Here is a 51903-nt window from a genome sequence, read left to right on the forward strand (position 1 = left end):
CGAGGGCGCCGGGCGCCGCGCCGTGACCGGACCCGCCCCGTCCCGCGGCCCCGGTCCCCTTCAGGGGCGGCGCCGCACAGCCTCTTTGGGTACAGTGCGGAAATCAGCAGACCGCATGGTGAGGCCCCCTCGTGTTGACGCAGACGACCACCCGGGTCCTCGAACCCAGCGACCTCGGCGCCGCTCTCGCCGTACTGGAGAGCGACCCCGTCGCGAACGCCTTCGTGACGTCCCGGGTCCGGATAGCGGGACTCGATCCCTGGCGCCTCGGTGGCGAGATGTGGGGCTGGTACGCCGACGGACGGCTGCGCTCGCTGTGCTACTCCGGCGCCAACCTCGTACCGATCTGCGCGGGCCCCGAGGCCGTCCGGGCCTTCGCCGACCGCGCCCGCCGGGCCGGCCGCCGCTGCTCCTCGATCGTCGGCCCCGCCGAACCCACCGCACGGCTGTGGCAGCTGCTCGAACCCGGCTGGGGCCCCGCCCGCGAGGTCCGCGCCCACCAGCCGCTCATGGTCACCGAGAGCCCGTCCGCCGACATCGCCCCCGACCCCCTGGTCCGCCGCATCCGCAAGGACGAGATGGACGTCCTGATGCCGGCCTGCGTGGCGATGTTCACCGAAGAGGTCGGCGTCTCCCCGCTCGCGGGCGACGGCGGACTTCTCTACCAGGCACGCGTCGCCGAACTCATCGGCGCAGGCCGCTCGTTCGCCCGGATCGAGGACGGCAGGGTCGTCTTCAAGGCGGAGATCGGCGCGGCCACCCCGCAGGCCTGCCAGATCCAGGGCGTCTGGGTCGCCCCCGAACACCGCGGACGCGGTCTCTCGGAGACCGGGATGGCGGCGGTCCTGCGCTACGCCCTGGCCGATGTCGCCCCCGTCGTCAGCCTCTACGTGAACGACTTCAACGCCCCCGCCCGCCGGGCGTACGCAAGGGTCGGCTTCCGCGAGACCGGCGCGTTCATGAGCGTGCTGTTCTGACCGGTCGGCCGGCCGGCCGCCGACGGAGCGGGCACGCGTACGCCGGGGCCCGGCACCCGGCCGTACCGCCCGTCCCTCCGGGGCCAGTAGGGTCGGCCCATGGCAGCAGTTCCCGGGGACGGCCCCCGCACTCCCAGCGTCCGGATCGGCCCGGTCGATCTCGCCGCGCGCGTGGACGAGGCGCTCGCCGTGCAGGCCGTCGCCTTCGGCCTCGGTCCGGAGGAGGTCGAGGTACGCCGCCACATCGTCCTGCGGCACCTCGACCACCCGCACGCCCGAGCCCTCGGCGCCACCACCCCCGACGGCCGGCTCGTCGGGTTCGTCTACGGCATGCCCAACGAACGCACCCACTGGTGGTCCACCGTCGTCGAGCCCTACCTCCGCGCCACCGACTGCGCGCACTGGCTGGACGACTCCTTCGTCATCACCGAACTGCACGTCCTGCCCGGGTTCCAGAACCGCGGTATCGGCCGCTCCCTGATCACCACCCTCACGGACGCCGCCGACCAGCCCCGCTCCATCCTCTCCGCGATCGACACGGACAGTCCGGCACGCGGCCTGTACCGCAGCCTGGGCTACCGGGACCTGGCCCGGCAGGTGCACTTCCCCAGCGCCCCCAAGCCGTACGCGGTGATGGGAGCACCGCTCCCGCTGCGCCGCGAGGGGTAGTGCCGGGAGTACGCGGGGAGGAGCGGGGAGCCGCACGGCGGCGGCCGGAGCCGCGCGGGGGACGGGCCCGGGAGCCGTGCGCGGGGCGGACCGTGGCACCAATCGATTTCCGCCCGGCCGGGCCGCCCGGCTAACCTCCTGCTCATCACCCTTTCCGAGCAGGAGTTCATCATGGCCCAGGTCCAGCGCATGTCCCGATTGATGATCAAGACACTGCGCGACGACCCGGCGGACGCCGAGACGCTCAACCACAAGCTGCTCGTCCGGGCCGGATACGTTCGTCGCACCGCCGCCGGGATCTGGACCTGGCTGCCGCTCGGCAAGAAGGTCCTGGACAACATCACCCGCGTCGTGCGCGAGGAGATGGACGCCATCGGCGGCCAGGAGGTCCTGCTCCCCGCGCTGCTCCCCAAGGAGTCGTACGAGGCCAGCGGCCGCTACGACGAGTACGGCGCCCTGCTGTTCCGGCTGAAGGACCGCAAGGGCGCCGACTACCTCCTCGGCCCCACCCACGAGGAGATCTTCACCCAGGTCGTCAAGGATCAGATCACGTCCTACAAGGACCTGCCCGTGATCCTGTACCAGATCCAGACCAAGTACCGGGACGAGGCCCGCCCGCGCGCCGGCGTGCTGCGCGGCCGCGAGTTCCAGATGAAGGACTCGTACTCCTTCGACACCACGGACGAGGGCCTCGCCGAGGCGTACCAGCAGCACCGCGGCGCCTACATCCGTATCTTCGAGCGGCTCGGCCTCGACTACCGCATCGTCTCCGCAGTCTCCGGCGCCATGGGCGGCTCCGCCTCCGAGGAGTTCCTGGCCCCCGCCCCGGCCGGTGAGGACACCTTCGTCGACTGCCCCGCCTGCGACTACGCGGCCAACACCGAGGCCGTGACCTTCGAGGGCGCCCCGGCGGACGGCTCCGCGCACGGGCCGGCCGAGGAGCTGGACACCCCCGACACCCCGACCATCGAGACGCTCGCCGCGCATCTGGGCGTGCCCGCCTCCGCGACGCTGAAGAACCTGCTGGTCAAGGTCGACGGCGAGATCGTCGCGGTGGGCGTGCCCGGCGACCGCGAGGTCGACCTCGGCAAGCTCGGCGAGCACCTGGCCCCCGCCGTCGTCGAACTGGTCACCGCGGAGGACTTCGAGGGCCGCCCCGACCTGGTGCGCGGATACGTCGGCCCGCAGGGCCTCGAGAAGGTCCGCTACATCGCCGACCCGCGCGTCGCCCCCGGCACCTCCTGGATCACCGGCGCCAACAAGCCGGGCACCCACACGAAGAACGTCGTCGCCGGCCGCGACTTCGAGGTCGACGAGTACCTCGACGTGGTCGTCGTCGAGGAGGGCGACCCCTGCCCCCGGTGCGGTGCCGGCCTCAAGCTGGACCGCGCCATCGAGATCGGCCACATCTTCCAGCTGGGCCGCAAGTACGCGGACACCTTCCAGCTCGACGTGCTCGGCCAGAACGGCAAGCCGGTCCGGGTCACCATGGGCTCGTACGGCGTCGGTGTCTCCCGCGCCGTCGCCGCGCTCGCCGAGCAGACCGCCGACGAGCAGGGGCTGTGCTGGCCGCGCGAGATCGCCCCGGCCGACGTCCACGTCGTCGCGGCGGGCAAGGCCCTCCAGACGGAGCTCGCCCTCGACGTCTCGGACCGGCTCGCCGCCGCCGGCCTGCGGGTCATGGTCGACGACCGGGCCGGTGTCTCGCCCGGCGTGAAGTTCACCGACGCCGAGCTGATCGGTGTCCCGAAGATCCTGGTCGCCGGCCGCCGCTCGGCCGAAGGCGTCCTGGAGCTCAAGGACCGCCGGACCGGCGAGCGCGAGGAACTCACGGTCGACGAGGCGATCGCCCGCCTCGCCGCCCAGGACTGAGAGCCGGTCGGGCGACCTCGGACGGCTCGAAGGCCGGCCGGCCGGCTCCGAAGCCGTACGGCACGGCACACGGCAGCCCCCGCGCGATGCGCGGGGGCTGCCGTCGCGCACCCGGGGGATCCCCACGGCCGGGGCGCCGACGACGCCCTGGCCCATGGTCTACAGCCAGTCGGCGAACTCCAGCGTCAGCTCGCCCTCCTGGCGGCGGCCCGCCGCCAGCGCCCGGGTGCCCGACTCCACCGCGCGGAACAGCGTCCAGCCGCGCAGTCGCTCCCGGTCCACGTCCAGCGCGTCGGCCAGTTTCCCGATCCGGCGCCGTGCCGACGCCGGACCCGCGGGCGAGGCGATCAGATCCTCGACGCGGTCGCGCACCAGGCGCGCGAGGTCGTAGGCCCGCTCGCCGACCAGCGGCTCGGGCCCGACCGCCAGCCAGGGCGCGCGCTCGCCCGCCAGGACCTTGCTCTGCCGGAAGTTCCCGTGCAGCAGCAGGAGTTCGGGGGAGCGGTCGAGCAGCTCGTCGCGCGCCGCGAGTGCCGCGGAGACCAGCGGTTCCAGACCCGGATCGGCCGCGGCGCCGGCACGCATCGGCCCTGTCTGGCGCGCGGTCCGCTCGGCGACCGTCTCGAAGCCGTGCCCGGCCGGCGGCTCCACCCAGAGCCGCCGCACCGTGCCCGCCGCCTCCAGCAGCGACTTCGCCTCCGGCAGCGAGCGCAGCGACACCTCGGGATGCAACCGCTCCAGCAGCAGCGCGCCGGGGCCGTCGGCGAGCAGCAGCACCGCGCCCCAGCCGTTCCAGTGCGCCAGCGCCGCACGCTCCTGCTCGGGCACGGCCCCGGGCGGGGCGATCTTCAGCGCCGCCGGGGTGCCGTCGGAACACGTCACCAGCAGGACCAGACCGCTGCGGCCGCCAGGGGCGACGACCCGGTCGACGGTCAGCTCCCGTCCGGTCGAGGACAGCGCCTCCTCGGTCAGTGCCGGAAGCCGCGCCAGCCAGTCGGCGGCGTCCCCGTACGGCTCGCCGAGCGCTCGCACCAGCCGCTGCGGCGGTTCGAAATCCATACGTGCCTTGTTCCCTCTCGAAGCCTCTTCAGTGCGTGGAGCCGGAGCCGTTCCCCGGACCGGCCCCGTTCCCGGCGGCCTTCTTCGCCGCCCCGGCCGTCGCACCGGACCCGTCGGCGGCGTGCTCGACGAGACCGGGGAACGGTACGCCGCTGCCCCGCCAGCGGACCGCGCGCACGGCCGACTCGCGCAGCGCGTCCGCGGCCTGGCGCCGCAGCGGCCCCTCGGCGGCCCGCACGAGGTCGGAGTACACGTCCGCGACCCGGTCCTCCAGCACGGCGGCCAGCCGGATCGCCGCCGCCGCGTCCGGCACCGCGAAGGGCAGAGCGTACGCGGCCCGCGCCGCCACCGGCTCGGCGCCCACGTCGCGGAGCGACCGCACCAGCGCGTCCCGGCGGGCCCGGTGGGCGTGATAAGCCGCCGTGGCCTCGGCCCGGCGGTCCGACGCGACGCGCCCGCCGACCACGCCGTAGCCGTACACCGCCGCGTGCTCGGCGGCCAGCGCCGCCTGGGCGGCCTTGCGCGTCGCGTCGCTCATGACGGTCCCGTCGTTCATGACGAGGTCTCCTTGGCCAGGTCGGTCAGCAGATAGGCATGGGCCGCGCCGGCCGCCGCGATCGACGCGAGCAGCCGGGCCAGTTCCGGCGGCGCCTCCATGAGCGACGCCAGGTGCGCGTCGGCCGTGCGGCGTTCCGCGTCGGCCAGTTCCTCGACGGCGGCCCGGGCACCGGTCGCGCGCGACCTCGTGGGCTTAAGCTCCTGTTCGCCGTCGGGGGCCAGTGTCCTGGTGTGGGCCCGTACGGCGTCGCGCAACGGCGCGAGCCCGGCGGCGGTCGCCGGATAGGCGCCGACCACGTGCTCGTAGCGGGCCAGCAGTTCCAGGCTGGTCCGCGCGGCGCTCGCCCGGAGCCTGCGCTCCGTCCGCACGGCCCGGGCGATCTCGGCGGCGGTCGGCGCGCCGGCCCGGGCGGAGCCCTCCCCGCCCCCGTTCCCGCCGCAGCCGCTCAGGATCGCGCCCATGGCGATCGCCCCCGTCGCGGTCAACGCGCCTCTGCGCGTCGTCCCCGTGCGCCGCACTTGTTTCTCCTTCGGGGTTGGCCCTGTTGTGACTGGATCTGTCCTGAAGTGATCACCGCAGGCGAGCGTACCCGCGGTCGGGGGGCGGGAGGACGGCAACACCCCTCGGGACCGGATACCCTTTGACCTGTCACGCGAGATCCCACAACAGCACACGCGGCCGAGGAGTCACCCGGATGAGCACCACCCAGAGCGAAAGGCTGCGCGGGCTGCTCGAACCGCTCGTCAGCGCCGAGCGACTGGACCTCGAGGAGATCGAGGTGAGCCGGGCGGGCCGCCGCCGGGTGCTGCGGATCGTCGTGGACTCCGAAGAGGGCGTGGAGCTGGACGCCTGTGCCGAGCTGAGCCGCGCGATCTCCCAGAAGCTCGACGAGACCGACGCGATGGGCGAGGGCGAGTACGTCCTCGAAGTCAGTTCCCCCGGTGCCGACCGCCCGCTGACGGAGCACCGCCACTACGTACGCGCCACGGGCCGCCTGGCCAGGCTGCACCTGCGCGAGGGCGGCGAGCTGGTCGCCCGGATCCTTGCCGTGGACGAGGACGGGCTCGACCTGGAGGTGCCGGGCGTCAAGGGCCGCAGGCCCACGTCCCGCCGGACCGCCTTCGACGAGATCGCCAAGGCGCGCGTGGAGATCGAATTCAGCCGCAAGGACAAGAAGGAAGAGGAGGCGTAGCCGTGGACATCGATGTGAAGCTCTTGAAGGGCTTGGCGCAGGACAAGGAGATCCCCTTCGACGTGCTCGTCGAGGCGATCGAGTCGGCCCTCCTCATCGCCTACCACCGGACCGAGGGAAGCCACCGCCGCGCGCGCGTGGAGATCGACGAGCGCGGCCATGTGACGGTGTGGGCGACGGAGGACCCGGCCGACCTGGAGCCGGGCCAGGAGCCCAAGGAGTTCGACGACACCCCCTCCGGGTTCGGCCGGATCGCGGCGTCCACGGCCAAGCAGGTCATTCTGCAGCGCCTGCGCGACGCGGAGGACGACAAGACGTTCGGGGAGTACGCGGGCCACGAGGGCGACATCGTCAGCGGCGTCGTCCAGCAGGGCAAGGACCCGAAGAACGTGCTGGTCGACATCGGCAGGCTGGAGGCCATCCTGCCGGTGCAGGAACAGGTGCCGGGCGAGGAGTACCCGCACGGCCTGCGCCTGCGCACCTACGTCGTCCGGGTCGTCAAGGGTGTGCGCGGTCCGTCCGTGACGCTGTCGCGCACGCACCCCAATCTGGTGAAGAAGCTCTTCGCGCTGGAGGTCCCGGAGATCGCCGACGGCTCCGTCGAGATCTGCGCGATCGCCCGCGAGGCCGGTCACCGCACCAAGATCGCGGTTCGTTCGACCCGCTCCGGCCTCAACGCCAAGGGCGCCTGCATCGGCCCGATGGGCGGCCGGGTGCGCAACGTGATGGCCGAACTGCACGACGAGAAGATCGACATCGTCGACTGGTCGGACGACCCGGCCGAGATGGTCGCCAACGCCCTGTCGCCCGCGCGGGTGAGCAAGGTCGAGATCGTGGACCTCGGCGCCCGGTCCGCCCGGGTCACCGTCCCGGACTACCAGCTCTCGCTCGCGATCGGCAAGGAGGGGCAGAACGCCCGCCTCGCCGCCCGCCTCACCGGCTGGCGCATCGACATCCGCCCGGACACGGAGACGGACGCCGAGCGCGACGCCGCCGACCGGGAGCGGTCCGAGCGGGCCCGTCAGCGGTCGGAGCGCGGCTGATCCGCCCGCCGGGCCGGGCAGGCGTCCGGCCGGCGGCGGGACGGTGTCCGGAGGCGGTGACGGCGGGACGGGAGCACCGGCGCCGCGTGATTTCGCGCGGGCCGCGGGAATAATCCCCGGGCGGCGTACCGCTGTGACAACAACATGCGTTCGATTTTTGCCCCAAAGGGGTGAGGTCGATGTGGGGAGGTAGACTTGAACGTGTCTGGCCGGACGCATGCCCGCGCGTGCCCTGAGCGAACCTGCGTGGGATGCCGGGAGCGGGCGGCCAAGCACGAGCTGCTGCGCATCGTCGCGGACGGGGACGCCTGTGTCCCCGATCCTCGCGGTACGCTGCCCGGCCGGGGTGCGTACGTACACCCCGTCTCTGTCTGTCTGGACCTGGCGGTTCGCCGCCGGGCGTTCCCCCGGGCCTTCAAGGCCAAGGGGCCGTTCGACACCACCGCGCTGCGGGGGTTCGTCGAGCGGGCGACACCGTAAGAAGTGAACGGCACGGAAAACCCCGTGCGGTCAGGTACCTCGCGAGTTGGAAGTAGGTCGAGATTGCGATGAGCACTCGATGAGTACGCGATGAGTACGCCCATGAAGTAGCGACGGTCCGGCGGTAACCGGACCTAAAAGGAGCGAAGTGGCTAAGGTCCGGGTATACGAACTCGCCAAGGAGTTCGGTGTGGAGAGCAAGGTCGTCATGGCCAAGCTCCAGGAACTCGGTGAATTCGTCCGTTCGGCGTCCTCGACGATCGAGGCGCCGGTTGTACGCAAGTTGACTGACGCACTGCAGGGGCCCGGCGGCAGCGCCGGCAAGCCCGCTGCCAAGCCTGGCGCGCCCCGCAAGGCGTCGCCCGCCAAGCCCTCGGCGCCCTCTCCGGCCGCCGCGGCACGTCCCGCTGCCCCGAAGCCCGGCGCCCCGGCCCCCAAGCCGGCCCCCGCCGCCCCGGCGAGCAGCACTCCCTCGGCGCCCTCTCCCGGGCCGCGCCCCGGCCCGCGTCCGGCGCCGAAGCCCGCGCCGGTGACCCCGGTCCCGGCCGCCGAGTTCTCGGCCCCGGCCCAGCAGGCCGCGCCGCAGCAGCAGGCACCGCGCCCCTCCGGCGCCACCCCCGGCCCGCGCCCCGGCGCACGTCCGGGTGCCGGCGGCGGCCAGCGCGACGGCGGCCGCGGCGGCGAGCGTCCGGCCCGCCCCGGTGGCCAGGGCGGCCCGCGCCCCGGCGCGCGTCCGGCCGGTCCCCGTCCGGGCAACAATCCCTTCACGTCCGGCGGCTCGACGGGCATGGCCCGTCCGCAGGCGCCCCGTCCGGGTGGTGCTCCGCGCCCCGGCGGCCAGGACCGTCCGTCCCCGCGCCCGCAGGGCGGCCCCGGTGGCGCCCCGCGTCCGCAGGGTCAGGGCGCTCCGCGTCCCACCCCGGGCAGCATGCCGCGTCCGCAGGCGCCCCGTCCGGGCGGCGGCCCCGGTGGTAACCGTCCGAACCCGGGCATGATGCCGCAGCGTCCCGCCGCGGGCCCGCGTCCCGGCGGCGGCCCCGGTGGCCGTGGTCCCGGTGGCGGTGGCGGTCGTCCCGGTGGCGGTGGCGGTCGTCCCGGCTTCGCGGGCCGTCCGGCCGGTCCCGGTGGCGGTGGCGGCGGTTTCGCCGGCCGTCCCGGTGGCGGTGGCGGCGGTGCCGGTCGTCCCGGTGGCGGTGGCGGCGGCTTCGGCGGTCGTCCCGGCTTCGGCGGTCGTCCCGGTGGCCCCGGTGGCCGCGGTGGCACGCAGGGCGCGTTCGGTCGTCCCGGCGGTCCGGCGCGTCGTGGCCGCAAGTCGAAGCGGCAGAGGCGCCAGGAGTACGAGGCCATGCAGGCCCCGTCGGTGGGCGGCGTCATGCTGCCCCGCGGCAACGGGCAGTCCGTCCGTCTGTCGCGCGGTGCCTCCCTCACCGACTTCGCGGAGAAGATCAACGCCAACCCGGCGTCGCTCGTCGCCGTGATGATGAACCTCGGCGAGATGGTCACGGCCACGCAGTCGGTCTCCGACGACACGCTGAAGCTGCTGGCCGACGAGATGAACTACGTCCTCGAGATCGTCAGCCCGGAGGAGGAGGACCGCGAGCTGCTCGAGTCCTTCGACATCGAGTTCGGCGAGGACGAGGGCGGCGACGAGGCGCTCACCCCGCGCCCGCCGGTCGTGACCGTCATGGGTCACGTCGACCACGGAAAGACCCGACTGCTGGACGCGATCCGCAAGACGAACGTCGTCGCGGGCGAGGCCGGCGGCATCACGCAGCACATCGGTGCGTACCAGGTCTCCGCCGAGGTCAACGGCGAGGACCGTCGGATCACCTTCATCGACACCCCGGGTCACGAGGCGTTCACCGCCATGCGTGCCCGTGGTGCGAAGTCCACCGACATCGCGATCCTCGTGGTCGCGGCGAACGACGGTGTGATGCCCCAGACGATCGAGGCGCTGAACCACGCCAAGGCGGCCGACGTGCCGATCGTGGTCGCGGTCAACAAGATCGACGTCGAGGGCGCCGACCCGACCAAGGTGCGCGGCCAGCTCACCGAGTTCGGTCTGGTGGCCGAGGAGTACGGCGGCGACACGATGTTCGTCGACATCTCCGCCAAGCAGGGGCTGCACATCGACGAGCTCCTGGAGGCCGTGGTCCTGACCGCGGACGCCTCGCTCGACCTGCGGGCCAACCCGGAGCAGGACGCGCAGGGCATCGCGATCGAGGCCCACCTCGACCGCGGTCGAGGTGCCGTGGCGACCGTCCTCGTCCAGCGTGGTACCCTCCGCGTCGGCGACACGATGGTCGTCGGCGACGCCTACGGCCGCGTGCGCGCCATGCTCGACGACAAGGGCGAGAACGTCGAGGAAGCGGGTCCCTCGACCCCGGTCCTCGTGCTCGGTCTCACCAACGTCCCGGGCGCCGGCGACAACTTCCTCGTGGTCGAGGAGGACCGCACGGCCCGGCAGATCGCCGAGAAGCGTGCGGCCCGCGAGCGCAACGCCAACTTCGCCCGCAAGGGCGTCCGGTTCTCCCTGGAGAACCTCGACGAGGCGCTCAAGGCCGGTCTGGTCCAGGAACTCAACCTCATCATCAAGGGCGACGCGTCCGGTTCGGTGGAGGCCCTGGAGTCCTCGCTGCTCCAGCTCGACGTCGGCGACGAGGTCGACATCCGGGTCCTGCACCGCGGCGTGGGTGCGGTCACCGAGTCGGACATCGACCTGGCGACCGGCTCCGACGCCATCGTGATCGGCTTCAACGTGCGCGCCGCCGGGCGTGCGCAGCAGATGGCCGAGCGCGAGGGCGTGGACGTCCGCTACTACTCGGTCATCTACCAGGCGATCGAGGAGATCGAGGCGGCCCTCAAGGGCATGCTCAAGCCGGAGTACGAAGAGGTCGAGCTCGGCACGGCGGAGATCCGCGAGATCTTCCGCTCGTCCAAGCTGGGCAACATCGCCGGTGTGCTCGTCCGGTCCGGCGAGGTCAAGCGCAACACCAAGGCGCGCCTGCTGCGCGATGGCAAGGTCATCGCGGAGAACCTCACCATCTCCGGTCTGCGCCGCTTCAAGGACGACGTCACCGAGATCCGCGAAGGCTTCGAGGGTGGTATCAACCTCGGCAACTTCAACGACATCAAGGTCGACGACATCATCGCGACGTACGAGATGCGCGAGAAGCCGCGAGGCTGATCCGCAGCGGGTCTCCGGGGGACGCCTCCCGGAGTTCTCCGCAACGGTCGGGGCCGGTCGACGGGTCGTATTTCCGTCGATCGGCCCCGGCCGTTCCGTGTACGGTTCTGGTGTCCCTGCCAAGTGCTGGCAGGGCGCGAACCCGAACCGGCGGGACATCCGGACATTCATGTATGTGGGGACACTGTCCTTCGATCTGCTTCTCGGCGACGTACGGTCGTTGAAGGAGAAGCGCTCCGTCGTCCGTCCCATCGTCGCCGAGCTCCAGCGCAAATATGCGGTGAGCGCGGCGGAGGTGGGCGGTCAGGATCTCCATCGGAGGGCCGAGATCGGCCTTGCCGCGGTCTCCGGGGACACCGGACACCTCACAGATGTTCTGGACCGGTGCGAGCGGCTGGTGGCCGCCCGGCCGGAAGTGGAGCTGCTGTCCGTACGACGGCGGCTGCACAGCGACCAAGACGATTGAGCACGTAAGAAGGAAGGGACGGCGAGGGGTGGTACGTGCCACCCCTCGGTGGCCTGTCCCGAAGCTGAGAAGGAGACGGACCAGTGGCCGACAACGCGCGGGCGAAAAAGCTGGCGGACCTCATCCAGGAGGTGGTCGCCCAGAAACTGCAGCGCGGTATCAAGGACCCCCGTCTGGGTACGCACGTGACCATCACGGACACCCGGGTCACCGGTGACCTGCGGGAGGCCACGGTCTTCTACACGGTCTACGGGGACGACGAGGAGCGGGCGAGCGCGGCGGCCGGGCTGGAGAGCGCGAAGGGCGTGCTGCGCTCGGCGGTCGGAGCGGCGGCGGGGACCAAGTTCACCCCCACGCTGACGTTCGTGGCCGACGCGCTCCCCGAGAACGCCAGGACGATCGAGGACCTCCTCGACCGGGCCCGGGCCTCGGACGCGCGGGTGCGCGAGGCGTCCTCGGGCGCCACGTACGCCGGTGGCGCCGACCCGTACCGCAAGGCGGACGACGCGAACGACGAGGACACCGCCTCCGAATGACATCGCAGAACAAGACGGCCGGCCGGGGCGGGAAGGCGGCCCCGGGCCGGGGCGGCACGGGCCCCGAGGACGGCCTGGTCATCGTCGACAAGCCGGCCGGCTTCACCTCGCACGACGTCGTCGCCAAGATGCGCGGCATCGCCCGGACCCGGCGCGTCGGCCACGCCGGCACGCTGGACCCGATGGCGACGGGCGTCCTCGTACTCGGCGTGGAACGGGCCACCAAGCTCCTCGGCCACCTCGCGCTGACCGAGAAGGAGTACCTCGGCACGATCCGGCTCGGCCAGAACACCGTCACCGACGACGCGGAGGGCGAGATCACCTCGTCCACCGACGCCTCCGGGGTGAGCCGTGACGCCATCGACGCCGGGGTCGCGGCCCTGACCGGTCCGATCATGCAGGTGCCGTCCAAGGTCAGCGCCATCAAGATCGACGGCAAGCGGTCCTACGCCCGGGTGCGCGGCGGCGAGGAGTTCGAAATCCCGGCCCGGCCGGTGACGATCTCGTCCTTCCGCGTCTACGACGTGCGCGAGGAGACCGCCGAGGACGGTACGCCGGTGATCGACCTGGTCGTCTCCGTCGTCTGCTCCTCCGGCACGTACGTCCGTGCCATCGCCCGCGACCTCGGCGCCGCGCTCGGCGTCGGCGGGCACCTGACCGCGTTGCGGCGCACCCGCGTCGGCCCGTACGGACTCGACGCGGCGCGGACGCTCGACCAGCACCAGGAACGGCTGACCGTGATGCCGGTGGCCGAGGCCGCCGCCTCCGCGTTCCCCCGCTGGGACGTCGACGAGAAGCGCGCCAGGCTGCTGCTCAACGGGGTACGGCTGGACATGCCCGCCTTCCCTCCGGGGCCGGTCGGGGTCTTCGGGCCCGACGGGCGCTTCCTGGTCCTCGTCGAGGAGCAGAAGGGCAAGGCCAGGAGCCTCGCCGTCTTCGCCTGACCGACGGCAGGGGCCCGCGAGCCGTCGGGCCCCGTCCTGGAACGGGCGGGGCCGCCGCGTCCGCTCCACGCGCGCTCTGGCGGCTCCGGTCCGCCGAACGCTCCGAATTCACCCCAACGAGCAGGCGCGAGGGGTGAATCGGGGTGTCCCAGGGGCGCTTTCGACCCGAGTGGTCCGCGCGCCGATCGTGGCCGACCTAACGTCGAAACCATGGGAAGCGGGGACCGGACGACGCTGGTACGAATCTGCGATCCGGCCGGTCGGCCGCGGGGGACCGGCTTCGTCGCCGACGACCGGGGCACGGTCGTGACCAGCCACGAGACGATCACAGGCGCCGCCCGGCTGATCCTGCACGGAGCGGACGGCCGCAGCTGCTCCGCGGGGGCCGGGGACATCACGGCACTGCCCGAACGGGGCCTCGCGCTGCTGCGCACCGGAGGGCCACGCGTGCTCGGTGTCGATCCGGTCCCGATCGCTTCCCGGAGCCGGATCGAGGCGGGGACGTACGTGGCGATCGCCGCCCACGGCTGGCGCGAGGCACGGGTGCTCGGCATCTGTCCGGTGACCTGTACCGTCGACGGGCGCGATCACCGGATCGGGGACGCGCTGGAACTCGCGCTCGGCACGGACGGCGCGGACGCGCTGCGGCTGGGTGGTACGGCCCGGGGCGGGCCCGTCGTCGACCCGGACAGCGGGGCGGTCGTCGCCGTCCTGGGCACCGCCCTGCGGGCCGGGCACCCCGCCGCGGGCCTCGCGGTGCCGCTCGGCGGCCCGGGCGCCGACGGCCCGCTGGGCGAGCTGCTGCGGCGCAACACGACGGGCGTGCCCGGCTACGGGCGCGACCTGAACCTCGCGGGAGTCCTCCAGCTGACGGCGACCTCGCTCGGGGCGGCGGGCGGCCCGTCCGGCTGCCCCGATCCGGTGGAACGACCGCACGTCACCGCGGAGTTCGCCGTCTTCACGTTCCCCGCGGGGCCACCGGCACCGGCGCCCGGGCCCGCCGTGGTCCTGGGCCTCGTCGGAGCGCCGGGCTCCGGCCGTACCACCGAACTGGCCGCGCTCGCCGCCCGCCGGGCCCGCGGGGCGGTGCCCGCCCCCACGATCTGGCTGCGGGGCGCAGATCTGCTGGCCGACGACACCTCGGTGGCCGACGCGATCGGCCGCGCGCTGCGACGGGCCGGACGGATCGTGTCCGCCGCCGGTGCGCGCGGCGACATGACCACGGCCGTCCCCGAACGCGTGGCCCGGCTGGCCTCGGGGAACGGGAACCCGCTGCTGGTCCTGCTGGACGGGCCCGAGGAGATGCCCCCCGTGCTCGCCCACGACCTGGCCCGGTGGTCCGCCGGGACGGTGGACTGGCTGCGCGCCAACGACGTGCGGCTCGTGATCGCCTGCACGCCCGAACACTGGGAGACGACCGCCGCGCTCCTCCCGCCCGACGCGCTGCACCGGCCCGCGCGGCGGACCGGACGGCCCCCGTACGCCGTCCGTCTCGGCGACCTCACCGCGAGCCAGGCCGCACGGGCCGCGGAACGGTACGCCGTCCCGCCCGGGGCGCTGGCACCCGGCCACGACCGGCACCCGCTCACCCTGCGCCTGTTCGCGGAGGTGCGCGAGGCACTGCCGCCGGACGCCGGGGGGCGGCCCGACACGGACGAGGTCTTCGGGGCCCACCTGGACCTGATGTGCCTGCGCGTCGCGGTCCGTGTCGCGGCCCTGTCGGACCCGGCGCCCGGGGGCGGCGCGGTCCGCCGCCTGGCTGCCCGGGTGGCCGGACAGGTCCACGAGGCGGCACGGCGTTGTCTGGGCCCCGGACAGGGGGAGCTGGACCGGGCGGCGTTCGAGGAGGTCTTCCCCTGGCGCACGGGCTGGGCGTCGGCGGTCCTCGCCGAGGGCCTGATCGTCCCGGCGGGCGCGGGCTTCCGGTTCGCCCACGAGGAGCTGGGGGACTGGGTGCAGGGCGCCCATCTGGACCTGGACGCGGCCCTGCACGCACTGGTCCACCGCGGGCAGCCGGACCCGGGACCGGGGTCCGGGGCCGGGCCGCGTACGGGGGACGTCGTGGCGCGCGTGCCCCGTGTCCCGAGGCCGCGCCGGGCGCGGGACCGGCGCGGCACCGCCCCCGCGCCCGAGGTGGCTCCCACGGCGGCCGGCGCGTCGGCCGGCCCGCCCGCGCCGGAGACGGTGGCGGCAGCGGTGACCGGACCGGCGCACCGGCCCCGACCGTTGCCCGTGCCGCGCCACCGTACCGGCCCGGTGATCCAGGCGCTGCTGCTCCTGGGACGCCGGGAGGGCCCCGCCGCGCTGGCGCACCGTCTGACCGGTCTCGTCGAGGCCCTGGACCGGCCGGCGTGCGCGCCCTCGCCGACGGCCGGGCACCGGGCCCGCGACGACGCCCGCTGGTGGGCCGCCCATCTACTCGCGCGCACCCTGCTCCGGGTGCCGGACGCCAGGCCCCATCTGGACGTGCTGCGGCTGCTCGCCGGTCTCGTCGTCCGGCACGCCGTCACGGGCGGGCCGGGAGCCGCCGGGACGTACGCCGGGTTCGGCCCGTGGTTCTGGCGGCGGCTGAGGCTGCCCGAGCCGGACCGGATCGATCTGCTCCGGCGCCTCGTCCCCGCCGACGGGCCGCGCCGGGCCGACGGCCATGTCCCGGGCCCGGGAGGCGAGGGCGGTACCGATGGTGAGGGGTACCTCGACGCCGTCGCACGCCTCCTCACCGCCCGGCCGCGGACCGTGCAGCCGCTGCTGTGCGCCTGGTTCACCGACGAGCGCCCGCTGGCCGCCGGGGACGGCGGCGCCCCGCGCCCGACCGTGGCCGCCGCCGCCCAGGCCCTGCTCCACGCCCACCGGGACCTGGCCGTCGACGACCTGGCCGACGCCCTGGCCGCGAGCGGCCACCCCAGGGCCGGGGAACTGCTGGCCGTGCTGGCCGAGGACGAGCCGTCGGCGCTGTGCCGGGCCGTGGACCGCTGGGCCCGTGACGAGGAACACCCCGGACGCCGGGCCGCCGCCGCCTCGTACGCGCTGCTCACCGCCCCGCACGTCGTCCTCGACGACGACCGCGAGCTGCTGCGCGGGGCCGCCGACGCCCTGCTGGCCCGCCCCGGCGACGACGCCGCGCGCAGGGCCGCGCTCACCCTCCTCGTCCAGGACCCGGGAACCCGGGACCGGGTCCTCGCGCAGGCGCTGCGGGCCTTCGTCGGGGGCGCGCCGCCGCTGCCCGTCGAGGCCCTCGTCGCCGCGCTGCCCACCCACCCGGAACAGGTGCTCGCGGCGCTGCGGGAACGGCTCACCCGACCCGGCGAGGGAGCGGCGGAGACGCTGCGCGCGCTCGCCGGGACCGACGCCCCCGCGCTGGCCCTGCACGCCGCCGGACTCGTCCGGGCGTACATCGACAGCCACCCCGCCGACACCGTCCACCCCGCCGCCTATCTCGACCGGAGGCTGGAGCACGGTCCGGCCGCCCGCGCCCTGCTGCCGCCCCTGGTGACCGGACTGCTGCGGGGCCGTCCCGTGTCCCCGGCGGTGCGCGCCTCCCTCGCCGGGGTGCTCGCCGCGCCGGGAGGCCCGGACTCCGGGCGGCTCCGGGGCGAGCTGCTGGAGGTCCTGCTCGACTTCGAGGAGGGCACGCACCGCGACCCGGGCGTGCTGGAGGCCCTGCTGCGGGCGGTCGCGACGGGCTGCGGCGAGCGTGCCCCGGCCCGCACCCGCGCCCTGGTCCACCGCGCCGGGACGCTGCTGGTCCGCACCCCCGAGGGCGCCTCCCGGTTCGACCGCCTGCTGGCCGGAACGATGCGTGATGTGCCCGGATTCGCCACTCTGGTCGCCGGGTGGGCGGGCGACGCCCCACAGGAATGGCAAGCCCTCCTCGGCCCGGACGCACGGCGGGCGGTGGCGGCGTGGGGAGGCCCGAAACCGATGCCGATGCGGGCCGCGGGGCGTGAGCATGGCAGTCTTAGACCTGCGTAAAAAGCAATCTCATGTACACGGGTTCGGGCGAGGAGCGGTCACAGTGCAGCGCTGGCGTGGCTTGGAGGACATCCCCGAGGGCTGGGGACGCAGCGTCGTCACCATCGGCTCCTACGACGGAGTGCACCGCGGACACCAGCTGATCATCGGGCGTGCCGTGGAGCGGGCGCGCGAACGGGGCGTGCCGTCGGTCGTGGTGACCTTCGACCCGCACCCCAGCGAGGTCGTGCGCCCCGGCAGCCACCCCCCGCTGCTCGCCCCGCACCACCGGCGCGCCGAGCTGATGGCCGACCTCGGCGTGGACGCGGTGCTGGTCCTGCCCTTCACCACCGAGTTCTCGAAGCTGGCGCCGACCGACTTCATCGTGAAGGTGCTCGTCGACCGGCTGCACGCGTGCCTGGTCATCGAGGGCCCGAACTTCCGCTTCGGCCACAGGGCGGCCGGCAACGTCACGCTGCTCACCGAGTTCGGTGCGACGTACGACTACGACGTCGAGGTCGTCGACCTGTACGTGAGCGGCGAGGCGGGCGGCGGCGAACCGTTCTCCTCCACCCTCACCCGGCGCCTGGTCGCCGCGGGCGACGTCGAGGGCGCCGCCGAGATCCTGGGACGGCCGCACCGGGTCGAGGGGATCGTGGTCCGCGGCGCCCAGCGCGGCCGCGAGCTCGGCTTCCCCACGGCCAACCTGGAGACGCTGCCGCACACCGCGATCCCCGCCGACGGCGTCTACGCGGGCTGGCTCAACGCGAACGGCGAGTCGATGCCCGCCGCGATCTCGGTCGGCACCAACCCCCAGTTCGACGGCACGGAGCGCACGGTGGAGGCGTACGCGATCGACCGCGTCGGCCTCGATCTGTACGGGCTCCACGTCTCGGTGGACTTCCTCGCCTATGTGCGCGGGATGCGGAAGTTCGACTCGGTCGACGACCTGCTCGTGGCGATGGCCGCCGACGTGAAGCGGTGCGGCGAGCTGGTCTCCGCGTACGAGCGCCGCTGACCCGGCCTTCCGCCGGGTACGGGGCCGGTCCACCGCCGCGTCGCGGTGGACCGGCCCCGCCCGGTCAGGAATGCGCCGCCGCGGTGGCGGTCGCCCAGTGGCACGCCACCTGCGTCCGGCCGCCGCCGGCGAGCACCGGCAGCTCCTCCGTGCGGCACGCCTCCGCGACGCCCGCCCGCTCCGCCTCGCCCGACGCCAGCACCTGGCAGCGGGCGTGGAACCGGCAGCCGGACGGCACCCGGGACGGGTCCGGCGGCTCACCGGTCAGCACCACGGGCTCGGTCCCGGCCTCCGGCAGCACCGACAGCAGGGCCCGGGTGTACGGGTGCCGGGGGGCCGTGAGGATCTGTTCCACCTCGCCGGTCTCCACGATCCGCCCGAGGTACATCACCGCGACCCGGTCCGCGATGTTCCACGCAAGCCCGAGGTCGTGCGTGACCACCAGGGCCGACAGGCCCAGCTCGTCCCGCAGCCGCAGCAGCAGGGCCAGGATCTCCCCGCGCACCGAGGCGTCCAGCGAGGCCACCGGTTCGTCGGCCACGACGAGTTCCGGCTCCAGCACCAGCGCGCCCGCGATCACGACCCGCTGGCGCTGCCCGCCGGACAGCTCGTGCGGGTAGCGCAGGAAGAACCGTTCGGGTGGCCGCAGCCCGGCCCGCGACAGAGCCCCGGCGACCGCGGCCCGCTCGTCGCCCGCGTACCCGTGGATGCGCAGTCCCTCGGCGACGGCGTCGTACACCGTGTGCCGGGGGTTGAGGGAACCGCTGGGGTCCTGGAGCACCAGCTGGACCCGCTTGCGGTAGGCCTTCAGCGCCCGGCTCGTGTGGTCGAGCGGCTGTCCGTCGAAGGTCACCCGCCCGGACGTCGGCGGCACCAGGCCGAGCAGCGATCGCGCCAGCGTGGTCTTGCCGCAGCCGGACTCCCCGACCAGCGCGACGATCTCGCCGGGCCGGATGTCCAGGTCGACGCCGTCCACGGCGCGCGCCGGGGCGTCCCCGCGCCGCCCGGGGAAGGTGACCTTCAGCCCCTCGGCGCTGAGCAGGGGAGTGGTGGGGGTCATGGTGTGTTCCTCGCTTCCTCGGCGGCCGGCCGGGCCGCGGTCGCCGCCTCCGGTCCCACCAGCACACAGGCGGCCCGTCGCCCCGGTCCCGACTCCCGCGGCTCCGGGTCCCGCGTGGCGCAGGAGTCCAGTGCCACCGGGCAGCGGGGGTGGAACGCGCAGCCGTCCGGCAGCGCCGACGGGTCCGGCGGGTCGCCGGGCAGCCCGCGGGGCGCGAACCGGGAGGCCGGGTCGCCGATGCGCGGAAAGGCGCCGGACAGGGCCCTGCCGTAGGGGTGGTGCGCGTCGCGGTGGACCTCGGCGGCCGGGCCCTCCTCCACGACCCGGCCCGCGTACATCACCGCGAGCCGGTCGCAGGTGTCCGAGAGCACCGCGAGGTCGTGACTGATCATGATCAGGCCGAGGTCCTGCTCGGACACCAGCCGCTCGATCAGCCGCAGGATCTGGGCCTGGATCATCACGTCGAGCGCGGTGGTCGGCTCGTCCGCGACGACCAGGTCCGGATCGCAGGCGAGGGCCATCGCGATCATCACGCGCTGGCGCTGCCCGCCGGACAGCTCGTGCGGATACGCGCTCGCGCGGGCGGCCGGCAGCCCCACCTGTTCGAGGAGTTCACCGGCCTTCCGGGCCGCGGCGGCCGGGCTCGCCCCGCCGTGCAGCAGGATCGGCTCGGCGATCTGGTCCCCGATGCGGTGCACCGCGTTGAGGGAGTGCATGGCGCCCTGGAAGACGATCGACGCCCCCGCCCAGCGCACCGCCCGGACCCGGCCCCACTTCATGGTGAGGACGTCCTCGCCGTTCAGCAGGATCTCGCCGGTGACCTTCGTCCCGGCGGGCAGCAGACGCAGCAGTGCGAGCGCCAGCGTCGACTTGCCGCAGCCCGACTCACCGGCGATGCCGAGCTTCTGCCCGGCGTCGACGGCGAGATCCACCCCGCGGACGGCGCGCGCCCCGCCGGAGTAGGTCACGGTGAGGTCCCGGATCTCGAGGAGCGGCGCCCCGCCGCCGCCCGCGGCACTCGGCGTGCTCGCTGTGCTCGTCGTACTCGGCGTACTCGGCGTACTCAACGGGTCACCCCCAGCTTGGGATTGAGCACGGACTCGATGGCGCGCCCGCACAGGGTGAAGGCCAGGGCGACCGCGGCGACGGCGATGCCGGGCGGTGCCAGGTACCACCAGTGGCCCGCGCTCACCGCGCCCGCCTCGCGGGCGTCCTGGAGCATGCCGCCCCAGGACGTGACGGTCGGGTCGCTCAGGCCGAGGAAGGCCAGCATGGCCTCGGTGAGGATCGCGCTGGAGATCACCAGCGTGGTCTGGGCGAGCACCAGCGGCATCACGTTCGGCAGGACGTGCCGGATCATGATGTGCCCGTGGTCGCCGCCGAGGGCCCGGGCCCGTTCGATGTACGGACGTGACTCCACGGCCAGGGTCTGGGCGCGCACGAGGCGGGCCGTGGTCGGCCAGGTCGTGACGCCGATCGCGATGACGACGGTCCACATCGAGCGGTCCATCACCGTGGCGAGCGCGATGGCCAGGACCAGGGTCGGCATCACCAGGAACCAGTCGGTGATCCGCATCAGGACCGTGGTGTACCAGCCGTGGAAGTGTCCCGCGACGATGCCGACGAGGGTGCCGATGGCGACGCAGAGGAACGCCGCGAGCAGGCCGACCGTCAGTGAGACCCTGGCCCCCCACACCAGCAGCGCGAGCACGCTGCGCCCGAACTGGTCGGTGCCGAGCGGGAATTCACCGCTCGGCGACTCCAGTGCGCCGCCGGGCGCGTCGGTGACGCTCTGCGAGTCCGCGCCGACGAGCTGCGGGGCGAACACGGCGACCAGTGCGATCAGGACGAGCGCGCCCAGGCCCCACATGCCGCCCCGGTTGCGGCGGTAGTCGCGCCAGAAGCGGGCGGCGGACTGCCGTCTGCGGGCCCTGGCCAGGGCCCGCGGGTTCCCGGCGGCCCCGGTCCCGGCGGGCGTGGCCCCGGCCTCGACGGGGGCGCCCTCCCCCTCGGCGGGCGTGGGCATGGAATCGGTCGTCATCGGTCCACCCGGGGATCGAGCAGCGGATACAGCACGTCGGCCAGGGTGTTCGCCAGGATCACCGCGGTGGCGAAGACGAAGAACAGCCCTTGTACGAGAGGGAGATCGGGCACGCTGAGCGCCTGGTAGAAGAGGCCGCCGAGGCCCGGCCAGGAGAACACCGTCTCGACCAGGATCTGTCCGGCGACCACACGCCCCAGGTTCACGAACATCAGCGTGAACGTCGGCAGCATGGCGTTGGGCACGGCGTGCCTGCGGCGCACGACGTCGTCCCGCAGCCCCTTCGCGCGGGCCGTGGTCAGGTAGTCGCTGCCCATCTCGTCGAGCAGCGAGGAACGCATTACCAGGAGCGTCTGCGCGTACCCGGCCGCGACCAGTGTGATCACCGGCAGGATCAGGTGGTGCGCCACGTCGAGCACGTACCCGAACCCGCTCTCGCCGCCCGACTCCATGCCGCCGGTCGGGAACATGCCGGGGATCGGCCCGACGCCCACCGAGAAGACGATGATCAGGAGCAGGCCCAGCCAGAACGACGGGACCGAGTAGAGGGTGAGCGCGAACGCGGTGTGGAAGCGGTCGCTCGTCGAGCCGTTGCGCCAGGCGGTACGGGTGCCCAGCCAGATGCCGAGCGCGGTGTAGAGGACGTATGCCGTGCCGGTGAGCAGCAGCGTCGCCGGAAGCGCCTCGACGATCTTGTCGATGACCGGGGCGTGGAACTGGTAGGAGGTGCCGAAGTCCCCGGTCAGCGCGTCGCCCACATAGCTGGTGAACTGCTTCCAGAGCGGCAGGTCGAGCCCGAACTGGTGCCGCAGGGACTCGAGTTGTTCGGCGGAGACGCGGCGGCCGCCGGTCATCTGCTTGACCGGGTCGCTGGGCAGGAGCCGGAAGAGGAAGAAGCTGGTGACCAGGACGGCGAAGAGGGAGACGATCGCGCCGCCGATCCTGGCCGCGACGTACTGGAGATAGGCCCGGGTGTCGCGCGCCCGTGGACCGCGTGCGGCCGAGGGACCGGCCGGGGCCGGGCCTTCGGGATCCGCGTCCGCGTTCCGCACGAGCGCCGGAGTGCTGTCAGCTGTCATAAGGAACTCTCGTTACTCGTGCTGATACTCGTGCCGCACGGTGACCGGCCGGTGGTGGCGGGGGCCGCGGCCGCTCCGCCTGCCCCGGCCGGCCCTGGTGCGCTCAGAAGGGTCCGGCAGTGGGCTTCGCGGCGTCGCGGGCCCGGGGCGCGCACCTCGCGGCGTCGTCGTCGATCACCCATGCCTCCGCATCGGCTCGATCCTCCGCCGTGCGATGCACGCGCTCCAGCCCCGTTCCTGGCACCGCGCCGCCCACTGCCGGGCCCGCCTACTCGCGGTCGTCGGCCGTGGCGCGGCGGCGCTTCGTGAGGAGCAGCCCGCCGCCCGCGAGAACGACCACCACCACGACGACACCGATCACGACGCCGGTGGAACCCGAACCGGAGCCGGAACCGCCCGCCCCGTGCGCGCCCTCGCCGTCCGCCGGAACGGCCGACCACCAACTCCAGTACCCGTCCTGGCCGTAGATGTTGCCGGCCGCCTCGGGCATGGTGGTGATGGACTTGATCTGGTCGGTGCGGTACGCCTCGACCGCGTTCGGGTACGCGATGACGCTCATGTACCCGGAGTCGTACAGCCACGACTGCATCTGCTTGACGAGATCCGCGCGCTTGGCCGGGTCGTACTCGGCGAGCTGCTTGCGGTAGAGCCCGTCGTACGTCTTGTCGCAGATGAAGTTGTCGGTGGCGGCGCTCTCCTTGGCCTTGACGGGCAGTGCCGCACAGGTGTGGATGCCGAGGACGAAGTCCGGGTCCGGGTTGACGGACCAGCCGTCGAAGGCGAGGTCGTACTCACCGGCGTACCAGGGCACGGAGACGTCGTCGCGGCAGTCGACCTTGAGCCCGATGCCGAGCTTGCCCCACCACTCCTTGAGGTACTTGCCGATCGCCTTGTCGTTGGGGTCGGTGGCGTGGCACAGGATGCGCAGGTCGAGCGGCTTGCCGTCCTCGCCGACGCGCTTGCCGTCCTTGAGCGGGTAGCCCGCCTCGTCGAGCAGCTTCGCGGCCCTGGCCGGGTCGTGGGCGAGGCTCTGCCCGGCGGAGGGCTGCCAGTGGTAGTCCGAGAAGCGCGGCGGGATGTAGCCCTGGCCCTCGACGGCGTGGCCCTGGAAGACCTTGTCGACGATGGTCCTGCGGTCGATGGAGAGGAAGAGGGCCTGACGGACCTTCTGGTCGCGCAGGGCCTCGTTGCCGTCGCCGAACTCCTTGCCGTCCTTGGTCTGCGCACCGGGATTGACGGCCAGCGCGAAGAAGCGGCGGCCGGGGCCCTCGTTGACCTCGACGTTCTTCTCGCCCTTGAGGGAAGCCGCCTGAGCGGGCGTCAGGGAGGGGGATCCGGCGACGAAGGAGACCTCGCCCTTGCGCAGGGCGGCGACCGCGGCGTCCTGGTCCTTGTACGTCTTGAAGACCAGCTCGTCGAACTTCGGCTTTCCGCGCCAGTAGTCCTTGTTGGCCTTGAGCTTCACGTACTGGTCGACCTTGTAGTCGGCCAGTACGAAGGGCCCGTTGCCGACGATCGGGAACTTCGTGTCGTTGTTGAACTTGGAGAAGTCGCCGACCTTCTCCCAGACGTGCTTCGGGACGATCGGCACGTCGAGCGCGGCCATGGTGGCCTGCGGCTCCTTCAGCTCGACGACCAGCTGGGTCGGGCTGGGCGCCGTCACCTTCCTGAAGTTGGTGACGAAGCTGCCGTTGGCCTGCGCGGCGCCCTCGTCGGTCATCATCTTGTTGAACGTCCACGCCGCGTCCTCGGCGGTGACCGGTTGCCCGTCCGTCCACTTGGAGTCGGAGCGGATGGTGTACGTCCAGGTCAACTTGTCCGCGGAGGGCTCCCACTTGGTGGCGAGCGCGGGGATCGGGTGGCTGTCCTTGACGTCGTAGTTCGTCAGGAAGTCGTACATGAGCCGGGAGACGCTGGTGCTGATCAGCTTCTGCGCCAGGAACGGGCTCAGGGAGTCGACACTCTGTGCGACGGCGACGGTCAGTGTGGACGTGTCGTTGTCGGCGGCCTGCGCCTGCTGCGGTGCGGCACCGAGCGGCGCGCCCGGTACGACGGAACCGGCGGCCAGCGCCAGCGCGGCGGCACCGGAGGCCAGAAGTACACGCCGGGATCGGCGCGGCTGGACGGAGCGTGGTGGAACTCTTTCAACCATCGTCAGGGACCTCGCGTCATGACTCGCACGGAGAAGGCGGGTTGATCTGTGGTTCGCCAGCTGGTGAAGCGAAGGTTTATCAGCGGTGGTCGAGCCACGTCAACGGTCCTCGAAACGGCGTGTGGGCTGCGGTAATGCGCGCAGGGCCCGCACCGTGGAGACGGTGCGGGCCCTCATTGGTCTATTCCTCTGTCGCCCTACTGCTGAGGCGCTGACGGCGGTTGCTGCGGCCAGCCGGGAGGCGGTACCGGGGCCTGGGGGAGCGGGCCCTGCGAAGGACCGGGCTGACCAGGCTGAACGGGCTGGTCCGGCGCGCCGGGCGGCTGCTGGACCGACGCGGGCGGTCCGGCCGGACTCGCCGGGGACTGCGCCTGGGACGGCGGGGACTGCCAGCCGTGCTGCTGCACGCCGGGGCCGGGGTGCGGCGGGTACGGGCCGCCGCCGTACGGCTGTTGGGGCGGCTGAGCACCGCCGTACGGCGCCTGGGGCTGCTGCGGTTGCTGGGGTTGGGGCTGGGCGTAGGGCTGTTGCTGCTGCTGCTGCGGGTGAGGCTGCTGAGGCGCGTACTGCTGCTGGCCGGGCATCGGCGGGGCGTACTGCGGCGGGGGCGTGGAGCCGTTCGCCGTCCAGAGCCCCTGTTGCTGCTGGGCGCGCGTGAAGTCCTCGGCGACCATCGCCGAGAGCGTGAAGTACGCGTCGCGGGTCTTCGGACGCATCATGTCCAGGTCGACCTCCGCGCCGGCCGCGAGGTGCTCGTCGAACGGCACGACGACGACGCCGCGGCAGCGGGTCTCGAAGTGCTGCACGATGTCCTCGACCTTGATCATCTTGCCGGTCTCGCGAACCCCGGAGATGACGGTGATGGAGCGCTGGACGAGCTCCGCGTACCCGTGCGCCGACAGCCAGTCCAGGGTGGTGGACGCGCTGGACGCACCGTCGACCGACGGCGTCGAGATGATGATCAACTGGTCGGCGAGGTCCAGCACTCCACGCATCGCGCTGTAGAGCAGACCGGTGCCCGAGTCGGTGAGGATGATCGGGTACTGCCTGCCCAGTACGTCGATCGCGCGCCGGTAGTCCTCGTCGTTGAACGTCGTGGAGACCGCCGGGTCCACGTCGTTGGCGATGATCTCCAGGCCGGAGGGCGCCTGCGAGGTGAAGCGGCGGATGTCCATGTACGAGTTGAGGTACGGGATCGCCTGGACCAGGTCGCGGATGGTGGCCCCGGTCTCCCGGCGCACCCGGCGGCCGAGCGTGCCCGCGTCCGGATTGGCGTCGATGGCGAGGATCTTGTCCTGCCGCTCGGTCGCCAGGGTCGCGCCGAGAGCCGTGGTCGTCGTGGTCTTGCCGACGCCGCCCTTGAGGCTGATGACCGCGATCCGGTAGCAGGACAGCACGGGGGTGCGGATCAGTTCGAGCTTGCGCTGCCGCTCGGCCTCCTCCTTCTTCCCGCCCAGCCTGAAGCGGGACGCGGCGGACGGCGCGCGGCTGCTCCGTGCCTTCTGCTTGCCCCGGACCAGCCGGTCGGAGGAGAGCTCCACCGCCGCCGTGTATCCGAGCGGGGCGCCGGGCACGGAACGCTCGCGCTGGTCGTGGGTGATCGGGGACGGCCAGGCGGTTCCGGTGCGCGGGTCGACGGGCTCGGCCTGGGGGTGCTGTCCCTGGCCATGTTCGGGCAGGCCCTGCGGCTGCGGGGCTTGCGGCTGCTGCCCCTGGGGCTGCTGGGCTTGTTGCTGGGGCTGGGGCTGTTGTTGCGCCTGCTGCGGCTGAGCGGACTGTTGCGGGGTGGCCTGTGCGGGCAGGGGCGCGCCCTGCTGTCCGGGCCACTGGGGTGCCTGGGGCGCGTGAGGAGTCTGGGGCGGCAGCGGTGCCTGCGGCGCATGAGGTGCCTGCGGCTGCTGCTGCGGGAAGCCGTAACCGGCCTGCGGGGGAAGCGGCTGCGCCGAGGTCTGCTGTGCAGGGGCCTGCTGTGCCGGAGGAGCGGGCTGCTGCTGCGGGAAGCCATAGCCGCCCTGCTGCGGGAAGCCGTAACCGCCGTGCTGCGGCTGCTGCGGTGCCTGAGGGGCGCCGGTCTGTGGGAATCCGTACCCTCCGGGGCCCTGGGCGGCGGCCGGGGCCTGCACGGGCCACTGCGAGGCCGCCGGAGGCGCGTCGGGCTGCGGCGCGGCGGGCTGGAAGGTGGGCGGCAGCGGCGGCAGACCACCCTGCGGCGGCGCCGGGGCCCACGGGGCGGGCGGAGCGTCCTGGGGAGCGGCGTCCGGGACGGCGTCCGAGGGTGCGGGGTCCTGCGGCGCCCCGGCGGCATCGCCGTCGACGGCATCCCCGGTGCCGCTCGCGTCGTCGCCGGACGCCGTGGTGTCCGCGGTTGGCTCGGGCGCTCCGGCACCGCTACCGGCGTCGGTGACGGCACCGGCGTCCGTGTCGGCCGGTGCGTCGGCGGTCGTGTCCGTCGTCGGCGCGGGGCCGGGCAGCGGACCGGTGCCCCCGCTCCCGTCCGTACCGTCGGCACTGCCCGTACTGTCTGCACCCGCACCCGCATCGGTGGCCGTGGCGGACTCGGCGGCCGGGCCCGTACCCGTACCCGTGGCGGAACCGTCCTCCTCCGCGCGCTTCGACGCCTCCTCGCGCTCGGCGATCTCCCGCTTCAACGAAGCGGGGGAGAACCGCATCGTCGCGCCGCTCTCCACGTCCCCGCCGCCGAACGGATCCGTCGTCGCGTCGGTGTCACCCGCTGCCGGGGACCCCGCCATCGCCCCCTCCGAGGCGGCGGCCGAGGCGTCGCCCGCCGCGGCAGGGGCCGGTTCGGGAGCCTGGGCCGGGTCCGGCACGGGCGGGGCCGGCGGCGTCGCGGTCCAGCCGTGGTCGAAGCCGCTCCCCGGCGGCGGAGGAGGCACGGCGAGCGGCGCCCCGCTGGGCGGCGGAGGCGGCGCCAGATGCGTTCCGGCACCGCCCGACGAGTCCCCCGACGAGTTCTGCGTGTACCAGGCGGGCGGGGTGTAGTCGATGGTGAACTCACCCGTCATCTCGGCGGGCTCCGCGTCGGACGACTCGTCGACGGGCATGCTCCAGCTCCCGCGCTTCTCGTCCCGATCGCCGTTCACTTTGCCTCCTGGTGTGGTCGAGCACCCTTGTGCACTGATGGGTGGGGGCGACCGTTTCCGTTCTGCCGAGCGCCCGGCTCTCCCCCTGGGACACGCAACACCTGCCCGCAGGCTCTTCTGCCGCGCCCGGACCCACCCTAATCGTCAACGGGCCCGCTCCGTCAGGCCGCACGGCACCGCAAGAGCTGTCCCTTACGTAACGAAGGGACTCTCAAGCGAACGGGCAGCAGCACAAGGTGAAGAGCGAAGCAGTCAAAGCCGTACAACCACTGACGGAACGCCGAACATTCCGTACACGCGCCGCCCGGCGTCCCACACACGCGCTCCGCACACGCACCCGGAACGCGTCCGGTACGGGCATCCGGCACACGCCCCCGACGCACCCCGCACAGGCAGACACGCGAACGTGCACGCGCGGCCCGTACGGGGACCGGCGAGAGAGACCTCAGTCCATCCGGCGCGCGCCGCCCAGCAGTCCGGTCTCGGCGTCGGTCGCCTGCGTCATCACGAACTGCCGGTCGCCGCCCGAGCACCAGAGGGTGACCCCGTCCGCCAGCGTCGACAGCGCCTGGGTCTCGGCGGCCGGAAGGTGCAGGATCCGGCCGATCCGGGCGGCCTCGTCCGGGGACACCCGCTGCACGCCGACCAGCGCCGACTTCTCCATCAACCGCGGTGCCACCGGGCTCAGATACGGCAGCAGGGTCAGCACCGACTGCCACGGAGCGGACACCACCCGCCCGCGCGGCGGGCGCATGCCGCAGTCGCGGACCACGACCACGGGCGAGCCCGCCGAGGGGCCCTGCGGCGGCACCCGCCCCACGTCGTGCAGCGTGACGCACGGCTGACCGCCGCCCGCGGCGTGCGCGAGCCCCGTCCACGTCTGCGCGCGCCCCGTCTCCACGACGATCCGCGCGCCCGTGGCCGCCGCCCGCAGCGCCAGCACCTGCGCCGTCCACAGACCGCCGATCAACGTCACGTCGTACGGGGTCGGGTGGTTGATGCCGAGGACGGCGGGACGGCCCTGGGCGTCCACACCGATCACCATGCCGTCGTCCCCGACCGGCAGGGCCAGCGACGCCAACTGGTCGAGCGTGACCGACTGCCGCTCGCGGCGCGGACCGATCAGACCGAAACCGAGCCGGGCACGACCGCCCGTGAGTGCGGACATCAGCGGGTACCTCCGAGCGGCAGGGTGGCGAGCACGCCGGGCAACTGCTCGCGGTCGAGCCGGACCAGCGAGGTCCGGACGCCGCGCGCGGCACGCTCCAACTCATGGCGGGCGCTGAGCAGTTCCTCGTCGCTGCGCCCGGTGATCCTGATGTGCCCCGCGACCGAGACGCCCTGCCGCTCACCGCGCCCCAGGGTGAGGCTGAACGTCGTGGCGAGGGCCGGCATGGAAGTGAGCAGCGCCACGAGCTGCGGCATCGCCGCGCCGCCGGTGCCGAACTGGGGCCAGCGGGCCACCCAGTAGGTGGTGTGCCACCGGTCGTCGCAACGCCAGGTCCTGGACGTCTCCTCGGTGCGCCGCGCGGGCGACCCGTTGCGGCCCGCCTGCGTCATGGCGGACGGGCTGGCGCACACCGAGGTGGCGATCGCCGACGTCAGCTCCTGCTCGGTCAGCACCGTCGCGCGGAAGCCGGCCCCGGTCAGCCTGCTCGACAACTGGTCGGCCGCGCGCACCACGCACTTCTGCGCCCCGACGACCCCGCCACCGCGCGCCCGCACGGCCTCGGGGCAGAGCTCGGGGTCCAGCTTCAGCGCGATCCAGGTGATCCGCACGGCGGGCGAACCCGTCTGGGCCTGGAGCGGCGCGTAGTTGCGCGCGGCGACGGACTGCGCAGGCAGATGCGGGGCGGGGGCCGGCTGCGTGTGCTGCACGATCTGCGCCGACTCCAGCCGGATGCCGTCGACTTCGAGCACGTCCCGGACCAGTGCCAGCGGCAGCGGGTGGGCGGAACGATCCGGTCGGAGCGCCGAGGTGTCCGACTCCACCTGGAGGATCGCCGTGACGAACGTACCGTCACCGATCATGCCCACCGGTCGCCGGTCGCGGTCGCTGAAGGAGTACGTGCGCAACGCCGGATCGCACTCCACGACGGGCGCGATCCCCGGCTCCGTGCCCGCGGGCAGCTCCAGGGAGCCGGCCCGCCGCGAACGTGCCCGCAGGGCCAGGACGGTGCCCAGCCACTCCGGGAGCGAACGGCGGTGCCTGCGCGCGACCGCCAGCAGGATCAGCAGGGCGGCGACGGCGGCGGCCGGCACCAGCAGCAGGGGCTCGATCACCCACGCCGTGAGCAGCACCGCGGCGGCGATCTCCAGCAGTACGAACTGTTGCAATCGGAATGAACCGAACTGTCCTGCGGGCCCGTTGAACCGGGCGGCCGCCGGTCGACGGGAGCGCCGTGCGGAGCCCCGGGACGGCGGCGGGTCACCGGCCGGGGGAGACCCGGCGGTACGCGCGCGCCCGGCCGGACGCGTCGGTGCAGCGGAAGCCGTCATTCCGGCATTCCCCCCGTTCATCAGTCCCCAACTCCACCCGTATTCCGCCTGTCCCGGGCAGGACCTCGGCGGCTGGATCACCCTACCCGCCCCACCGTCACCGACGGCCAGCAGGCATAGTAGGGGGCCGGTCCGGCACCGAGGTCCGGCGTCGCGGGCCCGGCACGGGCCGGGGGACAGCGACCGCACCGGTGCCGCGCGGGGAGACACGGGAGAAAAGCGACTCATGGCATCACGGCGGGATGAGCTCAACGCATACACCTTTGCGAAGAAGCGCACGGTGGCGGCCTTCCTCCAACCCTCGTCCACCGGCTCGGACGAGGGCGCTCCCCGGCCGCTGCGTGCGGTCCTGCCGAGCGTGGTCGTCGGTGCGCTGATCCTCGCCGGCTTCGGCGCCTTCGGCATGTTCAAACCCACCGCGCCCAAGGACTGGGACAAGCCGGGCGCCAAGGTGATCGTCGGCAAGAAGTCCACCACCCGCTACGTCGTGCTCACCACCGGAAAGGGCAAGCAGAAGAAGACGCTGCTGCACCCGGTGCTCAACCTCGCCTCGGCCCGGCTGCTCCTCAACCCGCAGGACTACGACGTCATCCAGGTCGCCGACGACGTGCTCGACGCGGGCAAGCCCCCGCGCGGACCCATCCTCGGCATCCCGTACGCCCCCGACCGGCTGCCCGACGCCAAGGACGCCGGAACGGCCAAGCGCTGGGCCGTCTGCGTACAGCCCGGCGGCAAGGGCAACTCGGTGCAGAAGGCGACCTTCGTCTTCGGCGCGCGCGACGACGGCCGGACCGAGGGACGCGACCGGCTCACCGGCGGCCAGATGCTCTACGTCCAGGGCCAGGACCAGGTCCGCTACCTGGTCGACGCGAAGGGCACCAAGTACCGCGTCGACGAGACCGCGGCCGACAACGGCCACCTGACCAACGCGCTGGTCGGCAGCCGCCGTCCGCAGCCCGTCACCGACGACTGGCTGGCCACCCTGCACGACGGCAGCCCCGTCGCCTTCCCGCGGATCCCCGGCGAGGTCGGCGCCCCGGCGAACGTCCAGGGGCAGCTCTCCGACAAGGAGAACAGGATCGGCACGGTGCTCAGGACCAGGACCGGTGAGGGCACCCAGTACTACGTGGTGCTCGACAAAAAGGTGCAGCCCGTCTCCGAGTTCACCGCCTGGCTGCTGATCAACTCCCCGCAGACCGCCGGTCTGGACCTGGACAGCGAGGCGCGCTCCGTCGGCCTGCAGACCTTCGTCCCGGACCCCGAGACCTTCACCGGCCAGCCCGCGCACTGGCCGGCCCGCAGGGCCACCCAGGTGAACACCGCGGACGGCGGCAGCGGCGGGCGCGACACCATCTGCAACGTGCTGCGCAAGGTCGACGGCTCCGGCCGCACGACGCTGAGCACGTGGGCGGGCACCTCGTACCCGGCCGCCATCAGCGCCGGGGGCACCAGCACCTACGTCACCCCCGGCAGCGGCCTGCTCTACACCCAGGTCCAGGGCCGCCAGACCCGCCCAGACGGATCGCTGTTCCTGGTCACCGACACCGGACTGCGCTACGCGGTCCAGGCGAACGGCGACAGCGACGCCCGGCCCTCCGACATCGGCGCCGCGGACGGGCAGAAGCAGTCGGACGGCCGCCCCGAGCCCAGCCAGGCACAGAGCAGGCTCGGCTACGAGAAGGTGACGCCCGCGCTGGTGCCGATCGCCTGGTCGGACTTCCTCTCCAAGGGGCCCAGGCTCGACACCAACAGCGCCCGACAGCCCCAGGGTTCATGACGGCCCGCGGCCACACACGCATCGAGAGACCCGGGGGAGAGAAAGAGATGGCGTACCGAAGGACGGCCCGGACGGCGGCGGCCGTCGCCGCGCTGACCGCGTCACTGACCGCGGCCACCGTGCCGACGGCGTACGCGGAGGGCGTCCGGGGAGCCGGCGGCGTCGGGATAGACGGCGGAGGCGAATGCACCTTCCCGATGAAGCACCAGTACGAGGGGCGGCCCTGGTCCCTGCAACGCGTCCTCCTGGACGAACTGTGGCAGGACACCAAGGGCAAGGGGGTACGCGTCGCCGTCATCGACACCGGCGTCGACAACGACAACCTGCAGCTGAAAACGGCCGTCGACGCGTCGTCGGGCGCCGACCTCCTCAAGGGCGGCAAGAGCGACGGAACGGTCGACGAGGTGGGCCACGGCACCAAGGTCGCCGGGATCATCGCCGCCCGCCCCCGCAAGGGCACCGGATTCGTCGGACTGGCCCCCGAGGCCACGATCGTCCCGATCCGCCAGAACGACGAGAAGAACAGCGGCAAGGACACCACCATGGCCACCGCGATCGACCATGCGATCGCCAAGAAGGCCCAGGTCATCAACATCTCCCAGGACACGGTGAAGCCCCTGTCGGAGACCTCGGCACTGGGCAGGGCCGTGGCCCGGGCGCTCGCCGCCGACATCGTCGTGGTCGCCTCGGCGGGCAACGACGGCATGGACGGCAAGCTCAGGCGCACCTACCCCGCCGCGTTCGACGGCGTCCTCGCCGTCGCCTCCTCCGACCGCAACAACGAACGCGCCCCCTTCTCCCAGGCGGGCGACTTCGTCGGGGTCGCGGCCCCGGGCGTCGACATCGTCTCCACGGTCCCGGGCAACGGCCAGTGCACCGACAACGGCACCAGCTTCTCCGCCCCGTACGTCGCCGGGGTCGCCGCCCTGATGCGCGCCAAGTACCCCAAGTGGACCGCGGCCCAGATCGTCGCCCGCATCGAGCAGACCGCGGAGCGCTCCATCACCGGGCACGACCCCTTCGTGGGCTGGGGTGTCGTCGACCCGGTGCGCGCCCTGTCCGGCGACGACACCCCGCAGGACGCCCCGCGCCCCGACCCGGCGCCGCCCAGGGCCCCCGCGCCCGAGCCCGCGCACTTCTCCCTGTCGGAGACCCCGCAGGAGCGCAGCGAGCGGTACGCCACCTACGCGCTGGCCCTGACCGCCGTGCTGGTCGGTGTGATCGCCGGAACCGCGACGGTCGTCCGGGACGTCCGCCGACGACGCTCCGCGCGCCGTTCCGTCAGCCCCGCGAGGTGACTTCCGCCCGGAGGAAGCACAGTTGGGGACGACGGACGAATTGACTAGGGTGGCAGCAGACTTCACGTGTGTGACGGGGGAACGAGAAGTGGCCGAGTCCGATTTCGGAGCGCGGAAATGCCGACAGCGCACTTCCCGGCCCCGCGCTCTCCCCACTCCTTTGCCGGAGCACACGGGGGACAGGAAGGGCCCGGCCGCATCGCGCGGACGGGCCGGAGAACTGAGAGATAGGACCTCCGGATGACCAACCCCGCAGGCGGTTTCGGACTTGCCGACGATCCGATCGTCCAGGCGAAGAACAAGATCGTGGAGACCGCCGGGGCCGTCTCGCGGCAGTCCCGCGAACTGGCCAACATCCTCGCCACGGTGGGCGCCGGGTGGACCGGTGTCGGTGCCGCGGGATTCACCTCCGCGCAGCTGATGATCAACGAGGACCACGACCAGATCCGTCGTCTCCTCGACGTCCTGCACAACGCGGTGGAGAGCACCAAGAACCTCAGCAACGCCAACGACGAGGAGGTCCGCGCGGCCTTCAACCGGGTCAAGGAGGGGCCGGGCGGAGCGCCCGCCAACACCTCCGGCCTGAACAACGTCTGAACCGCGCCGCACCACCCCTTCCGCACACGCGAGCACCGAGGAGAACAACCATGGGCCACGACCCGAACACCAAGGTCAGGTACGAGAGCGTCCAGGAGATCGCGAACCGCGTCCGCGCGGTGTCGCAGAAGATCGTCAAGGACCTGGAGGAGATGGACGCCGCGCTCAGGGTCGTCACCGACACCTGGGACGGTGAGGCGCACAAGGAGTACGTGGTCCTGCAGAGGAAGTACAAGGGCCGCGCCGAGCACATGAGGGACCGCCTGGCGGAGGTCGCGAAGATCATCGAGTCCGGCAAGGACAGCTACCGCGCCACCGACCTGCGGGCCTCGCGCGGCTTCACCGAGGCGTACTGACCGCCCTGCACTCCTGCGCGGGAAGGGGGCACGACCGTCCCGGTCGTGCCCTTTCCCGTACGCGCCCGCCCGGCCGGGGCCAACGGGCATGCCGAAACCCCTACTTGAGGTCGAACTCGCCGTCCCGCGCCCCCAGGACGAACGCCCGCCACTCGGCCTCCGTGTACCGCAGCACGGTGTCGGGATCCAGCGAGGACCGCATCGCCACGGCACCGCCCGGCAGATGGGCGATCTCGACGCGCTCCTCCGCCTCCTCCGTGCCCGGCGCGCTGAGCCATTCCACGCCCGAGATGTCGAGCGCGTACAGCTCGTCCTTCTCCTGCTGAGTACCCATCAGGTGCCTTTCCTCTCCTGCGGCGGAACGCGGTCGTCGCCCTCGTGCAGACTAACCCCCGCCATCGCGGTCCGCGGTCCGCGATGGACATGTGCGGCACTGCGGTGATACCCGCATGGCTCGCCTGCCCGACGGGACGGGGCCGACGGACCTTCCCGCCCGTTCGTGCGGTCGCCCGCCGTGGCCCTCACCACCACGCTGCCGAAGGACCCCGGCCGTCAGGACATTCTCAGATTCTGGGCGATTGCGCCGTACCGTTCCTGACCGGTCCGTCGGCACCGCACCTCCACCGGCTCCGCCCGGTCACGGCCCGCTTCAGCCACCTCGGCCCAGGCGGTGAACATGAACGTGCCCTGCTCGCGCAGGTGGTCGGTCCGTTCCTCGGCCGGTACTGATGCCAGCGACGCCCGCCAACTCTTGGCGTTCCGGTCGGGCAGTGCGGACCGAGGCGCCATCGACGCGGACGCCCCGGGGCTGCGCAGGGCTGTGTACACCGCGTCCATCCACCGGGACGCGCCCGACGCCTTCTTGCTCCGCACCACGTCGGCCGCGATCGCGTCGTAGCCGCCGAGGGCCGAGGCATTGGTGACCGGCGCCCCCTCCAGGTCGTTCTTCCTCGCCTCTGTGGTCAGCGAACCGAGCTGCGCAGCTCCCCACCGCGTCTGGGCGTCGCGCAGGGCCGTGTATGCCGCCGGTTCCTCCGAGACGGCCCGCAGGACGTCGACGAGTTCGTCCTTCGGCGTCGACGACAGATGCGCACAGCCGGTGCGCGGCGGAAAATCGCACCTCAGACGCTCATACGACTCGGCGCGTGGGCGAGGACCCGGTGTGCGGGGTCCCGGTGACCGGCACGGGATCCGCCCCGGCCCGGTACGCACAATGCGGTCCCGCCCGCCCCGCCCCCGCTCAGTGCTGCTCCGGCAGCCGCCCGATCTGCACCAGCGGGTTGCCCCGGCGCCGCGAGACGAAGTAGCCGCGTCCCGGAGGCATCGCGTGACCGCGCACCGAGCCGATCAGGTCGCCCTCGGAGGGGTCGCCCGACAGCACCACGCCCTGCGCGCCCAGCTCCTTCACGCGCTGCATGAACGTCTCGTACATGGCCCGGGAGGCCCCCGCCGAGTTGCGCGCGATGATGAAACGGACGCCGGTGTCCCGGGCGAACGGCAGGAACTCCGCCAGCGGGGCCAGCGGGTTGCCCGAGCTGGTCGCCACCAGGTCGTAGTCGTCGACGATGATGAAGATCTGCGGACCGCTCCACCAACTGCGGTCCCGCAGCTGCTGCGGCGTGACGTCCGTCGGCGGCTGCCGGCGCGCGAACACCCCGGCCAGCGCCTCCATGTGCATCTGCATCGAGCTCGCCATCGGTGCGTACTCCAGCAGATGGCTCTCCGGCAGCGCGCCCAGCAGCCCTCGCCGGTAGTCGCCGACGACGAGCTTCGCCTCGTCGGGGGAGTAGCGCTCCGAGATCTGCTTCGCCAGCAGCCGCAGCAGATTGGTCTTCCCCGACTCGCTCTCCCCGAAGACCAGGAAGAACGGATCGGTCTCGAAGTCGACGAACACCGGCTCCAGAGCGGTCTCGTCGATACCGAAGGCGACACCCTGCTGCGGGAACTCGAAGCCCTTCGGCAGATGGTCCGCGGGCAGCTTGCGCGGCAGCAGCCGTACGGCCGGTGCCGACGGGCCCGACCAGTTCGACTTCACCGCCGACACGAACGCCGCCGTGCCCTCCGAGAGGTCCGAGGCGTCGCTGGAGGAGTCGATACGCGGCAGCCCGCCCATGAAGTGCAGCTTCTGCGGCACCTGACCCCGGCCCGGCACCCCGGCGGGCACGTTGGCCGCCACCTTCCGGTCGAACTCGGAGTCCATCACATCACCCAGCCGCAGCTCCAGCCGGCCGAGGATCTGGTCCTTCAGCGCGGCCCGCACCTCCATGTAGCGGGCGGCTGTGATGACGACGTGGATGCCGTAGCCGAGACCGCGCGAGGCGATGTCGGTGACCGTCTGCTCCAGCAGCTCGTACTCGGACCGGAAACCGCCCCAGCCGTCGACGAGCAGGAACACGTCGCCCCACGCCTCGCCGGGCAGTTCACCGAGGGCACGCTTGCGCCGGTAGGTGGCGATCGAGTCGATGGAATGGGCGCGGAAGAACTCCTCGCGCCGGTTCAGCACCCCGACGACCTCGGCGACCGTACGACGCACCCGCTCCGGATCCAGCCGGGACGCCACCCCGCCGACATGCGGCAGCTCCGCCAGCGAGGCCAGACCGCCACCACCGAAGTCCAGCCCGTAGAACTGCACTTCGTGCGGGGTGTGGGTGAGCGCGAACGACGAGACGAGCGTCCGCAGCAGCGTCGACTTCCCGGACTGCGGCCCGCCGACCACCATCATGTGGCCCGCCGCCCCCGAGAAGTCCGTGTACAGCACCTCGCGTCGCTGCTCGAAGGGCTTGTCGATGAGCCCGAGCGGAACGGTCAGCCCGCCGGGACGCGTGTACTCCGTCGCCGTGAACCCGCGCTCGGCGGTCGGCGCGAGCCCCGGCAGCAACTGGTCCAGCGCCGGTGCCCGGTCCAGCGGCGGCAGCCACACCTGATGGGCGGGCACCCCCTGACCCTCCAGCCGGCGCACGATCACGTCCAGCACCGTGTCCGCCAGCGCGTCGTCCTCCGCCTCGGCCCGGGCCGCCACCAGATGCGCCGGGTCGGGCGCCGCGTACACCACCGGCACCGGCAGCGCGCTGAACACCGCGGCCCGCCGCTCGATCGGCAGCGCCCCCACCGACAGGTCGGGACCGCCCGTGCGGTACGTCCCCGACACGTACGCCGCCTTGAACCGGGTCATCTCGTCCGTGCCGAACTTCAGATACCCCGAGCCGGGCACCGACGGCAGGTGGTACGCGTCCGGTACGCCCAGCGCCGTCCGCGACTCCGCGGCCGAGAACGTCCGCAGACCGATCCGGTACGAGAGATACGTGTCCAGACCCCGCAGCCTGCCCTCCTCCAGACGCTGCGAGGCGAGCAGCAGATGCACACCCAGCGAACGCCCGATGCGCCCGATCTGGATGAACATGTCGATGAAGTCGGGCTTGGCGGTGAGGAGTTCGGAGAACTCGTCGATCACCAGCACCAGCGAGGCCAGCGGCTCCAGCGCCGCGCCCGCCGCCCGCGCCTTCTCGTAGTCGTGGATGTTCGCGTAGTTGCCCGCCGCCCGCAGCAGCTCCTGACGGCGCTGCAGCTCACCGCGGATCGCGTCCCCCATGCGGTCGACCAGCGTCAGGTCGTCCGCAAGGTTGGTGATGACGGCCGCCACGTGCGGCATCTGAGACATCCCGGCGAACGTCGCACCGCCCTTGAAGTCCGCGAGCACGAAGTTCAGCGTCTCCGAGGAGTGCGTGACCGCGAGCCCCAGCACCAGCGTCCGCAGCAGCTCCGACTTCCCGGAACCCGTGGCACCGACGCACAGCCCGTGCGGGCCCATGCCTTCCTGCGCGGCCTCCTTCAGGTCCAGCATCACCGGCTGGCCGTCCTCGCCGACGCCGATCGGTACCCGCAGCCGCTCGGCGACCGACCTCGGCCGCCAGGTCCGCGCCACGTCGACCGAGGCCGCGTCGCCCAGGTTCAGCAGATCCGTGAAGTCCAGGTTGGCCAGCAACGGTTCGTCGTCGTCGCCCCCACCCATCCGCAGCGGCGCCAGCTGCCGGGCCAGCGCCTCGGCTGCGGGCAGCGAGAGGCCGTCCGGCACCCCCTCGTACACCATCCCCGTGCCCGACTCCAGCCGCAGCAGCCCCGGCCGCACCACCACCGAGAGACCACCGCGCGGCTCGTCGAGCTCGCCGGGCACCACCTCGACGATCGTCACCCCCTGCAGGCCTTCGGCCGCCGCGAACAGCGAGTCCGGCGGCACGATCCCGCCGTCCAGCACCACCACGATGTGCGGCTGGTCCAGCAGCGGCTGATTGTCCCGGCCGAACCGCGGCCGGCCCTCCAGCCGGCCCGCCAGCAACTGCTCCAGCTCGCCCAGATCGTCCCCGAACAGCCGCTTCGTACCGGCCCCGTCGACCTGCGCCGGAACCTGCGCGTGCGGCAGCCACTTCGTCCAGTCCCAGCGCTCCACCGCGCCTCGCGCCGCCACCACCGCGACCACCAGGTCCTCGGGGGAGTGCAGCGTCACCAACTGCGCGACCAGCGCCCGCGCCGCCGACTGCGCCGCCTCCGGCTGCCCGGAGACCGTCACGTGGTAGAACGCCCGCATCGACACGGCCATCGGCAGACCGTCCAACGACCCGTGCACGGCCAGGAACCGCTGCATCGCCCCCGCGCACATCGGCTCCAGCTCGTCCACCGGAGCCGTGTCCGGCGCGACCAGCGGGGTGGCCAGCTGCTGCACGCCCAGACCGAGCCGCACCTGCCCGAAGTCCTTGTCCCCGGCGCGCCGTTCCCACACCCGGCTGCCCTCGGCGACCACCGACCACAACTGCTCCGGAGCGGGCTGCAGATACAACTGCGCGTCCCGCTGCGCGCGCGCCGTCCGGCGCACCGTACGCCGGGTCTGCGCCAGGTACTTGAGGTAGTCGCGCCGGACATCTGCCATTTGCCCCTGCGTACCCTTGCGATACCGGACCAACTGGGCGACCACCATGCCGACCGTCGAGACGAGCATCAGCACGCCCATGATCCGCATGAACGGAGGGGCCTGGGGCGAGAAGAAGAACACCACCGACGACCCCATGCCGAGCACCGGCAGGATCTGCATCAGCATCCCCTCCTGCTGCCCGCGGGGCAGTTCGGGAGGGGCCTCCAACGTCAACTCGTCCATGGGGACTTCCGGTGGCAGGGCACGCGGAGGTCGCTTCACGACGATCTGGCTCACCGAAACACCAATCCCTCGGTACGGACGGGCGGAAGGCCGGATGCGCACCGAAGCCCCCCGTGGCTTCCCCTGCTCGCGGACGTCCCTCCGCGTGACGGTGATCCTACGTGCAGACCGCCGGGACCCCTCCCGGTAGGGTGGCGCGCGCACTGTGCGCAACCGCGAATCAGGGGGACCAGACACGTGAGTTCGACCGCAGCGACGGGATTCTGCCGCGTGACAGTCGTGGCGCCCGACAGCCGGATCGATGTGGCCCTGCCGGAGGACATCGCCGTCGCCGACGTCTACCCGGAGATCCTGCGCCTCACCGGCCAGAGCCAGCCGACCGGCGCGCCCGCCGGGTACCACCTCGTACGCCGCGACGGCACGGTCCTCGACGGCGCGCGCACCCTCGCCGCCCAGCAGGTCCTCGACGGTGAACTCCTCAGTCTGCGCCCCTTCGCCCAGTCCCTGCCGCCCGCCGTCTTCGACGACGTCTCGGACGCCGTCGCCTCGGCCGTCACCCGCGACCGCCATCTGTGGAGCGACGACCTGCTGCGCGGCGCGGGGCTGGTCGGCGGCGTGCTCCTGCTCGTCCTGATGGGCTTCGTGCTCTGGTTCGCCGACCCGGTCCGGCACGACATGCACGGACTGCCCGGCGTCGTCGCCGGCTCGGCCGGGCTCCTGCTCACGGCGTTCGCCGGGGTCCGCGCCCGGGTCTACGCGGACCGGGCCACCGCCGTCGCCCTCGGCCTCGGTGCCCTGCCCCTCGTGCTCATCGCCGGTTCCGGCATCATCGGCCCGGACGCGGACCAGGGCCCCGGCAGGCTCCAGTTCCTCCTCGGCTGCGTCACCGTCCTGGTCGCCTCCGTCGCCCTGGTCGCCCTCACCCCGAGCGGCGACGCCCCGTTCGTCGCGGCGACGTTCCTCGCCACCGTCGGCACCCTCGCCACCTTCGTCGCGATCCTCACCGAGGCGACCGCCACCGAGACCGCCGCCGTCTGCGCCCCCGTCGCCCTCGGACTCGTCGCCTTCCTGCCCGGCCTCTCCGCCCGCTTCGCCCGGCTGCCCATCGGCTACGCCTCGCCGCACACCGCCCCCGGCGGCTACGACGACAGCCTCACCGACCCGAACGCCGACCCGGACGGACCCGGCGCACCCGCCGACCCCGTCGACGCCGACCGCATCGCGGCCCAGGCCCGCCGGGGCCACGAGATGCTGCTCGGCCTCGTCGGAGGCTGTGCCGCGGTCGTCGTCGGCTGCGCGGCCGTCCTCGGTTTCTCCGACAGCGTGTGGGGCCAGCTGCTGGCCCTGGCCTCCGGGCTCGCGATGCTGCTGCGCGCCCGCCTCTTCCGTTACACCTCGCAGGTCGCCTGCGTCCTGGTCGCGGGCATCGGCGCGATCGCCCTGCTGGTCCTCGGCCTCTCCCTGAACCCGCCGGTCGACCTGCTGTTCGACCTGATCCGCTACGGCGACCGCAGCTCCCTCGACATCCGTACGATCTGGCTCTCCACGGCGGTCGCCGCCGGGGCCGCGCTGCTCACCGCGATCGGCCTGATCATCCCGCGCAAGGGCCTCTCCCCGTTCTGGGGGCGCCTGCTCGACCTGGCCGAGGGGGCCGTCCTGCTCTCCCTGGTCCCGCTCTGCCTGGCGGTCCTGGACGTCTTCGTACGGGCCAGGGCGCTCACCGGCTGAGCCCGCAGGCCCCGCGGCCGTCACCGGCGTACGCCCCCACGCAGGGGACTGGTACGCTGTGTGACGGCCGTTTGTGTACGCGCTCCCGGAACATCCTGGGAGCAGCGCCCATCGGACCCTCGCCCCCGAGTAACGGAAGACCCCCTGGTGCCAAGACAGGGGCACTCGCGGGCGCTCGAACACCGAAGAGGAGTACCGCGTGTCGCTCGACGCCGCTACGAAGAAGCAGATCATGGCCGAGTTCGCCACCAAGGAGGGTGACACCGGTTCCCCCGAGGTCCAGGTCGCGATGCTCTCCCGTCGCATCTCGGACCTGACGGAGCACCTCAAGACGCACAAGCACGACCACCACTCCCGCCGTGGTCTGCTGATCCTGGTCGGCCAGCGCCGCCGCCTGCTGCAGTACCTGGCCAAGAAGGACATCCAGCGCTTCCGTGCGCTGGTCGACCGCCTCGGCATCCGTCGCGGTGCGGCCGGCGCCAAGTAAGACGCCGTGAAGGGAGCGGTTCCCGCAACTGAGGGGACCGCTCCCTTTGCCGTACGTACAGTTGTACGTACATACACATCTGCGGGTCGTGGCGGGCCGACCCGCACGGCCGGAATGCCAAGCCGACCCGGATCTCAGTAACCTGGTCACAGAAACGTCCCGCGGACGAGCGAGAAGCGAAACTCCCCGCCGCCGGTCCTCGGTAGTGGCTCCCGGACCCATCGACCGGGTGCTTCGATCGAAGACCGGCCCGTCAAGGAGCGCTTCTCCACCACCGTCCCCCGCCACACGGGCGCGGGGACGAAAAGACGACATGTAACGGAGAAAACGCTAGTGGAGAACGAGACCCACTACGCCGAGGCCGTCATCGACAACGGCACCTTCGGCACCCGCACCATCCGCTTCGAGACGGGCCGCCTGGCCAAGCAGGCCGCCGGCTCCGCCGTCGCGTACCTGGACGACGACACCATGGTGCTGTCGGCCACCACCGCTTCCAAGAAGCCCAAGGACCAGCTCGACTTCTTCCCCCTGACGGTGGACGTCGAGGAGCGGCAGTACGCCGCCGGCAAGATCCCCGGCTCCTTCTTCCGCCGCGAGGGCCGTCCCTCCGAGGACGCCATCCTCACCTGCCGCCTGATCGACCGCCCGCTGCGCCCCTCCTTCAAGAAGGGCCTGCGCAACGAGATCCAGATCGTCGAGACGGTCATGGCGCTCAACCCCGACCACCTCTACGACGTGGTCGCGATCAACGCCGCCTCCTGCTCCACGCAGCTCGCCGGCCTGCCCTTCTCCGGCCCGGTCGGCGGCACCCGCGTCGCCCTGATCAAGGGCCAGTGGGTCGCCTTCCCGACGCACACCGAGCTGGAGGACGCCGTCTTCGACATGGTCGTCGCGGGCCGTGTCCTGGAGGACGGCGACGTCGCGATCATGATGGTCGAGGCCGAGGCCACCGAGAAGACCATCCAGCTCGTCAAGGACGGCGCCGAGGCCCCGACCGAGGAGGTCGTCGCCGCCGGTCTCGAGGCCGCGAAGCCGTTCATCAAGGTCCTCTGCAAGGCCCAGTCGGACCTCGCCGCCAAGGCCGCCAAGCCCACCGGTGAATTCCCGGTCTTCCTGGACTACCAGGACGACGTCTACGCGGCCCTCGCCGACGCCGTGACCTCCGAGCTGGCCCAGGCGCTCACCATCGCGGGCAAGCAGGACCGCGAGACCGAGCTGGACCGCGTCAAGGAGATCGCCGCCGAGAAGCTCCTCCCGGCCTTCGAGGGCCGCGAGAAGGAGATCTCCGCCGCGTACCGCGCGCTGACCAAGAAGCTGGTCCGCGAGCGCGTCATCAAGGACAAGGTCCGCATCGACGGCCGCGGCGTCACGGACATCCGTACGCTCGCCGCCGAGGTCGAGGCCATCCCGCGGGTGCACGGCTCGGCGCTGTTCGAGCGCGGCGAGACCCAGATCCTGGGCGTCACCACCCTCAACATGCTGCGCATGGAGCAGCAGCTGGACACCCTCTCCCCGGTGACCCGCAAGCGCTACATGCACAACTACAACTTCCCGCCCTACTCCGTCGGCGAGACCGGCCGCGTGGGTTCGCCCAAGCGCCGCGAGATCGGCCACGGCGCGCTCGCCGAGCGCGCCATCGTGCCGGTGCTGCCGTCGCGCGAGGAGTTCCCGTACGCGATCCGCCAGGTCTCCGAGGCGCTGGGCTCCAACGGCTCGACGTCCATGGGCTCGGTCTGCGCCTCCACCATGTCGCTGCTGAACGCCGGTGTGCCGCTCAAGGCCGCCGTCGCCGGTATCGCCATGGGCCTGATCTCCCAGGAGATCGACGGCAAGACCCACTACGTCGCCCTCACCGACATCCTCGGTGCGGAGGACGCCTTCGGCGACATGGACTTCAAGGTCGCCGGTACGCGGCAGTTCGTCACCGCGCTCCAGCTCGACACCAAGCTCGACGGCATCCCCGCCTCGGTCCTGGCCGCCGCGCTGAAGCAGGCCCGTGACGCCCGCCTCCACATCCTCGACGTGATGAACGAGGCCATCGACGTCCCGGACGAGATGTCCCCGAACGCCCCGCGGATCATCACCGTCAAGATCCCGGTGGACAAGATCGGTGAGGTCATCGGCCCCAAGGGCAAGATGATCAACCAGATCCAGGAGGACACCGGCGCCGACATCACGATCGAGGACGACGGCACCATCTACATCGGTGCCGCCGACGGACCGGCCGCCGAGGCCGCCCGTGCCACGATCAACTCGATCGCCAACCCGACCATGCCGGAGGTCGGCGAGCGCTACCTGGGCACGGTCGTCAAGACCACCACCTTCGGTGCGTTCGTCTCCCTCATGCCCGGCAAGGACGGCCTGCTGCACATCTCGCAGATCCGCAAGCTCGCCGGCGGCAAGCGCGTGGAGAACGTCGAGGACGTGCTCGGTGTCGGCGCCAAGGTCCAGGTGGAGATCGCCGAGATCGACTCGCGCGGCAAGCTCTCCCTCGTCCCCGTCATCGAGGACGCCGAGTCCGACAGCGGCTCCGCCGCGGGGGCCGACAAGAAGGACGACGCCGCCAAGTGACGTCCCGTAGTTCCGTGACGACGGCCCGTGCCTCCTCGAAGGCGCGGGCCGTCGCCCGTACCCAAACGCTTCTCAAGGGCACCGGCGGCGTCGGAACGGTCCGCCGCACCGTCCTCCCCGGCGGTCTGCGGATCGTCACCGAGACCCTGCCCACCGTCCGCTCCGCCACCTTCGGGATCTGGGCCAACGTCGGATCACGCGACGAGACCCCCACCCTCAACGGCGCGACGCACTACCTCGAACACCTCCTCTTCAAGGGCACCGCACGGCGCAGCGCCCTCGACATCTCCGCCGCCATCGACGCGGTCGGCGGCGAGATGAACGCCTTCACGGCGAAGGAGTACACCTGCTACTACGCGCGGGTCCTCGACACCGACCTGCCGCTGGCCATCGACATCGTCTGCGACATGCTGACCGGCTCGCTGATCACCCCCGAGGACGTCGACGCCGAGCGCGGCGTCATCCTCGAGGAGATCGCCATGACGGAGGACGACCCGGGCGACTGCGTGCACGACCTGTTCGCGCACACTCTGCTCGGCGACACCCCCCTCGGCCGCCCGGTCCTCGGCACCGTCGACACCATCAACGCGCTCGACCGCGGCCGGATCGCCCGCTTCTACAAGAAGCACTACGACCCGACCCGTCTGGTCGTCGCCGCCGCGGGCAACATCGACCACGCCACGGTCGTACGCCAGGTCCGCAAGGCGTTCGAGCGCGCCGGTGCCCTGTCCCGCACCGACGCCGTCCCGGTCGGCCCGCGCACCGGCTCCCGCACCCTGCGCACCGCGGGCCGCGTCGAACTGCTCAATCGCAGGACCGAGCAGGCCCACGTCGTCCTCGGCATGCCGGGACTGGCCCGCACCGACGAGCGCCGCTGGGCCCTCGGGGTCCTCAGCACCGCGCTCGGCGGCGGCATGAGCTCACGCCTCTTCCAGGAGGTACGGGAGAAGCGCGGCCTCGCCTACAGCGTCTACTCGTACACCTCCGGGTTCGCCGACTGCGGTCTGTTCGGCGTGTACGCGGGCTGCCGGCCCAGCCAGGTCCACGACGTCCTCAAGATCTGCCGCGACGAGCTGGACCGGGTAGCGTCCGAGGGGCTGAGCGACGAGGAGATCGGCCGGGCGATCGGTCAGCTCTCCGGTTCCACGGTCCTCGGCCTGGAGGACACCGGCGCGCTGATGAACCGCATAGGCAAGAGCGAGCTGTGCTGGGGCGATCAGATGTCGGTCGACGACATGCTGGACCGGATGGCACAGGTCACCCCCGACGACGTCCGCGCGGTCGCGGGCGAGGTCCTCGGACAGCGCCCCTCGCTCTCGGTCATCGGCCCGCTCAAGGACAAGCAGGCCGACCGCCTCGAAGAAGCGGTCTCGTAGCACGAGACCCCAAGAACCGGTAAGGAAGCAGAGCACATGAGCAAGCTGCGCGTGGCCGTTCTCGGCGCCAGGGGCCGCATCGGGGCCGAGGCGGTACGAGCCGTCGAGGCCGCCGACGACATGGAGCTGGTGGCCGCCCTGGGCCGCGGCGACAAGCTGGAGACCCTCGTGGAGTCCGGCGCCGAGGCCGTCGTCGAGCTCACCACCCCCGCGTCGGTGATGGGCAACCTCGACTTCTGCGTACGGCACGGCATCCACGCCGTCGTCGGCACGACGGGCTGGACCGACGAACGGCTCGCGCAGCTGCGCACCTGGCTGGAGGGCTCCCCGGAGACCGGGGTGCTCATCGCACCGAACTTCTCCATCGGCGCCGTCCTCACGATGAGGTTCGCGCAGCAGGCCGCTCGCTACTTCGAGTCCGTCGAGGTCGTCGAGCTGCACCACCCGAACAAGGCCGACGCCCCCTCGGGCACCGCGGCCCGCACCGCCCAGCTGATCGCCGAGGCCCGGCGGAAGGCCGGCTGCGCCCCGCAGCCGGACGCCACGACCACGGCCCTGGACGGCGCGCGCGGCGCGGACGTCGACGGGGTCCCGGTCCACGCGGTCCGGCTGCGCGGCCTCCTCGCCCACCAGGAGGTACTGCTGGGCGGCGAGGGCGAGACCCTCACGATCCGGCACGACTCCCTGCACCACAGCAGCTTCATGCCGGGCATCCTGCTCGGCGTCCGCCGCGTGGTGACCACCCCCGGGCTCACGTTCGGCCTGGAACACTTCCTCGACCTGGACTGACTGGGCCCCGCCATGCGCGCAAAGATCACGTACTTCGTCACCGCCGCCGTCCTGGTCTTCTACTTCGTCCTGGTCGGCAGCCGTGGCGTCCTGCTCATCGAGCACGGCACCCCGCTGACGGTGGCCTTCGGGGTCTCCGTGCTCATCCTGCCGGTGATCGGGGTCTGGTTCCTCTGGCAGAACACCCGGTTCGTGGCGCGGGCCAACGCGCTGGCGGCGGAACTCGACGCGGAGGGCGGCCTGCCGGTCGACGAACTGGTCCGCACCCCCTCCGGCCGCATCGACCGCGACTCGGCCGACGCCGTGTTCGCCCGGCGCCGCGCGGAGACGGAGGACTCCCCGGACGACTGGCGCTGCTGGTTCCGGCTGGCCGTCGCCTACCAGGACGCCAGGGACACCCCCAGGGCCCGGAAGGCCATGCAGCGCGCCATCGCCCTGCGCGCGCGGGAGACGCCCGCCCGGTCCGGCAAGGGCGCGAAGGCCGCCGGATCACGCCCGTCCGGCGCCTGAGAAGGGTGTGACGAACGGGCTCGGGCCCGGCGGCCGTGGACGGCCGCCGGGCCCGAGCGATGAACAGGCGTCTCAGTGTCTGTCGGGTGACCTTCGACCGGGCAGCCGACGCGGCATGGCGCGTCGGCTGCCAAGGCACCCGGATGTTCTTGTAGCGGCTGCTCCGGGCTCTCGGCTTCGTTCGAGCAGGGGAGAACCCGTCCCAGGGCATCCCGGCGACGCCGGAAGCGCGTGCCAGGTCGTGGCCGCCCGGTCGGAGGTCACCCGACAGGCTCCCGGTCGCGCCGGTACTCGTCCCCCCACACCTCGACCGTGTCGGCGGCGCGGTCGAACGCCTCGGGCCGCCCCAGGAAGTCCGCGTTGTTGTCGGTGAGCAGCGGCGCCATGGTCTCGCTGCCCCGACGGACGACGATCAGCGCCTGACCCTGCACCGTGCGCGGGAACCCCAGCCACTGCACCGGCTGCTGAACCGTGCGGATCGCCGAGACCTGGTCCCACGGCACCGTCGCCGTCGAGAGGAGGCCCACCCGGCGCACCCCGTGCCGACTCACCCAGGCACCCATCCGCAGCAGCCGCAGGGCGGAGGCGATGACCGCGGCGGCGACCCCCAGACACACGGCCGCGCCGGACACCGCCCCGGCGAACGCGGTGATCATCCCCGCGAGGAGGACGAACGACGCGAGCAGCAGCAGGGAGGCCGCGGCCGCGACCCGCCAGGGCCCGGGGCGGTACGGTCGCCGCCAGCTGTCGTGGTCGTCGAACGGCAGCGCTACGTCCTCAGCGCCCGCGTCAAACGCGCGGTCGGCCGTCAGGAAGGGCAGGGGCACGACTGATCCTCACTCACAAGCACGCTCGATTGCTGTGCCCGGTGAGGCTATCGAGGAGATCACCGGCCCGACCACCCCAGGGGGCCTGTACGGGGCGGGGCCGCTCAGCGGCCGGTCGCGGCCTCGGTCTGCTGGGGGTGCGACTCGCTCTGCGGGCTCAGGGCGGGCATGCCCAGCACCAGGGAGCCGACGAGACCCGCGACGATCGTGAGCCCGACGAGCGAGCGGGCGGCCATCTGGGAGACGCTGGTGCGCTCCCGCGGGGGCGGAGTGACGTTGCTGCGGAAGCTGTCGGCCTCGGACACGAACGAGAACGGGACGGACTCGCGCCGGCGGAACATGAGGAAGCTCTCCTTGAACTCTGTGGTCGGTGCTGCTATTGAGACAGACGTGCGACAGGCCCGTTTGGTGCCCCGAATCGCCGAATTCGTCGAAGAAGTCCTGGGGTGGACCTTCCGGGCCGCGTTGTCGGTGGCGGCCCGTAGAGTGGGCGCCGCCCGTGCGACGCGATTTGGAAGGACCCCGCCGGTGACCGAGACCCCCGAGCCCGCAAAGCCCAGCTTCCGCAGTGATGTCACCGTCGAGCTGGTGAAACACTCCGCGGGCGACGCCGACGTCCTGTTCGCGGCCCGTGTCTCGACTGCCGGCGAGCAGTCCCTGGAGGAGGTCACCAAGGACCCCGAGCGCTCCAAGGGGCTCATCAACTTCCTGATGCGCGACCGGCACGGCAGCCCGTTCGAGCACAACTCGATGACCTTCTTCATCAGCGCCCCGATCTTCGTGTTCCGGGAGTTCATGCGTCACCGCGTGGGCTGGTCGTACAACGAGGAATCGGGCCGATACCGGCAGCTGGAGCCGGTCTTCTACGTTCCGGACGAGTCGCGCAAGCTCGTCCAGCAGGGCCGTCCCGGCAAGTACGAGTTCGTTGAGGGCACGCAGGCGCAGCACGAGCTCACCGGCCGTGTCATGGAGGACTCCTACCGCCAGGCGTACGAGGCGTACCAGGAGATGCTCGCCGCCGGGGTGGCCCGCGAGGTCGCCCGTTCGGTTCTCCCCGTCGGCCTGTACTCCTCGATGTACGCCACGTGCAACGCCCGCTCGCTGATGCACTTCCTCGGTCTGCGCACCCAGCACGAGCTGGCGGCGGTGCCCTCCTTCCCACAGCGGGAGATCGAGATGGTGGGGCAGCGGATGGAGGAGCACTGGGCCCGGCTCATGCCGCTCACCCATGCAGCCTTCAACAAAAACGGACGTGTTGCCCCGTAAGCGGTGTCCATATTGCGACGTTTCGTGAAGTTCATCTAGGCTGATCAAACGGACCCGGCACTGCTTGAACCCCCGAGCAGGCAGTGTCGGGCTCCTATGGTGTGTCCCCCCGAGGGGTCCACGGGCCCTGAGCAGCGAGTAGCGTGTTACCCATGGCTCCGATCTCCACTCCGCAGACCCCCTTCGGGAGGGTCCTCACCGCCATGGTCACGCCCTTCACGGCGGACGGCGCACTCGACCTCGACGGTGCCCAGCGGCTCGCCGCCCACCTGGTGGACGCAGGCAACGACGGCCTGATCATCAACGGCACCACCGGCGAGTCCCCGACCACCAGCGACGCGGAGAAGGACCAGCTCGTCAGGGCGGTCCTGGAAGCGGTGGGGGACCGGGCCCATGTCGTCGCCGGCATCGGCACCAACGACACCCGGCACAGCGTCGAACTCGCCCGCACGGCCGAACGCTCCGGCGCGCACGGCCTGCTCGCGGTGACGCCGTACTACAACAAGCCGCCGCAGGAGGGGCTCTTCCGCCACTTCACGGCCATCGCGGACGCCGCCGGACTGCCGGTGATGCTCTACGACATCCCCGGACGCAGTGGTGTGCCCATCGAGACGGAGACGCTGGTCCGGCTCTCCGAGCACCCCCGCATCGTCGCCAACAAGGACGCCAAGGGCGACCTCGGCCGCGCGAGCTGGGCCATCTCCCGGTCCGGCCTCGCCTGGTACTCCGGCGACGACATGCTGAACCTGCCGCTCCTCTCCGTCGGCGCCGTCGGCTTCGTCTCCGTCGTCGGCCACGTCGTCACCCCCGAGCTGCGCGCCCTCATCGAGGCGTACCTCGGCGGCGACGTCCAGAAGGCCACGGAGATCCACCAGAAGCTCCTGCCGGTCTTCACCGGCATGTTCCGCACCCAGGGCGTGATCACCACCAAGGCCGCGCTGGCGCTCCAGGGCCTTCCCGGCGGCCCGCTGCGCCTGCCCATGGTGGAGCTCACCGCGCAGGAGACGGCACAGCTCAAGATCGATCTCGCCGCCGGCGGGGTAGAGCTCTGATCACGGACTTCACAACTGAATAAAAGAAGAAAACTCTCAAGATCGACACAACAGACAACAGCAAGTGCACGAAATGACATGCGCGCCACGTGCCCAAGCGGTACGTGGCGCGCGTGGTAAGGAGAGTCTTTTGAGTCATCCGCACCCCGAACTCGGCGCCCCGCCGAAGCTCCCCAAGGGCGGCCTCCGTGTCACCCCGCTCGGTGGCCTCGGTGAGATCGGCCGCAACATGACGGTCTTCGAGTTCGACGGCCGTCTGCTCATCGTCGACTGCGGTGTCCTCTTCCCCGAGGAGGAGCAGCCCGGAGTCGACCTGATCCTGCCGGACTTCACCACGATCCGGGACCGCCTCGACGAGGTCGAGGGGATCATCCTGACGCACGGCCACGAGGACCACATCGGTGGTGTCCCGTATCTGCTGCGCCTGAAGCCGGACATCCCCCTCATCGGTTCCAAGCTGACCCTCGCACTGATCGAGGCGAAGCTGCAGGAGCACCGCATCCGCCCGTACACGCTCGAGGTCGAGGAGGGCCGGCGCGAGCGCATCGGCGTCTTCGACTGCGAGTTCGTCGCGGTCAACCACTCCATCCCGGACGCCCTCGCGGTCGCCATCCGCACGCCTGCGGGCATGGCCGTCGCGACCGGCGACTTCAAGATGGACCAGCTCCCGCTGGACGGCCGGCTCACCGACCTGCACGCGTTCGCCCGGTTGAGCGAGGAGGGCATCGACCTGCTGCTCTCCGACTCGACCAACGCGGAGGTCCCCGGCTTCGTGCCGCCCGAGCGGGACATCTCCAACGTCCTGCGCACGGTCTTCGCCAACGCCCACAAGCGCATCATCGTGGCGAGCTTCGCCAGCCATGTGCACCGCATCCAGCAGATCCTCGACGCCGCCCACGAGTACGGCCGCCGGGTCGCCTTCGTCGGGCGCTCGATGGTGCGCAACATGGGCATCGCCCGCGACCTGGGCTATCTGAAGGTCCCCGCGGGCCTGGTGGTCGACGTCAAGACCCTCGACGACCTGCCCGACGACGAGGTCGTGCTGGTCTGTACGGGGTCCCAGGGCGAGCCGATGGCCGCCCTGTCCCGCATGGCCAACCGTGACCACCAGATCCGGATCGTCCAGGGCGACACCGTGATCCTGGCGTCGTCGCTGATCCCGGGCAACGAGAACGCGGTCTACCGCGTGATCAACGGTCTGAGCCGCTGGGGCGCCAACGTGGTCCACAAGGGCAACGCCAAGGTGCACGTCTCCGGGCACGCCTCGGCCGGCGAGCTGCTGTACTTCTACAACATCTGCAAGCCGAAGAACCTGATGCCGGTGCACGGCGAGTGGCGTCACCTCAGGGCCAACGCCGAACTCGGCGCCCTCACCGGTGTGCCCAAGGACCACATCGTCATCGCCGAGGACGGCGTCGTCGTCGACCTCGTCGACGGCAGGGCCAGGATCGCCGGCAAGGTCCAGGCCGGTTACGTGTACGTCGACGGGCTCTCGGTCGGCGACGTCACCGAGACCTCCCTCAAGGACCGCCGCATCCTCGGCGACGAGGGCATCATCTCGGTCTTCGTCGTCGTCGACAGCACCACCGGAAAGATCACGGGCGGTCCCTACATCCAGGCCCGCGGATCCGGCATCGACGACTCCGCGTTCGACGCCGTCGTGCCGAAGATCGAGGACGCGCTCAACAAGTCGGCGCAGGACGGGGTGGTGGAGCCGCACCAGCTCCAGCAGCTCGTCCGCCGCTCGGTGGGGAAGTGGGTCTCGGACACCTACCGTCGGCGCCCGATGATCCTTCCCGTCGTCGTCGAGGTCTGACCGGCGCACGCGAACCCTGGAGCGGGGTGCCCCGATTTGCATCGGGGCACCCCGCTCCAGTACGTTTACGGCTCCGCCCGACCGCACAGCACCACGAACACCCTTGTGTCCGTGGCTCCTGCAGCGCGGCGGAATTCCGACTCAGAATCTCTGATAAAGTCGGGCCCGCCGAAAGGCAAAAGGCCATCCAACGGCCACCGGAATTGAAATTCGAACCGGAAACGGAACGGAAAAAGAATCTGGTAAGGTTGGAACTGCCCTTCGAGAAGGGCGGACGCGACGACGGCCCGGACCTCTCCCTCTTCTGACGCCTCCCGGCTCCTGACGCCTCCCGGCTCCTGACGCCTCCTGGGGAGGACGGACGGGGGGCACCGCCCGGGCCGGTGCGGCGGACGTGTGACGCCGGAGGCCCGGGCGGCGGG

41 protein-coding genes are annotated in these 51903 nt (G+C 72.2%); 25 read left to right on the top strand and 16 right to left on the bottom strand.

What is annotated here, in order from left to right; all coding sequences use genetic code 11:
* Positions 1 to 131 precede the first annotated feature (131 nt).
* From AMK22_RS34575 to AMK22_RS34585, 3 genes are all read left to right on the top strand, one after another.
* Positions 132 to 977 carry a GNAT family N-acetyltransferase gene (locus AMK22_RS34575; protein ID WP_073791441.1) on the top strand — a complete coding sequence of 282 codons (846 nt, stop codon included), beginning with the start codon at positions 132 to 134 and terminating at the stop codon, positions 975 to 977.
* Positions 978 to 1076: 99 nt separating this feature from the next.
* Positions 1077 to 1646: a GNAT family N-acetyltransferase gene (locus tag AMK22_RS34580; RefSeq protein ID WP_073791443.1), complete on the top strand. Its 570-nt coding sequence runs from the start codon at positions 1077 to 1079 to the stop codon at positions 1644 to 1646.
* A 171-nt stretch (positions 1647 to 1817) separates the two neighbouring features.
* A complete protein-coding gene (locus tag AMK22_RS34585; protein ID WP_073791444.1) occupies positions 1818 to 3518 on the top strand; it encodes a proline--tRNA ligase in 1701 nt (566 codons plus the stop codon).
* 159 nt (positions 3519 to 3677) lie between these two features.
* Here the strand turns inward: AMK22_RS34585 and AMK22_RS34590 are convergent, their stop codons facing one another.
* Genes AMK22_RS34590 through AMK22_RS34600 form a run of 3 tightly spaced genes read right to left on the bottom strand, consistent with a single transcriptional unit; the run spans position 3678 to position 5654 of the window.
* Positions 3678 to 4577 (bottom strand): aminoglycoside phosphotransferase family protein, encoded by a 900-nt coding sequence (locus AMK22_RS34590; RefSeq protein WP_073791446.1) that lies wholly within the window; start codon positions 4575 to 4577, stop codon positions 3678 to 3680.
* A 28-nt stretch (positions 4578 to 4605) separates the two neighbouring features.
* Positions 4606 to 5133 carry a ferritin-like domain-containing protein gene (locus tag AMK22_RS34595; RefSeq protein ID WP_073791448.1) on the bottom strand — a complete coding sequence of 176 codons (528 nt, stop codon included), beginning with the start codon at positions 5131 to 5133 and terminating at the stop codon, positions 4606 to 4608.
* The gene (locus AMK22_RS34600) at positions 5130 to 5654 is read right to left on the bottom strand and encodes a hypothetical protein (RefSeq protein ID WP_073791449.1); all 525 of its coding nucleotides are present in this window, start codon (positions 5652 to 5654) and stop codon (positions 5130 to 5132) included. The genes AMK22_RS34595 and AMK22_RS34600 overlap by 4 nt, the downstream gene beginning before the upstream one ends.
* 176 nt (positions 5655 to 5830) lie before the next feature.
* Here AMK22_RS34600 and rimP point away from each other — a divergent pair, with 176 nt between their 5' ends.
* The 9 genes from rimP (at position 5831) to AMK22_RS34645 (ending at position 17953) form a co-directional block, all read left to right on the top strand.
* Complete coding sequence (gene rimP, locus AMK22_RS34605) at positions 5831 to 6328, top strand: ribosome maturation factor RimP (RefSeq protein WP_073791451.1); 498 nt, start codon at positions 5831 to 5833, stop codon at positions 6326 to 6328.
* A gap of 2 nt (positions 6329 to 6330) precedes the next feature.
* Positions 6331 to 7371 carry a transcription termination factor NusA gene (gene nusA / locus AMK22_RS34610; RefSeq protein ID WP_073791452.1) on the top strand — a complete coding sequence of 347 codons (1041 nt, stop codon included), beginning with the start codon at positions 6331 to 6333 and terminating at the stop codon, positions 7369 to 7371.
* A gap of 201 nt (positions 7372 to 7572) precedes the next feature.
* A complete protein-coding gene (locus tag AMK22_RS34615; protein WP_199883403.1) occupies positions 7573 to 7851 on the top strand; it encodes a YlxR family protein in 279 nt (92 codons plus the stop codon).
* A gap of 148 nt (positions 7852 to 7999) precedes the next feature.
* Positions 8000 to 11038, top strand: a complete 3039-nt coding sequence (gene infB / locus AMK22_RS34620; RefSeq protein ID WP_073791455.1) for a translation initiation factor IF-2 — start codon at positions 8000 to 8002, stop codon at positions 11036 to 11038.
* Between the two features lie 169 nt (positions 11039 to 11207).
* Positions 11208 to 11504: a DUF503 domain-containing protein gene (locus AMK22_RS34625; protein ID WP_073791457.1), complete on the top strand. Its 297-nt coding sequence runs from the start codon at positions 11208 to 11210 to the stop codon at positions 11502 to 11504.
* 83 nt (positions 11505 to 11587) lie between these two features.
* Positions 11588 to 12040, top strand: coding sequence for a 30S ribosome-binding factor RbfA (gene rbfA / locus AMK22_RS34630; RefSeq protein WP_073791458.1), 453 nt, complete (start codon positions 11588 to 11590; stop codon positions 12038 to 12040).
* The gene (gene truB / locus AMK22_RS34635; RefSeq protein ID WP_242434292.1) at positions 12037 to 12984 is read left to right on the top strand and encodes a tRNA pseudouridine(55) synthase TruB; all 948 of its coding nucleotides are present in this window, start codon (positions 12037 to 12039) and stop codon (positions 12982 to 12984) included. Before rbfA ends, truB begins: the two co-directional genes overlap by 4 nt.
* Before the next feature lie 210 nt (positions 12985 to 13194).
* Positions 13195 to 16956 carry a S1 family peptidase gene (locus AMK22_RS34640; protein WP_073791460.1) on the top strand — a complete coding sequence of 1254 codons (3762 nt, stop codon included), beginning with the start codon at positions 13195 to 13197 and terminating at the stop codon, positions 16954 to 16956.
* A gap of 43 nt (positions 16957 to 16999) precedes the next feature.
* Entirely contained in the window at positions 17000 to 17953 is a 954-nt protein-coding gene (locus tag AMK22_RS34645) for a bifunctional riboflavin kinase/FAD synthetase (protein WP_073791462.1), read from the top strand.
* Between the two features lie 64 nt (positions 17954 to 18017).
* On the opposite strand, the gene AMK22_RS34650 is transcribed toward AMK22_RS34645, so the two are convergent.
* The 8 genes from AMK22_RS34650 to eccE form a co-directional block, all read right to left on the bottom strand.
* Positions 18018 to 19013, bottom strand: a complete 996-nt coding sequence (locus AMK22_RS34650) for an oligopeptide/dipeptide ABC transporter ATP-binding protein (RefSeq protein ID WP_073791463.1) — start codon at positions 19011 to 19013, stop codon at positions 18018 to 18020.
* Positions 19010 to 20188 (bottom strand): ABC transporter ATP-binding protein, encoded by a 1179-nt coding sequence (locus AMK22_RS34655; RefSeq protein ID WP_199883401.1) that lies wholly within the window; start codon positions 20186 to 20188, stop codon positions 19010 to 19012. Before AMK22_RS34655 ends, AMK22_RS34650 begins: the two co-directional genes overlap by 4 nt.
* Entirely contained in the window at positions 20077 to 21054 is a 978-nt protein-coding gene (locus AMK22_RS34660) for an ABC transporter permease (RefSeq protein WP_199883402.1), read from the bottom strand. The genes AMK22_RS34655 and AMK22_RS34660 overlap by 112 nt, the downstream gene beginning before the upstream one ends.
* Positions 21051 to 22133 (bottom strand): ABC transporter permease, encoded by a 1083-nt coding sequence (locus AMK22_RS34665; RefSeq protein WP_073791465.1) that lies wholly within the window; start codon positions 22131 to 22133, stop codon positions 21051 to 21053. Before AMK22_RS34665 ends, AMK22_RS34660 begins: the two co-directional genes overlap by 4 nt.
* A gap of 268 nt (positions 22134 to 22401) precedes the next feature.
* Positions 22402 to 24285, bottom strand: a complete 1884-nt coding sequence (locus AMK22_RS34670) for an ABC transporter substrate-binding protein (RefSeq protein ID WP_073791467.1) — start codon at positions 24283 to 24285, stop codon at positions 22402 to 22404.
* A gap of 197 nt (positions 24286 to 24482) precedes the next feature.
* Entirely contained in the window at positions 24483 to 27386 is a 2904-nt protein-coding gene (locus tag AMK22_RS34675) for an SCO5717 family growth-regulating ATPase (protein WP_073791468.1), read from the bottom strand.
* 445 nt (positions 27387 to 27831) lie between these two features.
* The gene (locus tag AMK22_RS34680) at positions 27832 to 28554 is read right to left on the bottom strand and encodes a hypothetical protein (protein ID WP_073791470.1); all 723 of its coding nucleotides are present in this window, start codon (positions 28552 to 28554) and stop codon (positions 27832 to 27834) included.
* Positions 28554 to 29885 carry a type VII secretion protein EccE gene (gene eccE, locus AMK22_RS34685; protein WP_073791471.1) on the bottom strand — a complete coding sequence of 444 codons (1332 nt, stop codon included), beginning with the start codon at positions 29883 to 29885 and terminating at the stop codon, positions 28554 to 28556. The genes AMK22_RS34680 and eccE overlap by 1 nt, the downstream gene beginning before the upstream one ends.
* A 226-nt stretch (positions 29886 to 30111) precedes the next feature.
* Between eccE and eccB the strand changes: the two genes are divergently transcribed.
* The 4 genes from eccB (at position 30112) to AMK22_RS34705 (ending at position 33913) form a co-directional block, all read left to right on the top strand.
* Positions 30112 to 31662: a type VII secretion protein EccB gene (gene eccB, locus AMK22_RS34690; protein WP_073791473.1), complete on the top strand. Its 1551-nt coding sequence runs from the start codon at positions 30112 to 30114 to the stop codon at positions 31660 to 31662.
* A 47-nt stretch (positions 31663 to 31709) separates the two neighbouring features.
* Entirely contained in the window at positions 31710 to 32960 is a 1251-nt protein-coding gene (gene mycP, locus AMK22_RS34695) for a type VII secretion-associated serine protease mycosin (RefSeq protein WP_073791474.1), read from the top strand.
* Positions 32961 to 33200: 240 nt separating this feature from the next.
* A complete protein-coding gene (locus tag AMK22_RS34700) occupies positions 33201 to 33557 on the top strand; it encodes a WXG100 family type VII secretion target (RefSeq protein ID WP_073791476.1) in 357 nt (118 codons plus the stop codon).
* 50 nt (positions 33558 to 33607) lie between these two features.
* Positions 33608 to 33913: a WXG100 family type VII secretion target gene (locus tag AMK22_RS34705; protein WP_073791477.1), complete on the top strand. Its 306-nt coding sequence runs from the start codon at positions 33608 to 33610 to the stop codon at positions 33911 to 33913.
* Between the two features lie 100 nt (positions 33914 to 34013).
* Here AMK22_RS34705 and AMK22_RS34710 read toward each other — a convergent pair whose 3' ends face one another.
* From AMK22_RS34710 to eccCa, 3 genes are all read right to left on the bottom strand, one after another.
* Positions 34014 to 34247: a DUF397 domain-containing protein gene (locus AMK22_RS34710; protein ID WP_073791479.1), complete on the bottom strand. Its 234-nt coding sequence runs from the start codon at positions 34245 to 34247 to the stop codon at positions 34014 to 34016.
* Positions 34248 to 34465: 218 nt separating this feature from the next.
* A complete protein-coding gene (locus AMK22_RS34715) occupies positions 34466 to 35125 on the bottom strand; it encodes a hypothetical protein (RefSeq protein ID WP_073791480.1) in 660 nt (219 codons plus the stop codon).
* Positions 35126 to 35153: 28 nt separating this feature from the next.
* Positions 35154 to 39113, bottom strand: a complete 3960-nt coding sequence (gene eccCa, locus AMK22_RS34720; RefSeq protein ID WP_073791482.1) for a type VII secretion protein EccCa — start codon at positions 39111 to 39113, stop codon at positions 35154 to 35156.
* Between the two features lie 183 nt (positions 39114 to 39296).
* On the opposite strand from eccCa, the gene eccD reads away from it, so the two are divergent.
* From eccD to AMK22_RS34750, 6 genes are all read left to right on the top strand, one after another.
* Positions 39297 to 40787 carry a type VII secretion integral membrane protein EccD gene (gene eccD, locus AMK22_RS34725; protein WP_073791484.1) on the top strand — a complete coding sequence of 497 codons (1491 nt, stop codon included), beginning with the start codon at positions 39297 to 39299 and terminating at the stop codon, positions 40785 to 40787.
* Positions 40788 to 40986: 199 nt separating this feature from the next.
* Positions 40987 to 41274: a 30S ribosomal protein S15 gene (gene rpsO / locus AMK22_RS34730; protein WP_073791486.1), complete on the top strand. Its 288-nt coding sequence runs from the start codon at positions 40987 to 40989 to the stop codon at positions 41272 to 41274.
* Positions 41275 to 41607: 333 nt separating this feature from the next.
* The gene (locus tag AMK22_RS34735; protein WP_073791487.1) at positions 41608 to 43845 is read left to right on the top strand and encodes a polyribonucleotide nucleotidyltransferase; all 2238 of its coding nucleotides are present in this window, start codon (positions 41608 to 41610) and stop codon (positions 43843 to 43845) included.
* A complete protein-coding gene (locus AMK22_RS34740) occupies positions 43842 to 45221 on the top strand; it encodes a M16 family metallopeptidase (RefSeq protein ID WP_073791489.1) in 1380 nt (459 codons plus the stop codon). Before AMK22_RS34735 ends, AMK22_RS34740 begins: the two co-directional genes overlap by 4 nt.
* Positions 45222 to 45257: 36 nt before the next feature.
* On the top strand, positions 45258 to 46010 hold the full coding sequence (gene dapB, locus AMK22_RS34745; RefSeq protein WP_073791490.1) for a 4-hydroxy-tetrahydrodipicolinate reductase: 753 nt from the start codon (positions 45258 to 45260) through the stop codon (positions 46008 to 46010).
* Between the two features lie 12 nt (positions 46011 to 46022).
* A complete protein-coding gene (locus AMK22_RS34750; RefSeq protein WP_073791492.1) occupies positions 46023 to 46520 on the top strand; it encodes a tetratricopeptide repeat protein in 498 nt (165 codons plus the stop codon).
* A 260-nt stretch (positions 46521 to 46780) separates the two neighbouring features.
* Here the strand turns inward: AMK22_RS34750 and AMK22_RS34755 are convergent, their stop codons facing one another.
* Entirely contained in the window at positions 46781 to 47347 is a 567-nt protein-coding gene (locus tag AMK22_RS34755) for a hypothetical protein (protein ID WP_073791493.1), read from the bottom strand.
* Between the two features lie 104 nt (positions 47348 to 47451).
* Entirely contained in the window at positions 47452 to 47688 is a 237-nt protein-coding gene (locus tag AMK22_RS34760; protein ID WP_073791495.1) for a hypothetical protein, read from the bottom strand.
* A 187-nt stretch (positions 47689 to 47875) separates the two neighbouring features.
* Between AMK22_RS34760 and thyX the strand changes: the two genes are divergently transcribed.
* The 3 genes from thyX to AMK22_RS34775 all read left to right on the top strand — a co-directional run bounded on the left by thyX (position 47876) and on the right by AMK22_RS34775 (position 51481).
* On the top strand, positions 47876 to 48613 hold the full coding sequence (thyX, locus tag AMK22_RS34765; RefSeq protein ID WP_073791497.1) for an FAD-dependent thymidylate synthase: 738 nt from the start codon (positions 47876 to 47878) through the stop codon (positions 48611 to 48613).
* A 152-nt stretch (positions 48614 to 48765) separates the two neighbouring features.
* On the top strand, positions 48766 to 49665 hold the full coding sequence (gene dapA / locus AMK22_RS34770) for a 4-hydroxy-tetrahydrodipicolinate synthase (protein ID WP_073791499.1): 900 nt from the start codon (positions 48766 to 48768) through the stop codon (positions 49663 to 49665).
* A gap of 130 nt (positions 49666 to 49795) precedes the next feature.
* A complete protein-coding gene (locus AMK22_RS34775) occupies positions 49796 to 51481 on the top strand; it encodes a ribonuclease J (RefSeq protein WP_073791500.1) in 1686 nt (561 codons plus the stop codon).
* The last annotated feature ends 422 nt before the right edge of the window (positions 51482 to 51903 follow it).

The organism is Streptomyces sp. CB01580, from assembly GCF_001905795.1.
Classification (GTDB): Bacteria; Actinomycetota; Actinomycetes; order Streptomycetales; family Streptomycetaceae; genus Streptomyces.

Coding starts and splice junctions, on each gene's coding strand:
- eccB (WP_073791473.1), top strand. CDS start 30,112: ATGGCATCACGGCGGGATGAGCTCAACGCATACACCTTTGCGAAGAAG.
- AMK22_RS34650 (WP_073791463.1), bottom strand. CDS start 19,013: ATGACCCCCACCACTCCCCTGCTCAGCGCCGAGGGGCTGAAGGTCACC.
- AMK22_RS34700 (WP_073791476.1), top strand. CDS start 33,201: ATGACCAACCCCGCAGGCGGTTTCGGACTTGCCGACGATCCGATCGTC.
- AMK22_RS34590 (WP_073791446.1), bottom strand. CDS start 4,577: ATGGATTTCGAACCGCCGCAGCGGCTGGTGCGAGCGCTCGGCGAGCCG.
- eccE (WP_073791471.1), bottom strand. CDS start 29,885: ATGACGGCTTCCGCTGCACCGACGCGTCCGGCCGGGCGCGCGCGTACC.
- AMK22_RS34665 (WP_073791465.1), bottom strand. CDS start 22,133: ATGACAGCTGACAGCACTCCGGCGCTCGTGCGGAACGCGGACGCGGAT.
- dapA (WP_073791499.1), top strand. CDS start 48,766: ATGGCTCCGATCTCCACTCCGCAGACCCCCTTCGGGAGGGTCCTCACC.
- AMK22_RS34625 (WP_073791457.1), top strand. CDS start 11,208: ATGTATGTGGGGACACTGTCCTTCGATCTGCTTCTCGGCGACGTACGG.
- AMK22_RS34750 (WP_073791492.1), top strand. CDS start 46,023: ATGCGCGCAAAGATCACGTACTTCGTCACCGCCGCCGTCCTGGTCTTC.
- AMK22_RS34760 (WP_073791495.1), bottom strand. CDS start 47,688: ATGTTCCGCCGGCGCGAGTCCGTCCCGTTCTCGTTCGTGTCCGAGGCC.
- mycP (WP_073791474.1), top strand. CDS start 31,710: ATGGCGTACCGAAGGACGGCCCGGACGGCGGCGGCCGTCGCCGCGCTG.
- AMK22_RS34705 (WP_073791477.1), top strand. CDS start 33,608: ATGGGCCACGACCCGAACACCAAGGTCAGGTACGAGAGCGTCCAGGAG.
- AMK22_RS34640 (WP_073791460.1), top strand. CDS start 13,195: ATGGGAAGCGGGGACCGGACGACGCTGGTACGAATCTGCGATCCGGCC.
- AMK22_RS34670 (WP_073791467.1), bottom strand. CDS start 24,285: ATGGTTGAAAGAGTTCCACCACGCTCCGTCCAGCCGCGCCGATCCCGG.
- AMK22_RS34585 (WP_073791444.1), top strand. CDS start 1,818: ATGGCCCAGGTCCAGCGCATGTCCCGATTGATGATCAAGACACTGCGC.
- rimP (WP_073791451.1), top strand. CDS start 5,831: ATGAGCACCACCCAGAGCGAAAGGCTGCGCGGGCTGCTCGAACCGCTC.
- dapB (WP_073791490.1), top strand. CDS start 45,258: ATGAGCAAGCTGCGCGTGGCCGTTCTCGGCGCCAGGGGCCGCATCGGG.
- AMK22_RS34580 (WP_073791443.1), top strand. CDS start 1,077: ATGGCAGCAGTTCCCGGGGACGGCCCCCGCACTCCCAGCGTCCGGATC.
- truB (WP_242434292.1), top strand. CDS start 12,037: ATGACATCGCAGAACAAGACGGCCGGCCGGGGCGGGAAGGCGGCCCCG.
- AMK22_RS34710 (WP_073791479.1), bottom strand. CDS start 34,247: ATGGGTACTCAGCAGGAGAAGGACGAGCTGTACGCGCTCGACATCTCG.
- AMK22_RS34595 (WP_073791448.1), bottom strand. CDS start 5,133: ATGAACGACGGGACCGTCATGAGCGACGCGACGCGCAAGGCCGCCCAG.
- AMK22_RS34680 (WP_073791470.1), bottom strand. CDS start 28,554: ATGTCCGCACTCACGGGCGGTCGTGCCCGGCTCGGTTTCGGTCTGATC.
- AMK22_RS34660 (WP_199883402.1), bottom strand. CDS start 21,054: ATGACGACCGATTCCATGCCCACGCCCGCCGAGGGGGAGGGCGCCCCC.